At 45.2% G+C, this 57,671-nt stretch carries 39 protein-coding genes (2 of these 39 cut by a window edge); 18 read left to right on the plus strand and 21 right to left on the minus strand.

Translation table 11 applies throughout. The annotated features are described in order from the left end of the window. Both K1Y79_RS20445 and K1Y79_RS20450 read right to left on the minus strand, forming a co-directional pair. A protein-coding gene (locus K1Y79_RS20445; protein ID WP_220252054.1) for a fibronectin type III domain-containing protein crosses the window boundary here: on the minus strand, positions 1-6,825 show its 5' portion. It extends 159 nt beyond the left edge of the window; 6,825 of the gene's 6,984 nt are visible here — the first part of the coding sequence; it begins with the start codon at positions 6,823-6,825; its stop codon lies beyond the left edge, outside the window. A 364-nt stretch (positions 6,826-7,189) separates the two neighbouring features. Continuing rightward, a complete protein-coding gene (locus tag K1Y79_RS20450) occupies positions 7,190-8,380 on the minus strand; it encodes a glycosyltransferase family 2 protein (protein WP_220252055.1) in 1,191 nt (396 codons plus the stop codon). A gap of 449 nt (positions 8,381-8,829) precedes the next feature. On the opposite strand from K1Y79_RS20450, the gene K1Y79_RS20455 reads away from it, so the two are divergent. The 7 genes from K1Y79_RS20455 to K1Y79_RS20485 are packed head-to-tail and all read left to right on the plus strand — an operon-like array spanning position 8,830 to position 16,363. Beyond that, positions 8,830-9,261 (plus strand): response regulator, encoded by a 432-nt coding sequence (locus K1Y79_RS20455; protein WP_262903182.1) that lies wholly within the window; start codon positions 8,830-8,832, stop codon positions 9,259-9,261. Positions 9,262-9,314: 53 nt separating this feature from the next. After that, positions 9,315-10,469, plus strand: coding sequence for a sugar transferase (locus K1Y79_RS20460; RefSeq protein ID WP_236059761.1), 1,155 nt, complete (start codon positions 9,315-9,317; stop codon positions 10,467-10,469). Next, positions 10,469-11,680 carry a glycosyltransferase gene (locus K1Y79_RS20465; RefSeq protein WP_220252057.1) on the plus strand — a complete coding sequence of 404 codons (1,212 nt, stop codon included), beginning with the start codon at positions 10,469-10,471 and terminating at the stop codon, positions 11,678-11,680. The genes K1Y79_RS20460 and K1Y79_RS20465 overlap by 1 nt, the downstream gene beginning before the upstream one ends. After that, a complete protein-coding gene (locus tag K1Y79_RS20470) occupies positions 11,664-12,587 on the plus strand; it encodes a glycosyltransferase family 2 protein (RefSeq protein WP_220252058.1) in 924 nt (307 codons plus the stop codon). The genes K1Y79_RS20465 and K1Y79_RS20470 overlap by 17 nt, the downstream gene beginning before the upstream one ends. Then, positions 12,575-14,476, plus strand: coding sequence for an asparagine synthase (glutamine-hydrolyzing) (gene asnB, locus K1Y79_RS20475; RefSeq protein ID WP_220252059.1), 1,902 nt, complete (start codon positions 12,575-12,577; stop codon positions 14,474-14,476). Before K1Y79_RS20470 ends, asnB begins: the two co-directional genes overlap by 13 nt. Positions 14,477-14,479: 3 nt before the next feature. Continuing rightward, positions 14,480-15,610 carry a glycosyltransferase family 4 protein gene (locus K1Y79_RS20480; protein WP_220252060.1) on the plus strand — a complete coding sequence of 377 codons (1,131 nt, stop codon included), beginning with the start codon at positions 14,480-14,482 and terminating at the stop codon, positions 15,608-15,610. A gap of 18 nt (positions 15,611-15,628) precedes the next feature. Beyond that, a complete protein-coding gene (locus K1Y79_RS20485) occupies positions 15,629-16,363 on the plus strand; it encodes a class I SAM-dependent methyltransferase (RefSeq protein ID WP_220252061.1) in 735 nt (244 codons plus the stop codon). Positions 16,364-16,777: 414 nt separating this feature from the next. On the opposite strand, the gene K1Y79_RS20490 is transcribed toward K1Y79_RS20485, so the two are convergent. Next, entirely contained in the window at positions 16,778-18,115 is a 1,338-nt protein-coding gene (locus tag K1Y79_RS20490; RefSeq protein WP_220252062.1) for a lipopolysaccharide biosynthesis protein, read from the minus strand. A gap of 498 nt (positions 18,116-18,613) precedes the next feature. Between K1Y79_RS20490 and K1Y79_RS20495 the strand changes: the two genes are divergently transcribed. After that, a complete protein-coding gene (locus tag K1Y79_RS20495) occupies positions 18,614-23,347 on the plus strand; it encodes a PKD domain-containing protein (RefSeq protein WP_220252063.1) in 4,734 nt (1,577 codons plus the stop codon). Positions 23,348-23,459: 112 nt separating this feature from the next. On the opposite strand, the gene K1Y79_RS20500 is transcribed toward K1Y79_RS20495, so the two are convergent. Together K1Y79_RS20500 and K1Y79_RS20505 are read right to left on the minus strand one after the other, a co-directional pair. Beyond that, complete coding sequence (locus tag K1Y79_RS20500; RefSeq protein ID WP_220252064.1) at positions 23,460-24,107, minus strand: acyltransferase; 648 nt, start codon at positions 24,105-24,107, stop codon at positions 23,460-23,462. Between the two features lie 4 nt (positions 24,108-24,111). Continuing rightward, positions 24,112-25,227, minus strand: coding sequence for a glycosyltransferase (locus K1Y79_RS20505; protein ID WP_236059762.1), 1,116 nt, complete (start codon positions 25,225-25,227; stop codon positions 24,112-24,114). A gap of 221 nt (positions 25,228-25,448) precedes the next feature. Between K1Y79_RS20505 and K1Y79_RS20510 the strand changes: the two genes are divergently transcribed. Further along, on the plus strand, positions 25,449-26,984 hold the full coding sequence (locus tag K1Y79_RS20510) for a bifunctional GNAT family N-acetyltransferase/carbon-nitrogen hydrolase family protein (protein WP_220252066.1): 1,536 nt from the start codon (positions 25,449-25,451) through the stop codon (positions 26,982-26,984). Between the two features lie 14 nt (positions 26,985-26,998). Next, complete coding sequence (locus tag K1Y79_RS20515) at positions 26,999-27,292, plus strand: thiamine-binding protein (protein WP_220252067.1); 294 nt, start codon at positions 26,999-27,001, stop codon at positions 27,290-27,292. A gap of 4 nt (positions 27,293-27,296) precedes the next feature. Here K1Y79_RS20515 and K1Y79_RS20520 read toward each other — a convergent pair whose 3' ends face one another. The 3 genes from K1Y79_RS20520 to K1Y79_RS20530 all read right to left on the minus strand — a co-directional run bounded on the left by K1Y79_RS20520 (position 27,297) and on the right by K1Y79_RS20530 (position 31,191). Further along, positions 27,297-28,559 (minus strand): glycosyltransferase family 39 protein, encoded by a 1,263-nt coding sequence (locus K1Y79_RS20520; RefSeq protein ID WP_220252068.1) that lies wholly within the window; start codon positions 28,557-28,559, stop codon positions 27,297-27,299. A gap of 70 nt (positions 28,560-28,629) precedes the next feature. Then, positions 28,630-29,877: a YeiH family protein gene (locus tag K1Y79_RS20525; protein WP_220252069.1), complete on the minus strand. Its 1,248-nt coding sequence runs from the start codon at positions 29,875-29,877 to the stop codon at positions 28,630-28,632. Positions 29,878-29,952: 75 nt separating this feature from the next. Continuing rightward, positions 29,953-31,191, minus strand: coding sequence for a nucleoside recognition domain-containing protein (locus K1Y79_RS20530; RefSeq protein ID WP_220252070.1), 1,239 nt, complete (start codon positions 31,189-31,191; stop codon positions 29,953-29,955). A gap of 140 nt (positions 31,192-31,331) precedes the next feature. On the opposite strand from K1Y79_RS20530, the gene ychF reads away from it, so the two are divergent. Then, a complete protein-coding gene (gene ychF, locus K1Y79_RS20535; protein ID WP_220252071.1) occupies positions 31,332-32,435 on the plus strand; it encodes a redox-regulated ATPase YchF in 1,104 nt (367 codons plus the stop codon). 74 nt (positions 32,436-32,509) lie between these two features. On the opposite strand, the gene K1Y79_RS20540 is transcribed toward ychF, so the two are convergent. Continuing rightward, positions 32,510-33,523 carry a phosphotransferase enzyme family protein gene (locus K1Y79_RS20540; protein WP_220252072.1) on the minus strand — a complete coding sequence of 338 codons (1,014 nt, stop codon included), beginning with the start codon at positions 33,521-33,523 and terminating at the stop codon, positions 32,510-32,512. A 110-nt stretch (positions 33,524-33,633) separates the two neighbouring features. Here K1Y79_RS20540 and K1Y79_RS20545 point away from each other — a divergent pair, with 110 nt between their 5' ends. Further along, positions 33,634-34,938: a glucosidase family protein gene (locus tag K1Y79_RS20545; RefSeq protein WP_220252073.1), complete on the plus strand. Its 1,305-nt coding sequence runs from the start codon at positions 33,634-33,636 to the stop codon at positions 34,936-34,938. A gap of 56 nt (positions 34,939-34,994) precedes the next feature. Here the strand turns inward: K1Y79_RS20545 and K1Y79_RS20550 are convergent, their stop codons facing one another. The 6 genes from K1Y79_RS20550 to metX all read right to left on the minus strand — a co-directional run bounded on the left by K1Y79_RS20550 (position 34,995) and on the right by metX (position 45,353). After that, on the minus strand, positions 34,995-37,751 hold the full coding sequence (locus tag K1Y79_RS20550) for a TonB-dependent receptor (protein WP_220252074.1): 2,757 nt from the start codon (positions 37,749-37,751) through the stop codon (positions 34,995-34,997). A 198-nt stretch (positions 37,752-37,949) separates the two neighbouring features. Beyond that, the gene (locus tag K1Y79_RS20555) at positions 37,950-41,072 is read right to left on the minus strand and encodes an efflux RND transporter permease subunit (RefSeq protein ID WP_220252075.1); all 3,123 of its coding nucleotides are present in this window, start codon (positions 41,070-41,072) and stop codon (positions 37,950-37,952) included. A gap of 14 nt (positions 41,073-41,086) precedes the next feature. Further along, on the minus strand, positions 41,087-42,166 hold the full coding sequence (locus K1Y79_RS20560) for an efflux RND transporter periplasmic adaptor subunit (protein WP_220252076.1): 1,080 nt from the start codon (positions 42,164-42,166) through the stop codon (positions 41,087-41,089). Positions 42,167-42,180: 14 nt separating this feature from the next. Then, entirely contained in the window at positions 42,181-43,482 is a 1,302-nt protein-coding gene (locus K1Y79_RS20565; protein ID WP_220252077.1) for a TolC family protein, read from the minus strand. A gap of 122 nt (positions 43,483-43,604) precedes the next feature. Continuing rightward, positions 43,605-43,994, minus strand: coding sequence for a hypothetical protein (locus K1Y79_RS20570; protein ID WP_220252078.1), 390 nt, complete (start codon positions 43,992-43,994; stop codon positions 43,605-43,607). 336 nt (positions 43,995-44,330) lie between these two features. Continuing rightward, entirely contained in the window at positions 44,331-45,353 is a 1,023-nt protein-coding gene (gene metX / locus K1Y79_RS20575; protein WP_220252079.1) for a homoserine O-acetyltransferase MetX, read from the minus strand. 123 nt (positions 45,354-45,476) lie between these two features. Between metX and K1Y79_RS20580 the strand changes: the two genes are divergently transcribed. The 4 genes from K1Y79_RS20580 to K1Y79_RS20595 all read left to right on the plus strand — a co-directional run bounded on the left by K1Y79_RS20580 (position 45,477) and on the right by K1Y79_RS20595 (position 50,243). Beyond that, positions 45,477-45,896 (plus strand): OsmC family protein, encoded by a 420-nt coding sequence (locus K1Y79_RS20580; RefSeq protein ID WP_220252080.1) that lies wholly within the window; start codon positions 45,477-45,479, stop codon positions 45,894-45,896. Between the two features lie 36 nt (positions 45,897-45,932). After that, positions 45,933-47,114 carry a trans-sulfuration enzyme family protein gene (locus K1Y79_RS20585; RefSeq protein ID WP_220252081.1) on the plus strand — a complete coding sequence of 394 codons (1,182 nt, stop codon included), beginning with the start codon at positions 45,933-45,935 and terminating at the stop codon, positions 47,112-47,114. A gap of 131 nt (positions 47,115-47,245) precedes the next feature. Continuing rightward, the gene (locus K1Y79_RS20590) at positions 47,246-47,629 is read left to right on the plus strand and encodes a hypothetical protein (RefSeq protein ID WP_220252082.1); all 384 of its coding nucleotides are present in this window, start codon (positions 47,246-47,248) and stop codon (positions 47,627-47,629) included. Positions 47,630-47,693: 64 nt separating this feature from the next. After that, positions 47,694-50,243: a DUF5686 family protein gene (locus K1Y79_RS20595; RefSeq protein ID WP_220252083.1), complete on the plus strand. Its 2,550-nt coding sequence runs from the start codon at positions 47,694-47,696 to the stop codon at positions 50,241-50,243. 37 nt (positions 50,244-50,280) lie between these two features. On the opposite strand, the gene K1Y79_RS29305 is transcribed toward K1Y79_RS20595, so the two are convergent. Next, positions 50,281-50,403, minus strand: a complete 123-nt coding sequence (locus K1Y79_RS29305) for a hypothetical protein (RefSeq protein ID WP_262903183.1) — start codon at positions 50,401-50,403, stop codon at positions 50,281-50,283. Positions 50,404-50,646: 243 nt separating this feature from the next. Between K1Y79_RS29305 and K1Y79_RS20600 the strand changes: the two genes are divergently transcribed. After that, a complete protein-coding gene (locus K1Y79_RS20600) occupies positions 50,647-50,859 on the plus strand; it encodes a hypothetical protein (protein WP_220252084.1) in 213 nt (70 codons plus the stop codon). A gap of 250 nt (positions 50,860-51,109) precedes the next feature. After that, positions 51,110-52,153: an oxygen-dependent tRNA uridine(34) hydroxylase TrhO gene (trhO, locus tag K1Y79_RS20605; protein WP_220252085.1), complete on the plus strand. Its 1,044-nt coding sequence runs from the start codon at positions 51,110-51,112 to the stop codon at positions 52,151-52,153. Between the two features lie 173 nt (positions 52,154-52,326). Here trhO and K1Y79_RS20610 read toward each other — a convergent pair whose 3' ends face one another. The 5 genes from K1Y79_RS20610 to K1Y79_RS20630 form a co-directional block, all read right to left on the minus strand. Continuing rightward, on the minus strand, positions 52,327-52,866 hold the full coding sequence (locus K1Y79_RS20610) for a hypothetical protein (protein ID WP_220252086.1): 540 nt from the start codon (positions 52,864-52,866) through the stop codon (positions 52,327-52,329). A gap of 398 nt (positions 52,867-53,264) precedes the next feature. Next, complete coding sequence (locus K1Y79_RS20615; RefSeq protein WP_220252087.1) at positions 53,265-53,930, minus strand: efflux RND transporter periplasmic adaptor subunit; 666 nt, start codon at positions 53,928-53,930, stop codon at positions 53,265-53,267. A 98-nt stretch (positions 53,931-54,028) separates the two neighbouring features. Further along, complete coding sequence (locus tag K1Y79_RS29435) at positions 54,029-55,429, minus strand: HAMP domain-containing sensor histidine kinase (RefSeq protein ID WP_220252088.1); 1,401 nt, start codon at positions 55,427-55,429, stop codon at positions 54,029-54,031. After that, entirely contained in the window at positions 55,426-56,112 is a 687-nt protein-coding gene (locus K1Y79_RS20625) for a response regulator transcription factor (protein WP_220252089.1), read from the minus strand. Before K1Y79_RS20625 ends, K1Y79_RS29435 begins: the two co-directional genes overlap by 4 nt. Positions 56,113-56,328: 216 nt before the next feature. Further along, positions 56,329-57,671 carry the 3' portion of an ABC-F family ATP-binding cassette domain-containing protein gene (locus K1Y79_RS20630; RefSeq protein ID WP_220252090.1) on the minus strand. Its footprint extends 655 nt past the window's final position, so only the last 1,343 of its 1,998 coding nucleotides appear in the window; its start codon lies off the right edge, out of view; the stop codon is at positions 56,329-56,331.

Genomic DNA, 57,671 nt, shown 5'->3' on the forward strand with positions numbered 1-57,671 from the left:
CGCTAAGTCAAAGATCTCGATCCTTACTGTTGTTGCTGCTTTTAATATTATGTCAACGTTGAACTGATTGTCAAACGGATTCGGATAAACTTTTGCATCTCCGAAGTCTGCTGCCTCGTTAATAGCTGTTACTACCGGTGCTGATACTGCGATCGTGTTGTTAGCTAATCTTCCGCCTGGCGCTGCTTCCGGTTCAACTGGTCCGTCTTCATCCTGTGTAGCCGGATCAACATGACCTCTGATAGTCAGTGCCGCAATCAGACCATAACGTGATGTAGCTGTACCTGGATCAACATCAATATGTATTCTGCCGTTTGCATCAGGAGATACGTTGCGGATGGTCACTACCCCGCTTCTGTTCATAGATGCATTCAGCCATGCCATTTTAACACCATTCACTGTGTATTTACCGGTGATGTCTTCCCACTCAACTGAGCTACCAAAGAATACCAGGTCATATTTCAGTGTCTGGTTCAGGCCAGTGATGTTGAAGTCAGCGTGGTTACCAGGGAACAGACCATAGTTCTCAACCATTACATTGTCCGGGTATACTCCGCTGTTGTTTCCGGTATTTACACCGGCAGAGTACATACCATCAAAGTTCTGGAGGATGTTGATACCTATGCCGGTTGTGTTAGACTGGCCGTCTTTCATGTTATTGATCACCTGACCAGTCTGAGGACGCATACCCAGATTGTTCCATGGGGCAGGGGCTACCAGCAGTTCGCTGAAGTTAACCTGTACGCTGAACCCAAGGGTAGTAGCTGAAGCCGCATTACTGTAATCAGATGTTCCTGACGGTCCGGCTGCACGCACTTTATAATAATACTTCTGGTTTGCGTTCAGATTATTGTCGGCGTAAGTTACTGTATTTGCCGGCAGTGTTGCTACCTGGGTATAATTACCACCGGATACTGCACGCCATACCTGGTAACCCGTTTCATTGTTTGCCCTGTCAGACCAATCCAGTTTGATATTCTTTGCACCCGTTGCTTCTGCACGCAGATTCAGCGGATTCAGCACACCAACAGCTGCATCGTATTCTTCCAGTACCAGTGAGTTCATATACATGTAGTATCCTGCGCTGGTTTTATTTACGAGGATGTTAATCTCACCGTTGGCATTTGGTACAACTCCATTTATCTGTTTTGTCAGACTGGTGTTGTAGGATGGATCAATGATCACGCTATCTGTGTTGATGGTAAATCTCACTTTGGCAGCCACACCGAAGTTCAGGCTACTAAAGAAAACAACATTGTAACGTTTGGCATTGTTCAGTCCTGTCAGCCTTACCGTATGGGTAATGTTTCTGCTATCATATACTGCTGACTGCATTACCTGGTCAGGATAGACACCTGAGTTGTCATAAGTACTCATACCTGCTGCGGTAGCGTCATTTTCCCAATTTTCGTTAAATATCAGGTTAATGCCTGTCGCAACGCCTGATTCATCTTTTGCATTGGTGAACCGGGTACCTGCGTATGGGAAACCGGATACATTGTTCCAAGGAGCCGGAGCCGGATTGCTTGAAGAGAAGTCAAAATAAATGCTCTTCGTATTCTTATCCGATACAAGCACGTTAAAGGTCGTGCTGGTCGCTGCGCCCTGGTTGTCTGTAGCAGTCAGTGTGACTGTATAGTTACCCAGGTTGTTAGCGGTTGGGTTGAAGGTGAATGTACCGTTACCATTGCCATTATCGGTAAATGAACCGAAGGCAGGCAATCCGGCTGTTGTCAGCGTCACCGTGTTACCCAGGTCACCCTGTGCCTGTACATTAACCTGAGCAGATGCTTCCGCTTTCAGCTTAATGTCAGCGATATCATCAATATGCGGTGGTTTAACCGGTACTGATACGCCGGCAATATTACTGAATCCTGTTGATACACCGGCTGAGTTGGAAGCGCTGATCTTGTAATAGTAGTGGGTGCTGCCATGTACAGTGCTGTCCACGTAAGATTCTGCAGTTGCACTGTTCAGACTACCAAGTATGCTGTAAGCACCGAGACTGTCAGTAGAGCGGTGGATTCTGTAACCGGTAGCATTGTAAGCTACATTAGTCCAGTTCAGCGATACATTACCATTGGCTTCCGTTGCGGTCAGTTCTTTAGGTGCGGCTGGCACTGTACCGTCATCCAGTATTGCATTTACTTCGATCGCGCCCAGGTAACCTACCTGTGTACCGGAGGCTACTGCCATATTGAAAGTAATCTCTCCATTGGCATTTGGCGCAATGTTGTCAAAATTGATAGTGGTAGTGGTATTACCCTGTACGTTCAGCGATTTGCTTACACCATTCATCGTGTAGATAGTAGTACCGTTATTGGCCAGTACTGACCATACACTGCCTGCATAGAACTTGAAGGAGTATTTCCTGTTAGCATCAAGGTTAGTCAGCTTAGCGTCTATAGAATTAGCCGAACTGAATATACCAGGATAAGAACCGAAGAAGTAGTATTCCTTCATCACCGCATCAGGGTATACACCGCTGTTGTTACCGGTTACCGGACCCTCATTCCAGGAGTTCCAGAAGCCTGTCAGCAATTGAAGTCCTACAGTAGTAGTCTCTCCTTTGTCGTTTTTTAAATTGTTTGTTGTTACCGTAGAAACGTTGTTCCATGGCGCTGCTACATCTGACTGATGTTTGAAGCGAACGAAGAATTTGTAGTTCGGATCTTTATCAGCAATGGTAACAGTGAATGTTTTGCTGTCGGTACCGCCATTGCCATCTACGATTGCCACTTTCACTGTGTACACGCCTGCATCCGCGTAACCCGGTGCGATATTCAGGGTAGCGCTGCGGTTGTTGCCAGTGAGAGAAATGAATGAGGGCAGAGATACACCAGACCAGGTAATAACGTCTGCTGTATTCTGGTCAGCCGCTGCAAGTGACAGTTGCTGACTGGCGCCCTCACTCAAGGAAACGTTGGCGATCGAGGTTATGACAGGGCTAAAATTGTCGTTAATAGTGAGATTGAAGGTGGCAGTGTCTTTACCTCCGAATGGATCTGTGGCAATCACTGTCAGATTACTGTAGTTACCCTGTACACCTGCATTCGGCGTTACTTTCAGGAAAGATCCCTGTGCATCTGATGCAAGTGTAACAAAGGATGGCAGATTCTGGGTAGTCAGTGTCAGTGCATCTTCATCCGGATCAGTAGCTATGATACGGATACGTGTTTCTACATCATATCGTGCTGATTGGTTGCTGATGGCTTCTACCACCGGTCTGTTATTGCCGGTCACTGCGGTTGCGTTGGCAGAGTAAGCTGAGTTACCGCCATCGCCTTTGGCACGTACGCGATATACGTACTGCTGGTTTGCATATAGTGCAGTATCGATATAACTGTTGGATGTACCGGTCACTGTGTCAATTGACTTCACCACGATAAAATTATTGGTTGCGCCAAATGAACGCTGAATGTCAAAGCCTGTAGTGTTTGCATCGGTATTGTTCCAGGTCAGTTTGATGGTTGATGCTCCTGTGCCAGTCGCTGCTACACTGTTAGGTGTTGCAGGTACTGCCGGTAATGGATTGGTCACTGTACTGTAGAAAGGCAGTGACTGTCCGAACAACTGATTTACTTCTGCCTGTGTCACCGCTTGTCCGATAAGCGCAACGTTATCCAGTTTACCATTAAAGTAAGTACCGGTTGAGTTAAACGCATTCGTGCCATTATTAACACCAAGGCGGGAGTTATTGGTTGTTGTATTGATCGTTGTGTAAGCAGTATTTGCGGAGGCTGCCAGGTCGCCATTTATATACAGGCGAAGCACGCCGCTGTTGTATACTACAACAACATGGGTCCATGCCAGGCTGGTGAACGGCACTGATACCAGCGTACGGCTGCTGCCACTGGCTACGCCTGCTTCCAGTTTGCTTGCATTGATACGCAGCGCCAGACCGTTGTCGCTACCACCCATATCGAAGATGATACGGTTGTTGTCAACAACATTCGGTTTGATCCAGAGCGATACAGAGCGGTTAGAGAACGCCTCATGCAGGAATCCGGTTGTTGTACCGCCTATACCTACGTAGGTGCTGCTACCGTTAAATACCGCAGCATGCGAGCCTTCTATCTTATCCGTATTGCTATAGGTCAGGCCATTTGCTGTAGTGTTATTCGCATTTGGTGAAAGGTCTGCAAAGGAATTATCAAATGCGTATACCGCCAGGTAAGGGTAGTTACCTGCAGCAAGTACAGATTCACCGTACTGGCCTACTGCACGTACTTTATAGAAATAGCGTGTGTTGGCTTCAACTGTATTGTCTGTAAATGAAGTTGTATTCGGACCTGTTTTACCTACTACGGTATAAGTACCTGCAGGTGTGGTACTACGATATAATTCAAAGCCTGTTTCGTTGTTACTGTTATCAGACCAGTTTAGGTTCACTTTATTAAAAGCAACTGCTTTCGCGTTAAATGATACCGGAGCACCAGGAGCGTTACCAGGATATGTCAGGGTATCGCCCAGATATTGATCAGGAATGTTTGTAAAACTGCTAACACCTATCGCTGTTGATCTCCAGCGAAGATTCATAGTCTGTCCGCCAGTACCTTGAAAATAACCTATTGTGATGGGGTATACGCCTGCATTCAGGTTCATTGCAGCACTGCTAACCTGGGCGGTACCATGGCCACCGTCATTATTGACTGTAGGTGTACCACTGAAGCTATAAGGCATATTCAGCCACAGCCTGCTGCCATCATCAGAATTGGTGGCGAAATAATAAGTACCTGTTACCGGGATGGTGATAAAGCCAGTCCACAATATAGCATACCTGAGATCCTTGTTACGTACTGAAAGATCTACATTCAGCGTTCTGCCTGTTTTTATCGGAGTCGCTGTATCGAAGTTGGGAAGTACCGTATAGGTGCCTTCATAGTATTTGTAGTTAAGACCTTTGTTGACCGTGGCAGCCGTCACCTGGTTACTTGGTGGGGAACTGTTACCGGCAGCATCTTTCGCAATTACGTAGAAGCCGTATACTTTTCTTTCGGTCAGACCGTAGGTCACCATGGAAAGTTGTGAACCGTCAACAGTGTAAGCTTTTGCATTGTTGACGTAGATTTCATATGCAGCAATTCCTACATCATCAGTAGAGGCTGTCCAGTTCAGTGTAACAGAGCTGGTAGTAGTGGTCGCTATGGTCAGGTTGGTTGGCGCGGTAGGGCTGGAAGCATCTGTCTCGGTAGTTGCGCTTGCTTCAGCTGATACCGGACCTGCACCGTTTGCATTTACCGGGCGTATGATGTAATAGTATTTTTTGTTGGAAGCTAATCCGTTGTCGGTAAAGGTAACCACATCTGCCGCTGTTTTACCTACCAGCTGGTAGCCGCTGCCTGCGGTAGCGGTGCGATAGATCTCAAAGCCGGTTTCGTTATTAGCCGGATTTGCTTTATCTGTCCAGTTTAATGTAAGCTGTGTCTGTGACGCTGGTGTAACAACCACACCGCTTACACCGTCAGGAAGGTTAGTACCTGCAGCACTAATTACTTTATAAGGGCTTGAGAAACTGCTGGCGCAACCAAATTGTTCAGTTACACGTGCGATATATTGACCAACACCTACCGTCAAAGTATTGGTGGTGCCAAGGTTTGTAGTGCTGCCCACCTGGCGCCATTCGTAGGATGCATATCCTTCGGGCAGTTTCAGGGTAACAGTGGTGCTGCCATCCGGAGCAGGAAGTACGTTGGTAGACAGACTGTCAATGGCTATTGGCGGAGTAACAGTAGCTGCTTTCGTTTTGATGACAAGTGGGGTAGGGGAGAACTCCGTCCAGGGGCCGCCGGCCGTTCTGCGTACCCTTACCTTATATGTACCCAGTGAATTGATCGTGATGCTATTTGACGTTGCACCAGGTATTGTTACATCGTCTTTCTGCCATTCATAGGCAGCGAAACCAGGCGCTATACCGGCAGTAATACTGAATGTTTCGCCAGGGCAAAATTCAGAACGTCCACCAAGTGGCCAAGGGTTCAGTACATTGACTCTGTTGATAAATGGAATAAAGTCAGCTTCGGCCCAGGCAGTGTTCCACGTACCGTGGCCAAGATTGGCGTAATAGCTGTATCTGAGATTACCGCCGGCATTGTCGATGGCGGCGACTACGTTATTGGCAGTATATGGTGCAGGGGCATTGTCCAAACCTCCCTGAAAGTACCACATAGCTGAATATTTTGTTTTATTGACATTTGTGCTGCTGCCATCTCCGGTGGAAATACCACTCATAGGCAGTGCAGCGGCAAAAAGCTGCGGATAACGCTGGATAAAGGCCCAGGAACCATAACCACCGGCAGAAAGACCATTTACAGATATTCTGTTCAGATCTCCTTTACATTGTACCGCCAGACTGTCCATTAGCTCTTTAATTGCGTCAAACTGGCCATTTCCCCATTGACCATCTGCTGTCTGTCCATAGAAGAGGAAACCATCAAAATTGCCGTTATCAGTCTGTGTTTCGAAGTTTTGTCCACCGTGCTGCAACTGGTATTCGTTGTCATAAACGGTGCCGCCTTCACCACGTCCGTGAAGGAAGATAAATACGGGATATTTTTTACCGTCAGCAACATTATGCTGGTAGGATTTAGGGAATTTGAGGCGGAAGTTCAGACCTTTATAGAAGTAACATTTGAAATCTGAAGTATTCCAGCTTAAACGATTCGTTTTAACCCACTTCCCGATACGTCCATAGGCAGGAGCAGCAGGGGGAGCGGATGGGTTGTACACAACAATGGGGTCTGCAGGGTTCAGGGCCTGCTGAGCATGAGCCGTGCCTGCAAAAAGCATCAAAATGCCGATAAGTAAGTGTACAGTTCTTTTCATAAAAGAAATATATGTTATGGACAATCGGGGGTTAGCCCGGTAATTAGCCAGATACGAATAAGCCCAAAGCACCTAGTGCCGGTCAGATCAGAGGAGATGGTAAAATTAGAATCGAGAAGACTAGAAATCGGTCAACTCTCAAGATTGGCTTTTATGTAGGATGAGGTTAGGAATTATATCACACCTGAAGCCTTCTTATATTATAGATAAGGAATAAGCTTAGTGTACTCGGTTCAAGTTCCAAAAGTAAGTGTATATTTTTACAGTTGAACAAATTTTTAGCGAAAATCTGATTTTTCAAGGTGAATGCTATAAATCGATTCGTGAAATAATATTTGTCAACAGTAAGTGCAGGATTTCCCTGTTAGCCAACTGTCAACTGGCGCTGTGAACGATCCCATACTGCGGACTGTTTCTTTCTTAAAAACCTTCCGAAGCCCTGATACACGGCCACATTCATAAACACGAAGTAAAAAGGGATGTAAAACAATTTGCTCTTTACCTGGCGTTTTGCCAGCACGAATCCTGCGAAAGCCATGCCATAAAAGCCAAGCTGCGCTATTAAAAATATCCAATATATGAAAGGCGCGCCAGTAGCGCAAAGCAGTATATTGGTGATCAAAGCCAGCGCGAGGCAAAGTGGGGCAACTGTCCAGCGCGATACACGATGTGATACATACTGCCAGGTAATTTTGGGGTAACGAAAGATATTCAGCAGATCAAGCAAACGGCTCATAGATTGAAATCCTCCTGCTGCAATGCGTACTTTCCGCTTATATTCATCCTCCAGTGAGGCAGATGGGGTCTCCTGGGCATATGCATCCGGCGCATAGGCTACCCGGTAGCCCTTCTTGTTTATACCGAAAGATATCATGAAGTCATCCAGGATGGTATCCGCAGGAATATCCTCATATAATTCAGTACGTACGGCAAACAGTTCACCAGCCGCGCCCATGACGCTATACAGCTCTGCATCCCATTTTTTCAGCAGGGACTCGTATTTCCAGTACATGCCTTCGCCCGCACCTTCTGCCTCTGCCTGATCGGCTACGATGATCTTCTTTTCACCGGCTACTGCGCCAGTCTTCTCATCCCGGAAGTGACGTGTAAGGCAAAGGAGTACGTCCTTATTTAATAAGGTGTTGGCATCTGAGAAAACAACAAAAGGTGTTTTCACATATTTCATGGCACGGTTAATTGCCATGGTCTTGCCTCTGCGCTCAGGTTCATACAGGAGGGTAATCTGCGGATAAGACCTTATTATATTATTGGTATCGTCTGAAGAACCATCCGTTACAAAAACGATCTGAACTTTGTCTGCAGGATAATTCAGTGAAAGCGTATTGGCGATTTTTTCCCTGATGAAAGCAGCTTCATTATAAGCAGCCACCATAAAGGTAACAGGTGGCAGGAAAGGGGCCTCGTCTACAACATATTGGGGTTTTACAAAAAAACGACGTACCTTGATTACTAGATATAGTAAAAGGCCATATCCGGCATAACTATAAACTACCAGGAAAATACTGCACCAGAAAATAAATGAAACAACGGTCATAATAAAAGTAATAATAGTAGTTAAGGGGTAAGCAGAGCGCCTGTAGCGTGTTACACAACAATCCATGTGCGGATGTTCGCAGCAAAAGTATAATAATTGTATATAACTTTTTACAGCCCCTCCTGTCGCAATGAAAAAAAAATAGTGCGTTGCCCTGCTGGAATACCCGTTCACGATACTATTTTATGCATTCACCCAAAAAAAGCCGCCGTTTACGGAAAACATATTGGGAAATGAATAAAGTAATATATTTTTACATCGTTGCCATTTATATATAAGGCTACAAAACTTTTACAGCTTGCACTTATGAATTAGTTTCGTATTTTAGTACAAGTTTTTGAGAAACCATATTTGAGTCATTTCTTTCATATCCCCTGAGAAGCTGTTTTTTAAGTTCCAGTAAACCTTATCCAATTTAAAGCCATGATGTATTAATTCCGATGCCCGAAATGGTATTGGTCGTTTTAGAAAATTTAAATTGGTTATTTGTGAAAAAAACAGTTTTAATAATAGATGACAGTTTACCCATCCGATACTTACTAGAAGTGATGTTAAACAGGACCTACAACGTTGTTTCAGCGTGTGATGGTCTGGCTGCCATGGCCTGGTTAAAAAACGGCAACATCCCCGATCTGGTAATCACTGATCTTCAGATGCCCAACATCAATGGATGGGAGCTTATCGAGTTCATGACCGAGAGCAATCTATACCAACACATTCCCCTGATGGTTCTTTCCGGCGTACATGATACCAAAGAGTCATTTGCCAACATCCGCACAGGAAATATCAAAACAATCATCAAAAAGCCTTTTGATCCGGTGATCTTACTGGATACAATTGATCATGTATTGAAAGCACAGCATATACCTGCTTTCTCTTAATATCTACATATTTATGATATCATCAGTATGTAACCATTAATTCCTTTGTTAGCATGAATACATTTACTCCTGAACTGAGCGTATTGAAGAATGCGGCCCCAAAACAGTTTGAAGAACGTGAACAGACCTTGCCCCGACAAATTGTTGCCGACAGTAACATTGTATTGTTTGTAGGACAGCATATTGAAACTCCTGAACTGGAGTCACAGGGATATAAGTGTTTCTTCGCACAGGACTATGACACTGCCGTAGTTACCATTGAACAATTACAATCTGTTTTCCGCAGAAAACCAGGTGTCATTATTTATAGGTCGCATACCGACAATCACAGAGGCCTGAATGCCTGGAAACAATTTTTCCAGCAGGATAGCAGCTACGCCTGCATTCCATTCCTGTTGTATACGGCAGAAGTAACACCGGAAATGAAGGCCGCTGCCAAGCAGTACACCTTCATCGACGAAATCATCACGGATCAGTGCCTGCCCAGACTTTCATCGAAAGTTGCCTTTATTAATAAATTTAAACAACTGAACGCTTTCCCTCCACTCACCGTGGTTGGCGGTAAAAGGAAACAAGATCACAAACGTACCGCTAACGCCGTTTTGAAAAGAGGTTTCGATATCATTGTTGCGGGAATCGCTTTACTCGTGATTAGCCCTATCTTATTGTTAATTGCAGCGATCATCAGACTTGAATCAAAAGGCCCCATCTTCTATGCCGCGCGACGCGCAGGTAAGAACTACCAGGTGTTTAAATTTTACAAGTTCAGAACGATGGTAGTTGATGCGGACAAAAAACTGCAGCAACTGCAGCACATGAACCAGTACAAAAGCGGTGACGGTCCCGTTTTCTACAAGGTATCAAATGACCCGCGCGTAACGCGTTTCGGTGCCTTCCTCAGAAATACAAGCCTTGATGAGCTCCCGCAACTTTTTAATGTTTTGATAGGAGACATGTCTCTCGTTGGTAACAGACCTTTGCCTTTATACGAGGCATCTACACTGACCACCGATGACTGGGCTCAACGCTTCCTGGCACCGGCCGGCATCACAGGCCTGTGGCAGATCAGCAAAAGGGGTAAAAAGGAAATGTCTGCCCAGGAAAGAATTGCGCTGGACATTAACTACTCCAACCAGCATAGCTTCCGGTACGACATGTGGATCATGGCCAATACCCCCAAAGCACTAATACAAAAAGATAATGTGTAATGATCTTTACGATTGAATTAATTTTACTTGTTTACCTGGCAGGTTGCGTATTCTTTAATCTGCTGTTTTCAATAGCCGGACGCCTCTTTCCAAGGAAAAGTAAAAATACCGCCGATACACTTACTTATAGCAGGATAGCTATTCTGATACCTGCATACAAGGAGGATGATGTTATCCTCTCCGCTGCACAGAGCTATGAAACGCTCAGTTACCCTGCAGATAAATTCGAAGTGATTGTCATTGCTGACTCGCTGCAGGACGCTACTGTCAGCAGGTTACGAGGAGAAGGGATTACCGTAATACCGGTTTCTTTTACCAAAAGCACAAAAGCGAAGTCACTGAACGCCGCTTTCTCACAACTTCAGGATGATCAGTACGATATGGCTATTATCGCTGATGCTGATAATATTCCAGCGCCTGATTTCCTGCAAAAGATAAATAGTTCTTTCCTGCAGGGACACCAGGTAATACAAGCACAGCGCGTAGCTAAAAACCTCGATACGCCTTTCGCTATTCTCGATGCGGCCAATGAAATGATCGCTAATCATATTAATAGAAAAGGCGCTAACGCACTCGGATTGTCTGCCTCCATCATCGGTTCAGGTATCGCTTTTGAATACAAACTGATTAAACAGGCGCTCAAAGAAATAGAAGCTATCGGTGGTTTTGATAAAGTGCTCCAGCAGCTTGTTGTTGATAAAGGCTACCACATCCATTACCTGGAATCAGCACTTATCTTTGATGAGAAGGTAGAAAATGCGGCAGCCTTCGAGAATCAGCGTAAACGCTGGTTGTCCAGTCAGCTGGTTTACCTGCGCCAGTATTTTGGCAAAGGTTTCCGTGCCCTGCTAAAAGGACGTATCGACTACTTTTATATGGCTGTCGGACAAAACATGCTGCTGCCACGTATGTTGCTCCTGGCTGGTGTGTGCTTTATGACATTCGTCTACCTGCTATTGGGCCATTACCTGACAATACCCTTCTACGCCTGGGCACTTACCCTCGCTGGGTTTGTTGTCAGCATGCTGCTGCCATTACCTGGTAAGTTTTATTCTAAATATCTGCTGACTGTCATATTGAACCTTCCCCGTGTAGTTGGTATCATGCTCGCGCTGGTATTCAAACTCAAGGGTGCCAACAAGACGTTTATTCATACAAAACATTCCAAAACAAGTATAGATAACCCACTGGTCAATGTCGCAGGAAAATAACATAGCACCGCTGGTATCCATCGTAACGGTCAACTATAACACAACTGCCGTTACCTGTGAATTGTTGCATTCCATCAGCAGCAATAGCTATCGTAATGTCGAAGTGATCGTTGTTGACAATGCTTCTGTCGAAGATCCTACTGCTGCACTGCTCGAAGCCTATCCGGAGGTGAAGGTGATCAGAAGCGCTACCAATAAAGGTTTTGCCGGAGGTAATAACCTGGGTATCGTAGCCGCTACCGGCGCTTATATATTCCTTGTCAATAACGACACAGAATTTACTGACGGACTGATAGAAGGACTGGTTGAAGTATTCCATCAGCACCCGGACGCCGGAATGGTAAGCCCGAAATTCCATTACTTCTTTCATAAAGGTACCATTGAATATGCCGGCTACCAGTCTGTGGACGTTTTCACCGGCCGTAACAGTATGATCGGTTGTAAAGAGGCAGACCAGGGTCAGTACGATCAGCTGTCATCCACCAATTACGCTCATGGCGGTGGTATGATGACTACAGCTGCGGTACTGAAAGACGTAGGACTCATGCCGGAAGTATATTTTCTTTACTACGAAGAATTTGACTGGTGCGAGCAGTTTAAACGCAAAGGATATAAGATCTACTATCAGTATAAATCGCTTATCTACCATAAAGAATCAATGACCACGGGTAAAAACAGTCCGTTAAAGACGTATTACCTGACCAGGAACAGAATACTGTTCATGCGCAGAAACGTGGCGTTACCGAACCGAATCATCTTTTTACTGTACCTGACGCTGTTTACCATTCCCAAGAATACGTTACAATTTTTGCTAAAAAGAGAGAAAGAACATTTGAAAGCTTTCTGGAAAGGCATTATCTGGAACGTAAAACATCGTCAACTAAATTTAATACCATGTGTGGCATAGCAGGGTTTATTGATTTCTCCAAGAAGGCCAGCCTACCCGTACTGAAAGACATGACCGATGCGCTGTTGCATCGCGGTCCGGATGATGGCGGTTATGAAGTATATGAACACCCGAATGCAGTAATTGGTCTGGGACAAAGACGCCTGTCAATACTTGACCTTTCCAGTGGCGGCCACCAGCCGATGCATTTCAAACAATACACCATGATCTTTAATGGCGAGGTGTATAATTTTAAAGAGATCCGGCACGAACTGGAGCAACAAGGTTATCATTTTACCTCCACCAGCGATACTGAAGTATTGATCAAAGGATATGATTGCTGGAAGGAAAAAGTGGTAGACCGTTGTATCGGTATGTTCGCCTTCGTGATCTATGATAAGGAAGAACAGCAGGTGATTTTCTGTCGCGACAGGGCAGGGGTAAAGCCACTGTACTATTACTGGCATAACGACGTATTGCTCTTTGCTTCTGAACTGAAAAGCTTCAGCCGCTTTCCGTCTTTTGAAAAGAAAATCGATGTCAACAGTGTATCACTGTTCCTGCAATACAGCTATATTCCTGCGCCTTATACAGTTTTTGAACATACGCATAAACTGAAGCCGGGACATTTCATGCATTTATCGCTGGTCAATAAAGCATTGACTACCGCTGAATACTGGAGTGTGCTGGAGGCTTACCGTCAGCCATTAACCAATATGTATGAAGGAGATATTATCCGCCATACAAAAGAGCTGATGGAAAGCGCTTACCGTTACAGAATGGTAGCTGACGTACCAGTAGGGGTATTCCTGAGTGGCGGATACGACAGCTCAAGTGTTGCCGCTATCTTACAGGCTTCTTCTGGTAACCGTTTGAAGACTTTCACTATTGGTTATAAAGAAGCACAGTTTGATGAATCGAAAGAGGCACGCAGGATTGCGCAGCACCTCGGTACTGATCATACAGAATGGATCGTAGGTCCTGAAGATGCAAGAGAAATTCTTGAACATCTGCCAGAGATCTATGACGAGCCATTTGCAGATAATTCTACCGTGCCCACTACGTTGGTGAGCAAACTGGCTGCCAAGCAGGTAAAAGTGGTGTTATCCGCCGATGGTGGAGACGAACTGTTTGCCGGCTACAATAAATTTAACCAGTCATTGCAGTATACCGAGCGCTTCCCTAAGACTATACAGGGCGTTGTAAGTAAGGTAATGGGTATAGTTGATCCAGCGTACATCCCTTATTTCAACAAACAGTACAACTTTGCCAGCCGGTATGAGAAAATGAAACTCATATGGGCATCCGGTAAGTCTCAGCAGGCATTGAAATACATCAGCCAGTATATCACCGAGTCGGAAGCGGCCAATTATCTTGGAGGCGCAAAATCTGCTTACAAGACCAATTTTGACATGAACGGAGAGCTGAATAATATCAATGATCCGCTGAACCGGTTATTGTCTGTTGACTATAAAACTTTCCTGGTAGATAATAACCTGGTAAAAGTAGACAGAGCTACGATGTCTGTCGGCATTGAAGGGCGTGAGCCTATGCTGGATCACAGGCTGGTAGAGTTCCTGGCGAAAGTACCTGCTCATGTGAAAGTAAAGAATAAGACCAACAAGTACATCCTGAAAGAGATCGTACATCAGTATATCCCTAAGACTTTAATGGACCGTCCTAAACGTCCGTTTATTGCTCCGCTGACACACTGGTTCAAAGATGAGCTGAAGGATCAGATGGAATATTATCTGTCGCCGGCTAAGCTGCAGCAGACGGGTATTTTCGACCCTTCACACATCGAAGTACTTAAACAGAACTATTTTAACGGCGGAAAGGTGAGTCACCAGAAACTCTGGAACATCCTTGTATTCCAGTTATGGTACAGCCGGTGGATGGAACAATTGTAAAACATGGAAACGATAAAAAAGATCAGGGTTTTACAAACCATCCGTCAGGGTAAGATCGGGGGTGGAGAGAGTCATGTACTCGATCTTGTACGTTACCTTGACAAGAACCTGTTTGAACCAGTGGTGTTATCTTTCACTGATGGTCCGATGATTACATCGCTGACCCAGATGGGAGTACCCGCTCACGTCATTCATACGGAGCGCGCCTTTGATATAGGTGTGTGGAAAAAAGTAAAACAATTCCTACAGGCACAGCAAATGGATATCGTGCATGTACATGGTACCCGTGCTAATACAAACGTACTTTGGGCAGCGCGTTCTCTCGGACTGCCAGTAATATACACTATTCACGGGTGGTCTTTTCATGACAGCCTGCCGGCCTGGAATAGGAAAGCCAGGATACTGGCGGAGAAGTTCATCACCAGGCGTACCAGGCTCAATATTACCGTGTCTGATTCCAATCACCGCACAGGCGTCAGAGAATTTGGCAGTTTTAAATCAACTGTTGTCAAGAATGGCGTGAACCTGGACAAATTTGATCTGGAGGGCACTTACCCTGATGTGAAAGCCAGCTACGGCATACCCGCCCATCACCTGGTGATCGGATATATTGTCCGTATTACTGAACAGAAGGATCCGCTTGGCATGCTACGGGCCTATGCCCACGTATGTACCAACTTTAAGGACGTCACTTTGTTAATGATAGGAGAGGGCGACCTGAAAGCAGCGGCGGTGCAGCTGGCCAAAGACCTGGGTATCGCAGACCGGGTGATCTTCGATAACTTCCGTCAGGATGTACCAGCAGTACTCAATGCTGTTGATATCTACTGCCTGCCTTCGCTATGGGAAGGATTTCCTATTGGCGTGCTTGAAGCGATGGCTATGGGCAAAGCAGTCATTGCTTCCGATGTAGATGGTACGAGAGAGGCGATAGAAGATGAAGTCAGCGGACTTTTAGTACCACCTAAGGATGAAGGTGCATTGGTTGCAGCCCTCGAAAGACTATTAAAAGACCGTGCAATGCGCCGGTACTTACAGGAAAACGCCGGTAAGTCCGTAAAAGCAAAATTTGACGTACGGGAAATGACCCATAAAATTGAAACGGTATACCAGCAGGTGCTGGCCCCATTGTAATATCATTAAACTTTACGCATGAAAATCAGAAATCCCCAATCCCGTTATGACCTGGACATTAGAAAGACGGACAGGGTACTAGAGGTTGGAGGCGGTCATAATCCGCACCCCAGGTCAAATGTGGTGGTAGACAAATACGTAGATGACAATACACATCGTAGTGGCGATATAAAAGTGCTGAAAAATCAGCAGTTCATGAATGCAGATGGCGAGAACCTGCCTTTTAAGGATAAAGAGTTTGATTATGTGATCTGCAACCATGTGCTTGAGCATGTTGAGAATCCACACGCGTTTTTGCGTGAGCAGTTCCGTGTGGCAAAGAGAGGTTATATGGAAACGCCTTCCCTATTGGGAGAGCACCTGTATCCGAAGAAATCTCACAAATGGGTCTTACTGGAAGTAGATAACAAAGTGATAATGGTGGATAAGGAAAGGATAGCATTTCCTACCAGCTTCGACTTTGGCGATCTGTTCCTGGAATATCTGCCCAAAGCTTCTATTGGTTACAAAATTATGGAAAGAACACATCCGAACCTGCATACCATGCGCGTTGAATGGGAAGGTAGTTTTGATTTCATTGTAAATCCGGATGATAAAGATATTCTGAAATACTTTGAAGAGCCATGGACACGCGAAATGGTACTGCACTATTTCCCACAGCGTTCTCTTGGTCAGGAGCTGGCAGAGGCGACACGTGCATTTACAGACATCTGTAAAAGTATCATCCGTTCCCGTGTGCTGAAAAGAGTATAATTATTTCAATAGGTTTGTTTTAAAGGAGAGCGCCCCCGGATAACACCGGGGGCTTTTTATTTTCTGGCAGCAAATGATCACAGGTCGTTTTGCAGCCGTTTTTGTCTTCATCATCCTACGTTCATCCTACGTCTTAAGACGTAAGATGAACGTAGGATGATGAGATTCAGAAAGCGGGAAGAGGTCCGGTACAGCTCCTGCCAGGAGAATTTTTGCAGGTAATGTAAGGAAATGATAATCAGAATATTGTGTAATTCTCTTGCGTCCTATGCACACGTTTTGGCGTCCTGTGGACATGGGCTGAAATGACAACCTCAAATGCGTTAATATTGTAAAAGTGATTCCGGAAAACGGGTTTGCGTCTGAAGCGGAAGTTTATTTTTCCATTTCGTCCGAAGACCGGAATCAGGCTTATTATTTGGCCAGTTTAAGTTTACCGGTAATCTTTTCGAGCATCGTTTTGCACTCTGCCCATCCCAGTTTGACGATTTCTGCCATGGTGAAAGGAACATACTTTTTGAGCATGAAGTAGCCGACCACAACGCAGATGATCATATTGAGCAGCGAACCGAAAGCGACCCAGCGAACGTCGTGGAAAAGTTTGATGAAGACGATGTCGCCGATGATGTTGAGTATGAGTTTGAGGAAGTTTTTGTAAAAGTTGGTCAGCGGACGGTTAATCATATCCAGCGCTACCCCGATAAAGCGGTCGATCGGGTAGAATATAGCGCAGAGGAGGAAGATCCGGACTACATCTGTTGCTTCCAGGTAGGCCTTATCAGCCAGGATAATGATTAATGGTTTTGTGAAGATGATCAGTCCGATGATGAAAGGGATGATGACGATACTTACCACACCGGTGTAGCGGGAAAAGGCGCGGGATACGCCTTGCCAGTCATTCCGGTTAGCAGCGCCCGAAAGCGTAGGCTGGGCGGTGGCGACGAAGCTGCGGAGTATGATTTCGATCACTTCCATGAACTTTTGCGGGATGCTGTAGATAGCCACAGCTGCAGGGCTGATCATGGTACGGATGAGGAAGTTATCTGAATAGTTCAGGAAACCAGAAGATATCATACTGCCAACAATGAGCCATCCGTATTTGACGAGGATGATCACCTGTTTTTTTGTGCTGTAAATAACCGTACGGATCTTTGTCCAGCCTTTTATGAGCGTAAAGGTACTGGTAACTGCGAGGCCAGCCATGTAGGCAAATAACACATGCGGGAGTGTTACTGAACTAAAGAAGTGGAAGGCCAGTATGAAGACCAGGAAGCAACCGTTTTGCCAGAAGCGCACCTGTAATATTTTATCAAAACGGTGTTCTGCCTGGAGGAACCAGCTGGCGACGTTGAAGGGTACGGATACAATCATCATAACACCCAGCCATCGGATAAAAAAGCGCCATGTTTCATCAAAGTGTCCGTAGAGCGCTACGGCGACAATAACATTGAGGATAAGATATATACCTGTAAGTAGTAGCACAAGGTACCAGGCACTTCCGGCCACTTCCTTGCCAGTCTTTTCATCTACGCCGGTATAGAATTTTATGATTCCTGAATTAAGTAGTGCGGTACGGATCTGGTCTAATACAGTATAAGTTCCGATGAATAAAACCCATTCTCCAAAAGCAGACAAAGATAACAGGCGAACTAAGATCGCAAAAGATAGTACGTTAAGGAAAGCTGAAACGAGGTTACCTAATAAGGAGTGAAAATGCCTGTTGTTAACTACCGATAATAATTTAAATCCCATGTATATGATATAAATCCAGTGAATTGAAATTTTGAGCGGTCTTTTTAACAGGATGAGGCTATTCGGGGTGTTGATTCCGTGAATACAATATTAGCACACTATAAAAGTTTGACAAAATTTAATTCAGACAGCCCCAGCAATTTAATATATATTATTCTATTACGCATTATTTTTTTTTATGCTTTATAAATAAAGTTAATTACATATAAAAAATATTTTATTTGACAAATAAAAATATTGTACTTTGCCGCCGGAACTTGAAAAGACTGAAAAATTAAAAGATTATCAGGGGATTGTAGAACGTCAGTATAGCATATTCAGACAGACACCCTTATGAACCGACGCTGTGTGTGAGATAGAATCTGAAAGACCTTCTGGGACAACGTGCAAGATTACAACCAACGTGCTAACCTTTATCGACTGATTGCTTTGTCATTTTTTTAGAGTCGGGGATAGGCCCCGCAAGCACACCATATAATTATTTGAAAAACCTGACTGATGAAACATTTGTACTCTACTATGTTCAGAAAGTTAGCTGCTTGCCTTGCAGTGCTTCTGTTCTCTACTTTAGCAGTAACCGCTCAGCAGAAAGCGGTTTCATTGGCCGGAACACGGGTTACTAACTCCGGAGGTTATTATGAATATGTGCCTCCATCTTATTCCTCCAGCAACGAGTCTTTTCCTTTGCTGATATTCATTCATGGTATTGGTGAATTAGGCAATGGTACCAGCAATTTACCTGCGGTACTGAGGAATGGTGTACCAATGCTGATTAACAAAGGAAAATTCCCTGAATCATTTACTGTTGGCGGTAAGCGTTTTTCTTTTATCGTTGCATCTCCGCAGTTCCGGAACATTCCAAGTCCTGCAGACGTATTGAGTCTGATTAATTACCTCAAGAGTAAACACAGGATTGACAATAAACGTATCTATGTAACGGGTATGAGTATGGGCGGTGGCGTTACTGAAGATTTTGCCAGTGCAAACGATTCGTATGCTAAAATACCGGCAGCTATCGTAGCTGTTGCTGGCAATATGAGTCCATGGCAGATGTCAAACGCTCCGAAAGTACTTGCCAGAAATAATGTGCCTGTTTGGTTCCTGCATAATAATAATGATCCTATTGTTCCATCTGAGTATTCCAAGCAGTGGACCTCTGTTATGAATGCTTATAAGCCTTCGCCTAACCCCCGTCCCAAACTGACTATCTTCGATACCTTCGGCCACGACGCATGGACTACCGCATATGATCCATCTTACAAAGAGAATGGTATGAACGTATATGAGTGGATGCTGCAATACCGTCAGGGAGAAGCAGCGCCACCACCAGGCAATAAGAAGGTAATTGCGAAGAACAATGTTGGCAACGGAATGTGGTATCTGGATGCCATGAAAGCATTTGACCTTGACCCCGGCGATACGCTGTGTATTCCTGCAGGCGACTATGAGTTCATTCAGCTTGGTAATCTTGTTGGTACTGCTCAGAAACCGATTGTAATTATGAACTGTGGCGGTGTCGTAAGAACTGGTATCAGAACTTTGAAATCAGATGTATCCTTTAGCATCATGGGTGGAAAATTCCTGCACATTAATGGTTCAGGAACACCTGGTGTTGAATATGGATTTGATATAAATGGACGTAATCTGCTGGGTGTGAAAATGCAGGGAGTATACCTGGGTTCCGGCAGTACAGATATCGACATTCATAACTTCTCTATACATGACGTAGGTTCCTTCGTCGTAGCTAAAACCACCCAGGAGTGCGATAAGCCAGAGTTCTGGGAAGGCAGATATGTGATGAAGAATGTAAAGATCCACCACATTAAAGGTCGTAATGCTGACTATGAAGGATTTTACATTGGTAATACTCACTATCTGCTGGATTATGTTTTCTGTAAAAACATCCGGTCTCACCATATCCAGGATCTGGATGTGTATGATAATGACCTGCAGAACATGGGACAGGATGCTATACAGGTATCCATGGCCGACCTGGGAGAGAATAAGATCCACCATAACGTAGTACGCAACTATGGCAGAACAAAAGTAGAAGCGCAGAGCTATGGAATGCTGATGGGTGGCGGTTCCCGTGTAAAGCTATATAACAATGTCATTGATAACGGTTATATGCCGGGCATCGCATTGTTCGGATCTGGTGTATCATATGTATACAACAACATAGTATCTAATGTTGAAAATGCAGAAGGTATAACGGTAGCGGATAAACTGGTATTTGATCCTGTTACTGCTTACATCTATAACAATACTATTTACAATACTGAAAATACAGGTATCAAAATATATGCTTATCTGACCAGAACAGGCCACAAAGTGTATAATAACCTGGTGATCGAAGATAAAGTCGGTGGCAGTTATCCGACTGAAGGTCTATACATCAGAGGGGCCCAGAACATCAAGTTTGATTATGGTAATAACCTGTTTACCACTACCGCCAATGCCGGGAAATTTGTGACGAATGTGAGAAGTGGCGACTTCCACCTTACCAGCAACTCAATCGCAATCGATGGTGGCCGTTCTGTATCCGAGTTCAACCTGATTACAGATCTTGATGATGCCAGACGTCCTGTAAACAGCGGATATGACGTTGGTGCTTACGAATATCAACTGCCTAAAACACCTCCGAAAGGGAATGCGGCGCCAAATGCGAACGCAGGTAAAGATATTACGATCACATTACCTGTTAGCACAGTAACGCTGGACGGTACAGGTTCAATAGATACGGACGGTAAGATCAGTTCCTACCTGTGGCGGAAACTAACAGGTCCGGCAGGAGGTAACATCGCAAATGCCACTTCTGCTATAACTGCAGTATCCGGACTGACCGCAGGAACATATATTTATACACTCACAGTAACCGATGATAACAGAGCAACAGATGTAGACAGCGTGACGGTTAAAGTAAATCCGGCACCTGCAAATAAACCACCTATTGCTAATGCCGGCAGTGCAGTTACAATTACGTTGCCTGCTAATACCACAACATTAGATGGTAAAGCCTCTGCAGATGAAGATGGCTCCATCAGCAAGTATGAATGGAAGAAAGTGAGCGGTCCTGACGGTGGAAGAATTGTAACACCTGCGGCGGTAAGAACTAATATTACCGGACTGAAAGCAGGTACCTATGTATTCTCACTTACTGTTACAGATAACAGGAACGCTACGAGCACAGCAAACGTTACGATCACCGTAAATCCTGCTGCCAACAAACCTCCTGTAGCGAATGCAGGTAATACACAAACCGTCACGCTACCGGTAAGTACCGTCACTGTTGATGGCAGGGCATCTACCGACCCGGATGGTAGTATCAGCAAATACGAGTGGAAAAAAGTGAGCGGTCCGACAGGAGGTAATGTAACTGCTCCTGGAGCTGTAAGGACGACTATTACCGGACTGACAGCGGGGACCTACGTATTCTCACTGACAGTTACTGATAATAAGAACGCTACCAATACCGCTACTGTAACCATCAATGTAAATCCGGCGGCTAACAAACCACCTGTTGCAGATGCTGGTAGCGCACAAACTATCACGCTGCCTGTTAATACAGTAACCCTGGATGCTAAAGCTTCTTCCGATGCAGACGGTACTATCACCAGTTACCAGTGGAGGAAAGTGAGCGGTCCGGCAGCAGGTAATATTACGTACCCGAGAGCTGAAAGAACAACAATTACCGGACTGACAGCAGGTACTTATGTGTTCTCACTGACAGTGACCGATAACAAGAATGCGGCCAACACCACGACTGTAACCGTGCGGGTAAATCCTGCGGCTAATAAGGCACCAGTTGCAGATGCAGGTAATGCGCAGACAATCACACTGCCAACAAGCAGTATAACACTGAACGGCAGCGGCTCATCAGATGCAGATGGCAGAATAACAAGTTATGCCTGGAAGAAGGTGAGCGGTCCGGCCGGTGGTAATATAACGGCACCAGCAGCAGTAAGAACAGCTGTTACCGGGTTGACAGCAGGAACCTATATATTCTCACTGACAGTAACCGATAACGACGGCGCTAATACTACAGCTACCGTGACCGTAACAGTGAAAGCCGCGCCACAGGCTAACAAACCGCCTGTTGCCAATGCAGGTCCGGACGTAACCATTACGCTACCTGATAATTCGGCCTTACTGGATGGCTCGCTGTCAATGGATCCTGATGGTAAAATTGTGAAATACGCATGGCATAAAATATCCGGTCCGAATGGCGGCACTATCAAATACAAAGATATTCCTGTCACTAATGCACAATTACTGATAGAGGGTACATTTGTACTGGCACTGACCGTCACCGATGATAAAGGAGCGACAGATACAGATACTATGAGACTGGTGATTAAACCTGCTGCACCAGCAGTTAACATACCACCAATTGCCAGGGCAGGAGATGACGTGACAATCAGACTTCCGAATAACAGTGTTGTATTGAATGGCTCAGGATCTTCCGATCCGGACGGAGTGATCACGAAATACCAATGGCTGAAGATATCAGGTAAGGATGTGCGCTTCTCGAATGCGAACGGAATTGTCAACGTAGTATCTGGTCTGGTAGAAGGTACTTATGAGATAGAACTGTTTGTAGCTGATAATAAAAATGCGACAGCCAGTGACCGCGTTAAAATTACTGTACTTGCAGCAGAGAACAGCAGTGGTAAACCACCCGTGTCACTGACCCAAGGAGATCTTACATTGCAATTACCGGTATCAAGTATAAATGCTGATGCGAGCAGGTCTTACGGCAATGGTGCTAATATCAGCACTTACGCATGGAGACAGGTATACGGCCCGATCCAGGCAAGTATTGCGGAACCGGGAGCAAAGGCAACGGCTATTGCAGGTATGACATTCCCCGGCAGTTATGTGTTTGAGCTGACAGTAACAGATGAAAGACGACTGAGCAGCCGTTCAACATTTGAGGTGAATGTAATTGACAGAGGATCAGATGGAAGTGTGCTTGCACCAGAGATAACCACTTATCCGAATCCTGTAGTGAACACGCTGACTTTCAAACAGCGTACAAAGTCCGGAAGTGAAGGTACTATTACCATCTTCAATATGGCAGGAAAGGCGATGAAGGTCTACGCGCTGCCAGCAGCAGAAAATATCCAGCAGAACCTGGATGTGACGTCACTGCCGGCGGGTACCTACATTCTGCAGGTGTTGTATAAGAACAGCACTTACAAATGGAGTACGAAATTTATTAAGGCGGATTAGTCATCAGCTAAGCCACCAATAGTAAAGCACGATGCGCAAAATAAAAATAGGCTGGACCATTGGTCCAGCCTATTTTCTGTAAAGCAGCAGACGGAGTGAAGTTATTAACGCGTTAGTGTGTTGCACTCACCTGACGTACCCGCTCCCATAATTTTGTTTCATCGTTGTACTGTTTGACAAGCTTTGCCGGATTACCAGCCACTACACTGTAAGGAGGAACATCTTTAGTGACAACGCTGCCAGCAGCAACAACTGCATGTTTTCCTATTCTGACGCCGGCAGTAAGTACCACGTTTGCACCGATCCAGCTATCAGCGCCTACATAAATTTCATTAGTTGTGCAGGGCTGCTTACCAATAGGCGTATGTATATCCTGGTAGCCATGATTCAGTCCCGACATAACAACATTCTGGGCGATAATCACATTATCTGCAATCGTTACAGGACCGATAATGACGTTAGCAATCCCGATCTGTACTCCTTCGCCGATCAGTACATCGCCCATACCGTTATTCACTACGGCAAAGTCTTCTACGATGGAGCCGGCACCAAGATCGAAGGCGTTAAAAGGAAATACATCCAAACGGGCATGCCGGCGGATAGTGGCACCCTTGCCTTTTTTATGGATCAGCGGGTTGACAAACCACCTGACCCACAGGCGCGGCTTAGCCTGGTTCTTTGGCATCAGCATTCTGTGTACGAACTGTTTCACATTAGGATTACTCTTAATCCTGGTTTTAAGACTGGTAAGTGTACTCATCAGACTATGCAGTATTTAATATCGCCTCATAAATGGCAGTTACGGAGTTCTCCCAGCTGTGTGACCTTGCAAAAGCAACGCGCTGTTCCAGTAGCGCGGCATTGTCTTCAGTGATTGCCTTATTGATCAGCGTAACGTACTCATTTGCATTCCGGGCAAGATATGTGTGTGAATCAAAAAATTCCATGGTTCTGGTAGCAGTTGCTACCACAGGTTTTCCTAATGCCAGGTATTCATCTATTTTTAACGGATAATTGCCTATCGTCAATACATTTACCTGCTGCGGGTTGATACAGACATCAAACGATTTGATGTAGGCAGGCAGGTCTTTTAGTTCTTTTCTGCCCAGGAAATGAATATTGGGCAGCTTGTGTAGAACAGATTGCTGGAAAACCTCGTCTTCCGGGCCTACCAATACAATAGACCAGTCTTTCCGTTCCCGCGCAATGTGTGCAATTGTGTCGATATCAAGACGATGTGAGTTCAGTGCACCTACGTAGCCCACTACCGGTCCTTTGATACTCTTCATATCGTCGGGAATATCGTACTGTTTTGTAATATCAAAGAGGCTGAGATCACAGCCCTGGCCGACATAATAACTATTTGGATTATATTTTTTCAGTATGTCTGTCAGGTAGTTCGAGTTGGCGACTGCAATATCTGCTTTCGCAATATGTAAAGGCTCCAGTGCTTCACCGTGTTTTCTCCAGTAATCGACACCCAGCAAATAATCCCTGCTGTAATAGATATACGTTGACGGCTTTAACAACTCCTTCATGTAAAAGCCACGGAAAATATCGTTATCATTGAATAATATAACATCTTTGAAGCCCAGTTGGTTCATTGCATCCTTAATACTGGCGGCAAACTTCCTGTTGTTTCGTTTGTTTAACAGGGAGAACAGCGGGCGTGCAGGGGCAGGTAACCAGTTGATGGATTCCAGGACAGCGGAAGGGTAATAGCTCCACAGATTTTCCCTAACAGGGACGATGGCAGGTTCTGTTTTCTGAATTGTTTTAAGATGATAGACAACATTTGGATCGTCCTTCTGATGTAGGATTGTTCTTCTGTCCAGCGGAGCATTGACATATAATACGCGGTTATGGCGCGCAAATTGCAAAGCAATATTTTTACAATTACTTCCTATTGGGGTATACCACTGCTGTAAGCCAATGATAACTATATCCCGGTTCCTGATAAGTGACACTGCAGTTGTGAATTAAGGTGAAATAATAGCTTATCGAGGTCTACAAGGGAGCATGGTTAAAAAACAACCCAAATATAACTACTTTTTTTACATTATAGAAAATCAGGCAGCAAGAAGCCGAGAACTTTTATGTTATGACAGCGAAACACATACCTGAAACAATTGAGATCAGACAACTAACTCCGGAAGATTACCTCGATCTGAAAGAATCTATGGTATCTGCCTATGCAGATATGGAAGGAAGTTATTGGCGTGAACCTACTATCCGCAGACTGGTAGAACTTTTTCCTGAAGGACAGATTGCCGTTACAGTGAATGATAAAGTGGTAGGTTGCGCACTGTCAATTATTGTTGATTACGGAAAATTTGGTGATGAACACACTTATGAGCAGATCACCGGTTATTATACCTTCAGTACCCATGACCGGAAGGGAGATGTTCTGTATGGTATTGAAGTGTTTGTACATCCTGACTACCGTGGACGTCGCCTGGCCAGAAGATTATATGATGCACGTAAGACGTTATGCGAACGCCTGAATCTGCGTGGTATTGTAGCGGGAGGCCGTATACCCAATTACCTGTCATTTGCGGATGAAATGTCCCCCAGGGATTACATCGAAAAAGTACGCGACAAAGAGATCTATGATCCTACATTGACTTTCCAGTTTTCCAATGACTTTCAGGTGAAGAAGATTCTCAAGAATTATCTGCCGCATGATGAATCTTCGAGAGGTTTTGCGACACTGCTGCAATGGTACAATATCTACTACGAAAAAGATCACGATACTATCAGATATAATAAATCGACAGTGCGTATTGGCCTTGTACAATGGCAGATGAGAGATTACGGCGGACTTGATGGATTTCTGCAGCAGGTGGAGTATTTCATTGATGCAGTGAGTGATTACGGATCTGACTTTGTCGTATTCCCCGAGCTATTCAATGCACCACTGATGGCAGAGTTCAATCAGCTGGACGGCGCAGCTGCCATAAGAGGCGTTGCCAGGTATACAGAACAGCTCAGGGATCAGTTTATCAAACACGCCGTGTCATACAACGTCAATATTATTTCAGGTAGTATGCCTATTGTGATAGGAGAGTCGCTGTATAATATCTGTTATCTGTGCCGCCGAGATGGCACACATGATTACTACATCAAAATGCATCCTACGCCAAGCGAGGTGTACTCATGGGGTATCAAAGGAGGTGATCAGCTGAAAGTGTTTGATACTGACTGTGGCAAAATCGGAATCCAGATATGTTACGATGTGGAGTTTCCGGAGCCATCCCGCATACTTGCAGAGCAGGGAATGCAGATATTGTTTGTACCTTTCCTGACAGATACCCAGAATGCATTCAATCGCGTAAGGTTCTGTGCACAGGCCAGAGCGATAGAAAATGAGTGTTATGTAGCAATTGCAGGCTGCGTAGGTAATCTGCCAAAAGTGAATAATATGGATTTGCAGTACGCGCAGAGCGCCGTACTGACACCTTCAGATTTCTCATTTCCCGTAACCGGCGTAAAGGCAGATGCCACCGCTAATACAGAAATGGTAGTCATTGCAGATGTGGATCTTGTACTGCTGAAAGAGTTACATGCCTTCGGCAGCGTACAGACCAAAAAAGATATGCGCAGGGATCTGTATGAAGTAAAGTGGAAAAAACGTTAAACAGTATAATGAATATGGCACACAAGATCAATTTAGCGCTACAGATTCTCCCTTCTGTTCCTGGAGACCAGGTTTATGCAGTTGTAGATGAAGCAATAGCAGTCATTCAGGCTTCCGGACTGAAATACAGGGTTTGCCCCTTTGAAACGGTTATCGAAGGTACGTATGATGAATGTATGGAAGTGGTACGCAAGGCGCAGGAAGTCTGCTTCAAAGCCGGCGCTTCCCAGCTACTCGTATATGTGAAAATGCAGATAAAAAAAGACACAGATGTCAGCATAGAAGACAAAACCGGCAAATACGACTAAGTGATCAGTGAAACTGGAAATATGTTTCCAGCGATAGTAGTCCGATAATCATTCCGGCAGTAAAACGTATCCACTGCCCGTAGCTGACACGAATGAATGGTGCGAGTAGTATGATAAACAACGGTGCTGCCTGTGCAACATAGCGCGAGCTGAAAAGATGTGTCACCTTAAAACTGGTAGCCAGCATCAGCAGGGTTGAGCAAAGGATGAACAGGAAAAATGGTTCCGTACGTCGCTCCATTCCCTGCCAGCATGCACAGTATAGAAAGTACACAGCTATGGTCGCCAATACAGGCGATATCAGATACGGGTACAGTTGCATAAATGCTGCCGGAAAGATTTTCTTCAGCGCTTCATTCAGCGGTGCATATTCATAATGCAGCCAGAAATAGTTGGCTGGCAACAATATTGCATAAATGACTACCAGCGATATCAGCACCCATTTATTGTAAATAAACCAGGAAGGCGCAATGATCACCGCGATTAATGCACCGTAGGCAAACGCCAGTATGCCGTGCCAGGGTACCAGTCCGCCCTGACTGATGATAGCCTGTTTAGGTGGCATCAGTCCTTCCCATATAAGAAAAACAGGTATACAGCAGGCCAATGCCAGACCAATATAGATGGTCACGATTGCCCATTTCATTTTTCCCCCGGCTGTATGAAGTAGCAGAAGCAAAGCCGCTGGAGCCATTACCACAAAGGGTGACCGCCCGAGTATAGCCAGTCCGAGGCATAAGCCAGCAATAACAGCAAACAGTAACCCCGCCCAGTGATGCTTTGCTGCTTGTTCTATTGCCAGCAATAGTAGCCATATTGAAAGGCTGGCGAACAGCATCGGTGGGATTTCTGTCAATGCCATACCGGATACTTGCCACACCATCGGGATGGCCATGATATGTATTGCCGGTAACCAGGTGTGTTGTTTGCCATGCTTCTGCATCCGGCTGATAATTGCAGCTAGTAAGAGAATAATCAGCAGAAGCATAATAGTATTGACCAGCCTTATGCCTGGTGTCTGCATATGTGTAATTGGCTTCAGTGCATAATGGACAAACTGGTATAATGGGCCTGGTGCCTGATTGTCTATATTCAGGAGAAATGTGCGGCTTAGTCCGTGTTGTTCAAAAAGGTAGACATTGGGAATGAATAGTGGCTCATCAAACAAGGGAGGCTGGGGGTGCAGCAATGTAATGACAAACAACAGTATGTACCCGGCTATACCGGTAAGGATCAGGAATCTTTCCTGTGATCTGGGGTGTTGCATAAGTTTAAGGATGGGTATAAAGGCCGTTCACAGTTATGGCTTTACCGACAACTGTGAACGGTGCAAGGTATTATCTTCCAAATACAAGATACGCAATCACCAGCGTAAAAATAATATTGAAAGCCTGAGCAATGATAAATGCTATTGCCGGACGGCCGTTTTCCATTTTAAAGATATCAGTAAATTTAGTCTCTAGTCCTATACATGTAAAGGCGATAGCAAACCAATAAGTCTGCAGTTCTTTCAGAGGACCTTTGGCCGCAGCAACAGTAGTAGCAGGGAGGGCGAAAGAGAAAAGCACGGATGCCAGTACAAACCCCAGTACAAATTTGGGAAAACGTTCCCATATGGTACGCAGGGTTGGCTTTTCGTATCCTGCTTCCTTGCGGCTGTAAGACCAGTAAAGAGAAATGAAGAAAGCCGCAAGTCCTAGCAGCACATTCTGAGAGAATTTCACCAGTGTGGCATATTTCAGTGCTTCATCACCAAGCATAGTACCGGCGGCTACCACAGCGCCGGAGGTATCAATAGTACCTCCCAGCCATGCACCGGCAACAGCAGGAGGCATATGCGCCCAGGTAGCGATATATGGCATAAACAGCATCATTGGAATTGCCACAATCAATACCAGGGATATGACATGAGAAAGTTTCTTGTTATCTCCTTCAATAGCGCCGGCAGTAGCTATAGCGGCAGACACACCACAGATAGATACAGCGCTGGATATCATCATACGAAATTCATCATCCAGCTTGAGCTTACGGCATAGCCAGAAGCTGAAGTACCACACGGTAAAGACAACAGCCACAGACTGTAGTATACCTAATCCGCCTGCCTTGATAATGTCGTTGAATAATACATTTGCACCGAGTAATACCAGTCCAATTTTGATATACAACTCCGTCTGAATAGCAGGTTTTAGTATCGCAGGTACACCAAAAATGTTACTGATTAACAGGCCGAGTATAAGACTAAACAGGACGACTTCTACGCCAAAGTCCTTGAGTGTTTTGTAACTGGCAATAAACTGTGCCAGCAATGTAACGAGAATGATGAACAGAAGAGAGATGAATAGTTTGGCGGCATCTACACGTCCGGTGAAGGCTTTTGCAAGCAGCAGGCTACCAAATACCCACAGGAAGAGTATACCTGTGTGTTTCCAGACTGCTACTCCCGCAAACTGAGCGGTAACAAAAGAAGCATCATTCCATTCGGCAACTTTCGGCAGTACAGGCTTCAGACCAAAAAGCACCAGGCCGATCGTTAAAAAAGCAATAATTACAGCAATCCAGTCTTCGTGAAGCGTTTTCTTAGGCATGACGTTGATTAATTAAGTTTTTCCCCTGGTGGAAGCAGATCTATTGGTGGTGCCGCCCAAGATAATAAAAAGAATCTAAGTTAATGGAAAGAAAATATAAGCAAGAATGATCGCTGCAATGATGCCAACCGCGTCAGCTATAAGTCCGCAGGTGAGGGCATATTTTGTCTTCTTGATATTAACAGAACCGAAGTATACCGCCAGTACATAGAAGGTCGTCTCAGTAGATCCCTGGATAATGCTTGCGAGTCTGCCAACAAATGAGTCAGCGCCATGTGTTTTTAGGATATCTACCATTAAAGCACGGGCAGCCCCTCCGCTAAGAGACTTCATCAGTCCTACCGGCAGGGCCTCTACAAATGCCGTATTCATACCAGTAAAGGCAAAGATGGCTCTGAGGATGTCCAATACATAATCCATACAGCCGGTATTTCTGAAGGCACTGATTGCAACCAGCATCGTAACGAGATACGGGATGATAGTGATGGACACCTGGAAGCCTTCTTTTGCACCGTCAATAAAAACATCATAGACATTAATCTTTTTTATTGCAGCGAGACCGAGGAAAGAAACTATCACGGAAAAGATGATAAATCCACCGATGAAGGCAGTATATGTGGCTATTTGATCTGACGGAACTAGTCTCATTAAATAAAATATAGCTGCGAGCAGTAGTCCGAAGCCGGCGAATGCAATGAGAATAGGAGCCTTCAACAAATTGATACGCTGATATAACGCAACCGCCAAAAGACCGGACATAAATGAAATCAATGTTCCGATCATGGTAGGAATAAATATATCTGCGGCATTGGCGCTACCAGCAGCAATACGCAGAGCAATTACCGAAGTAGGAATCAGTGTAATACCAGCAGTGTTCAGCACCAGGAACATAATCTGTGCGTTGGTAGCAACTTCTGGTTCAGGATTTAGTTCCTGCAATTGTTTCATAGCTTTAAGCCCGACAGGAGTAGCTGCATTATCCAGTCCTAGTGCGTTAGCACTAAAATTCATCAGTATTGAACCCATAGCAGGATGCTTCTTGGGTATTTCAGGAAATAATCTGGAGAAGAAAGGGTCTACCCAGCGAGCCAGGATACTGATCATTCCACCTTGTTCTCCGACCTTCATGATACCAAGCCAGAAGGTCATGATACCTGCCAGGCCCAGGGATATCTCTGCACCGGTTTTCGCGCTGTCAAACATACCATTCATAACAGTAGAGAATACGGCGGTATCGTGCAGGAACACAAGGCGACCAACGGCCACAACAAAAGATATCAGGAAAAACCCCAGCCAAACATAGTTTAATGCCATATGGTGAAATGATTGAGCATCAAATCTAATGGCAAAAATTTAATATTAAAAACAGAAATGTGTGTTATGTAATCAATGTCATGGATAGAGGCTGTACATTAATCGCTAAAAAAGTATTATCTTTGCGCAAATTTTTTAAAATGGCGTTACAAGTTGGAATTGTTGGATTGCCGAATGTAGGGAAATCGACATTATTTAATGCGGTAAGCAACAGCGCAAAGGCGCAGGCGAGCAATTATCGTTTTTGCACAATTGAACCTAACGTAGGACTTGTAGACGTACCAGACGAGCGTCTGGCTAAGCTGGAAGAGCTGGTAAAACCAGAGCGCGTGGTTCCTACCACTATCGAATTTGTAGATATTGCAGGCCTGGTAAAGGGTGCAAGCAAGGGTGAGGGCCTGGGAAACAAATTCCTGGCTAATATCCGTGAGGTAGACGCAATTGTACACGTAATCCGTTGCTTTGAGGATGACAACATCCTGAGAGAAGAAGGTGCAATCAACCCTGTGAGCGATAAAGAGATCATTGACACCGAACTGCAGCTGAAAGACCTTGAGAGCGTGGAAAAGAAGATTGCACGTACCGAGAAAATGGCAAAAACAGGTGGTGATCCAAAAGCAAAGAAAGAATACGAAGTCCTGAAACAATGCCAGGAACACCTGGAAAAAGGTAAAAATATCCGTGAGCTCGGTCTCAGCAAAGAAGATCGTACAGCGATTGCCGACTTGTTCCTGCTTACAGAAAAGCCGGTACTTTATGTAGCAAACGTAGATGAGGCATCGATGCTGACTGGTAATAAATACTCTGAAATGCTGCAGGCATCTGTAAAGGCAGAAAATGCAACTGTAGTAGTAATGAATAACAGCATCGAGGCACAGATCTCTGAAATGGAGGATCCGGCTGATAAAGAACTGTTTTTGTCAGAGTATAATCTGACAGAACCAGGCTTGAACCGCCTGATCCGTTCTGCTTATGGCTTACTAAACCTGATCACCTATTTTACTGCTGGTGTACAGGAAGTAAGAGCCTGGACTATTCATACAGGTTGGAAAGCGCCGCAAGCTGCGAGTGTTATCCATACGGATTTCGAGAAAGGTTTTATCAAGGCGGAGGTGATCGCTTACGCTGATTATGTAAAATATGGCTCTGAATCTGCCTGCCGAGACAATGGCCGCTTACGTATAGAAGGTAAAGAATACGTAGTAAACGATGGTGATGTAATGCACTTCCGTTTCAACGTTTAAGATACTTCAGGTTTTATCACTGAAGGGTACAACAAATCTAAGATGTCCCGGGAACGGCCCGGGACATCGCCTATTTAGGGCAATACCTCTCCAGCTTTCTGCCATTCTTCTTCTACAAGTTTTTTAATCACCGCTATACGGCTTTGTAGTACATGCAGCTGTGTGAGCGGATAGAATTGGTCGTGTGTCAGGTGAAATCCCATGTAAAATACCCAAAAGCCCAACCCCAGCCAAGGAATAGCAGCTTTTTCAGCTTCGCTCAGTGGACGTACTTCGCAGTAGGCTTTCAGGAAAGTTGAATACGCCTGTTCCATCTGCTCCGCAGTGAGTCTTTGCATAGCCTTATCAAGTAACAGCTGCTGACGGAAGGTCATGATATCCTGAATAAGCCAACCGCGACCGAAGAAATCAAAATCAAATAAGGTGATCTGATCTACAGCATCAAAATGGAAGTTTTTAGGCAGAAAATCGAAATGGCAGTAGCCGCTGACTATACTTTCCTGCCCAATCCCGGATAATTCTTTTTTAACCCGCTCTATTGCCTGTGAAAGCCATTCGTAGGTAGCAGGATCTTCTTTAAAGTAATCTCTTACAGCAGCCAGGGGCTGATCCAGGGTAGTAGTTGTGTCAAAGGTCCAGCGTTCGTGTTCTAATTGTATCGTTGCAGATACGGTATGAAACCGGGCCATTTCCTTGCCCAGTTGCTGTAATTGATAGCCTGAAAGTATGTTGTGAGAACGGCCCTCAGCATAGGTGAATAACACAGCATGACGTGTACCTTCTGCTGCTGATAATGCCTGTATCGCTTTTCCTTCTTTATCTTCCACCGGATAAGACACTGATACGCCCGCGGACTGTAAGATCTGCAATAAAGTAACCTCCGCCTGTATATTGGCTAATGTCCGGTGTGAAGGTCTGTAGATGCGCAAAATGTATTGTTCGGCTGCTGTCGTAACCAGGTACGTATCGCCTACACCGCGAACAATGAATTGGCAAGAAGTGTCCTGGAAAGCATATTGTTTGCCGACATAGTCTGCCAGAGCTTGGGGACTGAGGGTTGAGTAAGTAGTGGGGAATATGGGTTGCATGTCACAAATATAATACGGAGCTACAATAACCTGGGGACTAAAAGCAATAATATGTTTGTATATGTAATTACATGTCAGTACATTTATGTCTATAACAGAACATCTTTAATATGCGTAGCTACTTCGCCTATCTGGTTCTGACGTTATCTATGCTGCACATCTCCACGTCAGCTTCCGCGCAGAAAAGTAATACGAAAGAGCTGGCGCTCTCCATCCTCAATGACCACCGGCTGGATACTATTCAGCGGAGGGCGCTGTCCTTGTTAACCGGTTTTACTGCTGGTACTTCTTATGGAGAAGTCTGGATCAGGGATCTCAATACATTCATTAAAGGTTCTCTCCAGGTTCACGCAAGGGAAGAAGTTAAATCCATGTTGCTGCTGTTCTTCAAGATGCAGGGAGACAGTGGGGATATTGTTGATGGAATGATTGATAGTAAGAAAGCAGCTGCTGGTTATCAATACCGTTACGCTGCGCTAGCTCCAGAATGGGCGGCGCATAAAAATACTGTTGAAACTGATCAGGAGTCTTCATTGATACAAGCCGTCAGGAAATACATTGACGTGACAGCAGATAACGGACTATTAGATGAAGAAATAGGAGGTAAGAAGGTTATCCGCAGAATGGAAGACGCGCTGTTGTATATATTGCAGGATAGATGGTCGGCGCAATACGGTCTTGTTAAGGGCGCAACCACCATAGACTGGGGAGACGTGCAGCCTGAAACCGGTTGGGGAGTGGCTGTTAACGAAAAAACAAAGTGGTCTATTGATATCTATGATAATGCAATGTTTGTTCTTGCCATACAGGACTTCCTGGCTTTAAAACCTGCGTCCTATAAACCATCTAAAGACTGGAAAGCAATAGCTGCAAATATAAAGGCGAATGTTCGTAAGCACCTGTGGCGGAATGCAACTCAAAAGTATATTCCCCACCTGTACCTGGAGGGTAGTCCGTTTCCTGCATCCTTTCAGGAAGACATAATTCTCTACACAGGGGGCTCCGCCTGTGCTATACTGGCGGGTTTTAATACGCCTGCTGAAATTGCGGAGATAAACAGACAAATGGTCAAAGCTGCAGCCAGTGAGCCACATGCAACAATCGGCATCACGGTATATCCGCCGTATCCAGCGGACCTATTCCCGAACATGCATCCATATATATACCAGAATGCAGGCGACTGGACATGGTTTGGCGGCCGGATGATACAGGCATTGATTGCTAATGGCTACATCAAAGAGGCTGTTACTGAATTGGATCCGATAATTAAAAGGACGCTGTTGCATAATGGATTTTATGAATGGTATGACGTCCGGACAGGCGCTCCTAAAGGCTCCGGTGATTTTAGAGGAGAGGCAGGGGTATTATATGATACGATTAATATGTTACGCGAATGGGCCAATAAACAGCAATAAAAAAATAGGCAGCTTCCATGTATAGAAGCTGCCTCTTTTCAATTACTCAACAATAATTATCTTAACAAATCATCAAACAATACGGCTACATAGTATATACCACCTGCTCTTGGATTACCAAAGGATGTCTGGAAGTAGTGATTCGTTATATTAGAACCGCCCACTTTGATTGTTCCTTTGATCTTTGGTATTCTGTAATTTACCTGGGCATCAATAGTGCCATAGGCGGAGACTTCTCCTCTTACAAAGCTGGAGCTCCACGTAAAGGCATCCTGCCAGCGATACATCACATTGAATCCAAGATTTTTGTAGATGTTCTTATTAGCTAAGCCTATATTGAAACGATACTTAGGCGTATTGAACGCATTATCCAATTCATTCTCACTGTCGGTCAACTCATTATACGAGAAATTACCTGATAACGTCCAGTTGTTAACCAGATAGTCCAAGCCTAAGGCACCACCCTGTGCACTTACTTTCTCAGGATTGTTCACGTAAGTAGCAAATATTCTGGCGCTGCTTAGCGTAGGATCCTGTGCCAATGGTACAGTCGGCTGTATCAAAGCTGTATAGGAGAGGAAGTTCTTGTAGGAACTGTAATAGTAATAAGCATCAATCAACAGGCGGTTTTTAATGAGTCCTTTATAACCGATCTCATATGCACTTACACTTTCAGGTCTGAACTTATTGAAGTTATACTGCTGCAACTGGGAAGGATCGCCGGTAGCAGAGTATCGCTGTACACTTGCTTGCGTATAACCTTTGTTGTTATAAAGGTCATACTTTGTCAGCAGTTCTGGCAAACCACCAATCAGGCGGGTATTTGCGCGTATAGGGAGGTCAATATACTGGTCCTGGTTAGTAGGATTGCGGTATGCGGTCTGGTACGAAAGGCGGATATTGTGACGTGGAGCTACAGTGAATACGCCTGACAAACGTGGTGTAAAGCGACCATCAAAGTTCTCATTCTTGTCATAGCGGATAGACCCTGTTATCTTAATCTTGTCATTCACCAGTTTCTTTCCAACCTGCAGATAAGCTCCGTATTCGTCAATTTTAATACGGCCGTCCGCATCGTCAAAGATAGTACCGTCTGAATTGAGTGAGTAACGACGTAAAGATGCACCTGCCTGTACTTCCAGTACTTTCAGATGGTCTGTGAAGTCATAAAATCCTTCGTAGTGATACAGGTTAGTCTTATCATTAAATTTAGCACCATTTCTGCCCGGACCAAAACCAATATACTGTCCGGCAATTATCTCCTTAGCCTGGTCAAAACCAGTGCTGCCTGGTTGTAAACGGTTTCTGTCTGCATATTGCCTTGCAAGTGCATGTGCCTCCTCATTGGTTTTTGCTCCGGGAGCTCCGGGATAGATGCCTGCACGTGCCTGATTATAAACGGTTGCATACTCTGCAAACCAGCCACCGGTAACATTGCCATTTGCATCTCTTACTACACTCGGGTTGTAAGATTCATTGAGAATGGTGCCCAGCGCTGTTGCATTGTAGGCGTCTCCGGAACGCTCCTGCGTAGTGTATCCACGTACAAAGAACCGTTTACCGCGTACTTCCAGTTTGTATTGTCCAAGGTTGAATTTACGGAGTGAATAACGGTCAGATCCTGTGTAAACGGTAGTACCGGTACCCCAGTTCCCCTGAAGGATGACCTCTGTATTGTCTGTTATCTTATAATGGAATGCAGCGCCTGTTTTTAAACTGTGCGTGCTATAATCTACCAGGTCTTTCTCGCGGTATCCGGTACGTGATACTGCCTGGCCATTCAAAGCTAATCCTGTTGCGCCGTATGTATTGGTAATTTCGTCTCCATAGACATTGACGCCATCATAGTTCGGGTCAGCAGCATGTGAAAATCCTGCTTTTGTACGAAGGTTTAATCTGTCAAAGTTGGTTGAGTCAATAGCTTGCCAGTCGTCTGCCTGCATATAACCGAAGTTCAGTTTAAAGGCAAATTTGCCAAAAGCTTTTGCAAAGCGGGCAGTAACATCAGGTATGAAACCAACGTTATCCTGCTGTTTCTTACCCAGATGGTTAACGCCTGCCTGTAATTTCAGGCTCAGACCCTGGTACTCAAAAGGACTTTTGCTCGTCATCAGCAGGGTACCGTTCATTCCACCTGCACCATACAATGCAGAGGATGCGCCCGGTAGTAATTCTACGCTGGCTACATCCAGTTCTGATATACCTACGATATTACCTACTGAGAAGTTAAGGCCAGGGGCCTGGTTATCCATACCATCCATCAGCTGATTAAAGCGCGTGTTACCATTGGTATTAAATCCTCTGGTAGTAATCGTACGGAAGGTAAGGCTCTGTACACTTGACTCCACACCTTTCAGTGAAGGAAGTGCATCATAGAAACTTGGAGTAGGGGACTCGCGTATAGCCGTCGCATTCAACTTCTCAATAGACACCGGAGATTCCAGTATGCTTTGAGAAACACGGCTGGCGGCAACAACGATTTCTTCTCCCAGGATCTCCGTAGAGGCGAGTTGTACCGTAATATTCCCGGCACTGTTCACTACCTGGGTGGTATTCGCGTAGCCCACGGATGAAAAGATTAGCGTAACTGGAAACGGTTTGGTCGTGTTATACCTGAAGTTTCCGCTGCCATCGGTAATAGTGCCGGCCAGCGACCCTTTAACGCTGACAGTTACACCGGGTAAGGGATTACCTGTCGTCTTGTCTGTTACTGTACCTGTGATAGTCTGCTGTTGTTGTGCATGCACAACCGACGGCAGCTGCAGGAGCAACAAAAGGGCACACAAACAGGCTAGTTGTAAGTAGTTCTTCATACTGTGGCGATTTAGGATGATCTTGGGATTACTTTATGTATTAGTTTAAATGAATGTAAGGAAAATTGTTGAATTGTTGACAGTCTCCGATTTTATACTTAACAACCGGAAACCGATTAAGTTCTGGTATCACAAAACGGCTGTAAATAAAAAAAGGAGCTCACAGCGGAGCTCCTTTTTCCAAAGAAAATGATAAAACTACTTCAGTTTCTGTCCCATCTTCCTGTAACCCAGGTAGAAGAACAAAGGAAATACCAGCAGCGTTAGTATTGTGGCAGTGATCAATCCGCCAATTACTACTATGGCCAAAGGTTTGGAAGTCTCAGAACCAATTCCTTTGGACAGAGCTGCTGGTAAAAGTCCGATTGCAGCCATTAAAGCGGTCATCACAACAGGGCGTACTCTGGTACGGACCCCATCCCTTATAGCTAATTCCAGTGTATGTATATTAAATTCATGCCGTTTCACCAGCTGCATGTTATTCTTGAATACAGATATGAGAATCACCCCATTCTGTATACAGATGCCAAACAGCGCAATGAACCCGATCCCCGCCGATATACTGAAGTTCGTACCCGTTATCAGCAGGGCTGCGATACCCCCAATAATGGCAAAAGGTACATTCAGCAACACTAATCCCGCATCTTTCACATTGCCAAACATCACAAAAAGTATCAGGAAGATGATCATCAGACTGATAGGAACTACTTCCGTCAGGCGTTTGGTTGCACGCTGCTGATTTTCAAAGTCTCCGGCCCACTGCATCTCATAACCTTTATCCAGTTTTACCTGTTTATCTACTTTCGCCTGTGCCTCAGCAATTACGCTACCCATATCACGGCCACGGATAGAGAATTTTACAGCGGTATAACGTCTGTTGTCATCTCTGAAGATAATACTCGGGCCGGTCAGTGTATGAATGGTGGCGATATTTTTAATCGGCACGCGCGCTCCACGCAGGGTAGGGACCATCAGGTTACTGATTGTTTCTGCTGTGTTGCGGTATTTCTCTTCATAGCGTAGGCGTAACTGGAACTTACGTTCCCCCTCATATATCTGTGTAATGGCTTTACCCCCGATAGCCATTTCTATAATGGCATTTGCGTCAGCTGTAGTAACGCCATATAGCGCCATTTTATTTTCATCAAGGTCAATTCTCATCTCAGGTTGACCGATATTTTTTATTACACCCAGGTCTGTTACTCCCGGAATGTCCTTCATAATATCATATACTTCATTGGCCCGGGCCTCTGTATACGTCAGACTGTCCCCATAGATTTTCACACAGAGTGAGCCTTTTACACCGGATACAGCTTCCTCCACATTGTCCATAATGGGCTGGGAGAAGTTCAGATTCACTCCCGGATAAAGGGCCAGTTTTTCCTGCATCCTGTCAATCAGCTCCTCCTTTGTCAGGCCGCTTTTCCATTCATCCTTCGGAAAGATATCTACATGAAACTCAATATTATAGAATCCTGTGGCATCTGTTCCGTCATTCGGACGTCCGGTTTGTGACATTACCTGCCTCACTTCCGGGAAAGCGAGAATAATCCGGCGCATCTTATTAGCTAATGTTTTAGACTCATCCAGCGATACACTGAGCGGACATGTCGCCCGGATATATATCGCCCCTTCGTCCAGTTCGGGCAGGAACTCTGACCCCAGGAATTTAAACATAAACAAACCTACGCCTACCAGGATAGTAGCTACCATCACAGTAATACGTTTATGCCGGTAGGTGCGGGTAAACATTTTCATTACTCCATTAGTCAGCCACTCTACAAAGATATTGTGCTTCTCCCTGACATTCCTCCTTAACAGCAAACTACTCAGTAAAGGTATCAGTGTAAGTGTCAGTATCAGTGCACCGAGCAATGCAAAGCCAAGTGTCCAGGCCAGCGGAGAAAACATTTTGCCTTCTACTTTCTCAAACGAGAAGATAGGAAGCAATCCGGCAATAATAATCAGTTTTGAAAAGAAAATAGCCTTACCTAGTTCGCCTCCTGTCTGCTTGATCAGTCCCAGCTTGGAAAGTTTATTAAACCTTTCCATTCCTAACTGACGCTGTTTGTGGTCGAGTAATACAAATATACCCTCTACCATTACCACGGCGCCATCTATAATGATACCGAAATCTATCGCCCCCATTGATAGCAGATTGGCCGACATCCCTTTGAGTGTCAGACATATAAAGGCAAACAACAATGCAAGTGGTATTACGATGGCCACTATTACTGTCGTACGCCAGTCGGCCATAAACAGGAACACAATTACTGTTACAAAAACAATCCCTTCCAGCATATTGTGCAGTACGGTATGTGTGGCAAATTCTATCAGGTTGTTACGATTATAGAACGTATTGATCTTTACATCCTGTGGCAACACCTTCTCATTCAGATAGTTAATTCGCTCTTCCACCCGTTTGATCACCTCACTGGGGTTTTCGCCTTTCCGCATCACAATAATTCCCTCTACTACATCATTCTGTTTGTCTCTGCCCACTTGTCCGAGTCGTGGCAGTGCTGATATATCTACCTGGGCAATGTCCTTGACCAGGATAGGGGTGCCATTGATATTATCAACAATGATATTGCCAATTTCCTCGGCATTGTTCAGCAACCCGATGCCCCGAACCACATAGGACTGAGAGTTGTCAACTATTACATCACCACCCACATTGATATTACTCTTGGATATCGCACTGTATACATCCAGTGGTGTGATATCATAAGATGCCAGTTTCTGCGGATTTACAGTGATCTCGTATGTTTTCACTTCTCCTCCGAAACTCACTACATCACCGACTCCCGGCACGTTCAGCAGCCTGCGCTCTATCACCCAGTCCTGTAATGTTTTCAGTTCCTTGACGGTTTTTGTCTTACTGTCGAGCGTATACCGGAATATCTCTCCCGTAGGACCGGTAGGAGGTTGTACATCTGGTTCTGCGCCGTCAGGTATCTCCACGTCTCTTAACAGGTTATTGACCTGCTGACGGGCAAAGGCATCGTCAATACCATCGTCAAAGATGACTTTAACTACAGAGAGTCCGAATACCGTGGTAGAACGTACAGATGTCTTTTTCTGCACCGGGTTCATCGCAATCTCTATAGGTACCGTTACAAACTTCTCTACTTCCTCGGCACTTCTTCCGGGCCATTGGGTGATAATAGTTATCTGTGTATTGGTGACGTCCGGAAACGCTTCAATAGGAATATTCCTGAATGCAATCACGCCCCATATAATCAGGAGTAGTGTTGCAAAACCTATAAAGAGCCTGTTCTTCAAAGAAAAGGCGATGATTGATTTTATTATTTTCTGCATAAGATCCTCCCTGGTTATTTAACGTTAAGTGCGTCGTAAATGAAAACCTGAGAACTGGTAACTACCTGATCGCCTTCCTGCAGACCGGAGATAAACGCACGGTCATCTATTCTGCGCAGCAGACTCACTTCCTTCACCTCCAGCTGGTTTCCCTTCTTAACAATTACATATTGCTTACTATTATCCATCACCATCGCTTTGGCTGGTATGCTGAGTACTGCAGCACTGGTTGCTGTGCTTACTTTTACAGTAGCAAACATCTCCGGTTTCAGCTCGCCATTAGCATTGGGCATGCTGATACGTACCTGCATAGTACGATTGGCAGGGTCAAGCACGTTGTACACCTTGTCTATTTTACCCAGGTATTCCTTATCAGGATTGGCGAGTGTTTTTACTCTCACTTCATCGCCTAAACGTATGTTACTGATGTCTGACTCGTATACATTGGCAATGATCCATACCGTTGAAAGATCTGCTACGGTGAAGAGGCTGTTATTATTATCCTGACGTACCTCTGAATTACCACTGATGCTCTTTTCTATTACATAACCGCTGATAGGCGCTTTGAGGGTATAGGTAGCGCTGCTGCCACCACTGATACTGGCCACCTGCCTGGCGCGGTTCAGTTCCGATTGTGCTTTCTTATATTCAAGCTGCGCAGAAATATAGTCCTGTTGGGTAGCAAGGTTACCATCGAAGAGTGATTGCTGCGTCTCCATATTCTTCTTTGCCATCTCCACACTCGATTCTGCAATAGATACATCATTGTTAATACCGGCTACTTCAGCACTTTGCAGTACTGCCAGTACCTGGCCTTGTTTGACATAATCGCCCAGTTCAACCTGTACACTCTTTATTTTACCACTTACCAGGGAAAATACTTTCGATTCCTTGCTCTCGTCTGGCTGAATCTTACCATTCAATTTAATTGTCTCCGAAGGCGCTTCCATCCTGGCAGGAGAGGTTTCCAGGCTCTTGATAAGGCTGTCTGATACAGGGGGCTCGTCTTTTTTTGTCTCGGTATGATGAGCGCCGCAGGCTGATAATATACCTGTTATTGCAAGCGGCAAAATATATTTAATGAAAGGTTTCATGACAGTGTCTGTTATTATTTATTATTGAACAAGGTTTTCCCAACAGCGAAGTTGAGCGTTTCTATTGCCTGCATCCTGGCGTTCTGCAGCTGATTCAGTTGAAGGATGTTCTCTTTGTAAGAATCGTAGAAGTCCGTCAGTTCCAGCAGGCTGATATTCTTTTTAAGGAAGTTATCTGTAATTGCCTGTAGCAGCTGTTCAAACTGGGCACGGAAGGCCGGATCGACTGTTTCTAACATTTTATCTGTATTGACTGCTTTCGCATAGGCTGTCTGCACCTCGTTCTCTACTACCTGCGTTTGTTGTTGTACCAGTAGCTTTGTCTGATCTACACTATATCTCGCGGCTTTTATATTACCCTGATTCCGGTTGAAGAATGGCAGGTCAATAGCCACATTCAGGAAGGTAGCGTTATCTACGAAACTTCCCCTTTTATCAAAAGCTGCTCCCAGCGTCAGATCCGGTGCTGCTATTGCCCGCTGCAACTGATAATTCTGCTGATTATACAACAGGTTATTCTGTGCAAGTTGCAGATCCTGGCGGTTGACATAGGCACTGTCTACCAGACTTTGTAAACTTGTCTGCCTGATCTCAGGAATGCCACTAATTGCAGTATCCGGCATAGCGGGTACAAACCAGGCATGGTTGTTCTGTAATAATAGTTGTAGTTCTGCTTCCAGGTCATTCAGCTGGTTCTGCATATTGGTACGGTCTGCGCGGAGACTATACAATAAGGAACGCAGCCGTACAGCGTCTTTTAATGTAACCAATCCTTTCTGCTGAAGGTCTTTGTAGGTAGCATCCATTTTAGAAAGCGAAGCAATCTGCTCTTCGTAAGCCTTCATGGAATTTTGCAGATAATAAGTCTGATAGAAATTACTACGTAACGTATAACGTAAAGTGCGTAGCAGATCAAAGAACGCATTCTCTGCCATACTTGCATTTGTACGCGCCAGCTGGATCTGCTTATTTCTTCTGCCGGCAAGGGATATCAGTTGTTGAATGCCAACTTCATACTGGCCGGTACGATTGCTGACGTCAAAGAATTTGTTCCTGTCAGGATTGTAAATGTTACCGCTGAGGGTCAGGTTGGGATTGTTGTATAACCTTGACTGAATAATCTCTGCCTGTGCGATGGAGACATTGTATTTTTCAGCCAGCAGTTGGAGGTTCTTCTCCAGAAACTGTTTTTCTGCATCCTGAAGTGTGATACGCAGGGTATCCTGGGCATTGGCTGACAAACCTGTCATCAATAGCAATACACAACAGGTAAGTAACCGGCAGAACGATGCTACGCGAGCGTCCTTACTAGACATTTGATTCGTTTAAATAGAATATTACAAAAGAGGGTGCGTGAGAAAGATCAACAATATGGGCGCAGAAAGGTTTATCAGTCAACCGATTGCAGTTGTCTAACAGGCTCGCATATTAGCAGATCTTAAGAAGGTATATTTATTCTGGCTTCCGGAGGGGGCGTCAGAATATCGTAGGCAATGGAACTTACTTTCTGCACCTGCAACCTGGGGAAGGCTACTGCAAGGTCTACGGTTGATGGCTCTTCTCTTGTTAATACGATTTCCTGCATGTTCGACACAAAACAGGTTACTCCTGTGCTGCCGGTAAAATAATGCGCAAGATCATCGTCTTCATCCTGTGTCGTAATTGCTGTATTGCCAAGGATTACCTGATCGATCAATCCGAGAAAGGTATTAATATCATTGATCTGACGGCCGCACGCATCATATACGTCTCTCTCATCCGCCACCGGAACGAACATAGTCGTGTTGACGTGTACAAAGAGTAATATGTATGCAAATAACCTGGCCATGATAATAACAATACAAATATAGATGCGGGTTATTACAATATGTCTGCGCTTAACGAACTTTAAGCCCTTTTTAATGGGATTTTAACCCGCCATACAGCGGGCATAAATTACAGCTTGTCAGTGCATGAAATATGCACGCCTTGGGGTAACCAGCCGGTAACCGATCTTACGTAAATGTGCATGCGCTGAGGATGGGAAGTCATAGTGTCTGCTCATGCTGGTAGCAGCAATACTATAGACATTAGGTATTCGCATAGAAAATTATCCTGCGCTTATCAAGCAGGCAGGTATTCATTACACGCAATCATAGTAAAGCGGCCATTTGTGTGCAACCTGTTACCTTTCTTCCAGCCAGGATAGTAACAGCTTATTGATCTTTTCATGTTCAATCAAAAAGCCATCATGCCCGTAGGTGGAGTCTATTTCGTGGTAAGTAGCCTGTGGGATGTGTTGGGAGAGGAAGAGCTGTTCTTCCGGCGGACAAAGAATATCACTGGTAATACCAATGATCAGTGCTGGCTGGGACACGCTGGATAACGCGCCGGCAAGATCTGTATGGCGGCCACGGGATATATTATGGCTATCCATTGCTTTGCTCAACACCCAGTAAGATTGAGCATTGAAGCGCTTTACCAGTTTGTCGCCCTGGTACTCAATATAGGAAGATGCACGGAAGTGATCTGTCTTTTCATTGTCCGGGTCAGCCTGGGTACGTACGAAGGTTTGGTAGTTCCTGTAGGTAAGCATGCCAATGGCACGTGCTGCTTTCAGTCCCTGCGCCCCGGCGGCGAAGGAGTTGTCGTTCCACGTCTGATCGGCCTGTATTGCTAACCGCTGGGCGGTATGTATGGCTATACTCCAGGGACTTTCGGATGCACCGGTGCAAAGCAGGCAGAGGCGCTGTATCACAGCGGGCTCCAGCAATGCCCATTCCAATGCCTGGTAACCGCCCATTGAGCCTCCCATCAGCAACTTAATCTGGCTGATGCCCAGGTGTTTGCGCAGCAGTACGTGCGCGCTAACCATATCCCGCACGGTAATCAGCGGGAAGGTATGGAAATAAGGTTCGCCGGTTTGGGGATTCACAGATAAGGGACCAGAGGTACCATAACAAGACCCCAGTATATTGGCGCAAACAATAAAATCGTGCTCCGGGTCAATGGCATGACCATTGTCTATCAACCCCTTCCACCAGTCTTTTACATCAGAATTGGCCGTCAGGGCATGGCATACCCATACCACATTATCAGCTGTACTATTGAGCGTACCATACGTATGATAAGCAATGTTCAGTTCCGGCAGCACTGCACCGGATTCTAGGATAAAAGGCTGTTTGCTATGGAAGTTATGTACTGTCAATGCCCCGGAAAAATTTGCGCAAAGCTAAGTTAAAATATGCTTAATGCATAATGACTTTGCTATAAAGGGGCATTTGGGATTTGGCTGCGTACTAAGTATCTTTGGAATATAATTTAGCAGCAAATGAAGATATCACTCAAGAGACTAGATGATGCGTTCAATATGGAAGCAGTTGATGAAGGCGGACATACAGTGCAGATGGATTCTTCCGTTGAAAATGGTGGTAAAAACAATGGCGTCAGACCGATGCAGATGCTCCTCATGGGCCTCGGCGGTTGCTCTGCTATTGACGTAGCCATGATCCTGAAAAAACAACGTCAGGAAGTTACAGATTTCCGTATCGAAATCGACGGAGAGAGAGAAAAGGGCAAAGAACCTTCTATATGGGAAAAAGTCCATGTGATTTTTCATATCAGCGGAGACGTAGATCCTGATAAAGCAGCCCGCGCAGTGGAACTTTCCATGACCAAATATTGCTCCGTAGCAGAAACCCTGCGCAGAGCCGGAGGAGACCTCACCTGGGAAACAAAGGTGAACGGGTAATATCATTTTTATATACCATTATATCAGTTAATACCGATGGAGAAAAACCAATACCGGCCAGAGACCAACGCAGTAAGGATCCAGACAGAAAAGACATGGCAGATGGAACACTCCACGCCATTATTCCTCACGTCCAGCTTCACCTACGACAACGCCGAAGAAATGCGCGCCACCTTTGCTGACGAAACAGATAATAATATCTATACCCGTTTCAGCAATCCCAACGTAGATGAATTTGTACAGAAAGTGTGTGCGCTCGAAGGTGCTGAAGCCGGTTTTGCTACCGCCTCTGGTATGAGCGCTGTATTTGCCAGCTTTATGGCCCTGATGGGTGCCGGCGATCACCTCATATCCGCCAGCTCCATCTTTGGTTCTACGCACACTATAATCACGAAGTTTCTGCCTAAGTGGGGCATAGAATATAGTTATTTCGATATCAACAAGCCCGAAACTGTTGAAGCGCTGATCAAGCCAAATACAAAAATGATCTTCGTAGAGACGCCATCCAATCCAGGGCTGGAGATAGTAGACATGCAACTGCTGGCAGATATTGCCAATAAGCACAACGTGATCCTCAACGTAGATAACTGCTTTGCTACGCCGGTATTGCAACGCCCTATCGAACAAGGTGCTCATATCGTTACTCACTCCGCCACCAAATGGATGGACGGGCAGGGACGTGTACTGGGTGGTGTCGTAGTAGGCCGCAAAGACCTGATCAAAGAAGTACATACCTTCTGCCGCAGCACCGGCCCGGCTATGTCTCCGTTTAATGCCTGGGTGCTCAGCAAAAGCCTCGAAACCCTGCATATCCGTATGGCGCGCCATTCAGAAAGTGCACTGGCCATCGCAAAAGCACTGGAAGGCAACCCGCATATCACCTGGGTGAAATACCCTATGCTGGAAAGCCACCCGCAGCATGCCATCGCCAAAAAGCAAATGACCGGCGGCGGAGGTATCGTATGCTTTGAACTGAAAGGTGGCCTGCAAAGCGGTACCCGTTTCCTCGATGCACTGAAGATGCTGACGCTCACCGCTAATCTCGGCGATAGCAGAAGTATCGCTTCTCATCCCTCTAGCACCACCCATGCTAAACTGACCGATGAAGAACGTGCCAAAGTAGGTATCACACCAGGACTGATCCGAATTTCTGTAGGTCTGGAAAATGCACAGGATATCCTGGAAGACATCCTTCAGGCACTGGAAAACAGTAAATAATATTATTACACCGGGAGGAATAAACACCTCCCGGTATCTTCATACCCCGCTTCCTGATTGTAAGAAAGAACAGTTATCCCATTCCCGCTTTATCCTGATCATTTCATCATACATTTTCTTATCTTTCATATATGAAATCTGTTCCTCGCTTTATACTCATCATTGTGCTCAGTTACCTGGGCGGTTACCTCTTTCCCTGGTGGACAGTAGCTGTCGCTGCATTCCTTGTAGCTGTACTCATCCCATTACCTCCACTACGGTCATTCCTCAACGGCTTTATCGCTGTATTCCTGTTATGGCTGGCGCTCGCATTCTTTAAAGACATTCAGAATGATCATATCCTGGCAAACAGAATGAGTGAACTGATCATAAAAGTGAAAAATCCTATTCTTATAGGTGTAATCAGTGCCTTTATTGGCGGACTGGTAGCCGGCTTCGGCGGACTGACAGGTAGTTATCTAAGATATAAGAAAAAGCCTGTTGCTGTGGCAAAGCCCGTAGCAACTCACGCATAAACAACCTATTTTTATTTGGTCAGTTCTGCTGTTGATGCAGCAGAGCGGATCGTAATTCTCCAATATGCCCAGACTTTTACTGACACTTGTGCTGCTCACGATCTTCCATTACTCTCAGGCGGGCATCATACGTGGTAAGGTAACCAATGATAAAAATGATGCGTTACCATTTGCCTCCGTGTTTATTAAAGGAACAACCAACGGTACCACTACCAACGCTGCCGGACAGTTCCACCTGGACGTACCGGCTGGCAACTATACGCTTGTCTGCCAGTATATGGGCTATAAAAAATCAGAACAGCAGGTGACGATGACCGCCGAAGATCAGGTGATCAACTTCACCCTGTCGCCGCTTAGTCTGCAGATAAAGGAAGTCATTGTGAAATCTGGTGGAGAAGATCCTGCCTACGCCATTATCCGCCAGGCTATCAGGAAACGTAGCTTCTACCTGGACCAGGTAAAAGAATATACCTGTAACGACTATATCAAAGGTGTCTTCAAAATGAGAGATATGCCCGGTAGTTTTCTGGGTAAGAAGATAGGAGCGCAGGATGTTGAAGAAATGGGCCTCGACTCCTCGCGCACAGGCGTATTGTTCCTGTCTGAATCTATGACCAAGGTTGCAGTTAGAAGACCCGATGATGTGAAAGTAGAGGTATTGTCTGCCCGCCAGAGTGGGGGAGGCTTTGGTTTCAGCTTCCCGGCATTTATCGATTTCTACGAGAACAATGTGACGGCAATGGTCTCACAATTCAGTAAACGGGGGTATATCTCGCCGATCTCTGAGAATGCCTTGTTCTATTATAAATACAGACTGGAAGGCGTATTCCAGGATGACGGTAAGACTGTCAATAAGATCAAAGTAATACCCCGTCGTAAATACGAACCACTCTTTTCAGGCTATATATTTATTACTGATAATGACTGGCGCATTCATAGCGTAGATCTCATGGTTACGCAGGAATATCAGCTGGAGATAATGGATACGCTCCACATCACCCAGATACATGTACCTGTAAATGCAGACGTGTGGCGTACTAAAGATCAGGTCATCAACGTCACTATCAAACAGTTCGGATTTAATGTGGCAGGTAGCTTTGTGAATGTGTACTCCAATTATAACCTGAACCCCGGATTCTCCAAAAAATACTTCGACCGTACGATTATGCGGTACGATACTGCCTTCGATAGTAAGGAGCTGGCCTACTGGGACAGCATTCGTCCGGTACCTCTGGAGCCGGAAGAACTAACAGATTTCAGAAAGAAAGATAGTATTGCCATCGCCAGAAAGGACAGCGCCCGTTCACAATGGCGGCTGGATACCCTGAAAGCCCGGCAGTCACCTGTCAAACCCGGACAGATATTATATAGCCTGGGGGGCGCGGAGCATAATTTTTACTTCAGAAGAGATACCGGTATATACGCACACGTGCTCAGTATGAAGTCTTTATTAAGCCAGATGGAATACAATACTGTGGAAGGAGTGGTACTGAGTGTGGAACCGGAAGTGAACTTCAGCCTTCCCGGCAACCAACAATTACGCGTAATTCCCCGTTTTCGGTATGGATTCAGCAATGGCCATCTTAATGCTTACACGTTCGTGTCATGGGGTAAGGAAGCAAGACTGGCTGGCCGCCATGGATATAACACCTGGACAGCAGGAGGCGGCAAGCGCGTGTCCCAGTTTAACCGGGATAATCCGGTGTCGCCCATCGCCAATATCTTCTACACCTTATTATTTAAGGATAACTATATGAAGTTGTATGAGAATTGGTTTGGCGAATTACGCTTCCGCAGGAGGTTCCAAAGTAGCGCTGTTATCTCGGCAGGACTATCGTACGAAGACAGGATACCTCTACAGAATACCACAGACTTCAGTTTCCGCAAGGATAGCAGCAAGCAACTGCTTCCCAATCATCCCTACGAACTGGCCGGAGTTCCTTTTGAAAGGAACCAGGCGCTGGTACTGAACCTGGCTTTCTCTTTCCAACCGGGACAAAGGTTTATTGAGTTGCCTGACAGAAAAGTAGCCATTGGTTCAAAATATCCGGTGTTCAGAATAGCATATAGTAAGGGCATTCCTAAAATTGCCGGTAGCGACGCAGACTTTGATAAGTGGAATGTAGAGGTGAAAGATAATATCAATCTCCGGTTACTCGGGGAATTTAAGTATCGTTTTGGGGCAGGCGGATTCCTCAATAGTAAGCAGGTTGACATCCCTGATTACCAGCATTTCAATGGAAATCAGATGTTTTATAATATCAAATACCTGAACAGCTTCCAGCTGGCTCCCTATTACCGGTACAGTAACACGGCAGCCGTGTTTGGTGCCGCAAATGTTGAACATCACTTTAATGGATTGTTAACCAATAAGATACCTTTGTTCAACCGGTTAAAGTGGAACCTGGTGGCTGGTTCAAATGCGTTTTACGTGAACCGGGACAATAACTATGTAGAAGTTTTTGCCGGACTGGAAAATATTCTGAAGGTAATACGCGTTGATGTAATTGCCGGCTATCAAAGTAAAGAAGATACCCGCATAGGGGTGAGGGTTGGATTTGGCGGCCTGTTTGGTGGATTTATCAGACCACAACAGGACGACATCGCGCAGTAAAAAGGGAAAGCCCCGAAAATCGACTTTCCCTACATACTTAAAATCTTTCTTTTCTTGCCTTATAGCTCTCCTTCGGATCGCGATCGTAGAAGTAAGCCAGAAGACGGTATATCCATAAACCGACTATAAAGTAAAAGATGTAGAGAAAAACTGTACTCATAAATTAACATTTTTGGGTTAAACTCTATTTGCTTGTCCAACTCCTTAATTTCAAAAAGAGTGCCAAGTCTTAGAATTTATTTATATAAGATTATAATCAAATAGTTACAAAGGTTAGGATATGTCATCACCTACCTGAACAATTTTATTATTTCACCTGTTATAGGTTATGTAAACACATTTTGAGCCAGTTTACGTGTGTATCGTCTAACACTTTCATGTGAATTTCACTAAAGTATCCCTTATGAAAAGAATTGCATTCATCGCATTCATTCTCGGTATCCTCATGGCGACCGTTGCCTATGTAGCAGAAGTAAACGAATGGACTGCCTCTCCTGAGTTTATGACCATCGGGTTTGCTGGTTATGTGCTGGTAATCAGCGCTGCGGCCTATTATATGACTGCCATCCTGTATGACTGGTCCCGCGAGATGGAAGTATGGCAAAGTGAATATTAATTACCTACTATATATAGGCTGACCAATATCAGCAGAAATAGCATCGTAAACTGCTGTTCTGCCGGCTATGCCTGACCACAGTCAGTTATCAGTTACTCAAGTTTTGCTATCTTTGCAAAGCCAAACCGGAAAAGCGTTCCAGGAAGTCCTCACAGTAAATCGAAGACATCCCGGCGACAGAGACCGGAGAGGTAAGACAATGAAATTTTGCTCACCAGGCATGTGTTCTTAAAATTTCTCAACAAAGAAAATGGCATTACATAACAGAGTATCTGCTGCCGAACTAAGGGTTCGGCTGGCGGCTGAGACGTTTCACCGCACCACTATCTCCTTTTATCAGTACGCAAAAATCCAGGATCCTACTGCTTTCCGCAACGAATTATACGAGCGCCTGTATCAATTAGGTGTGTTCGGACGAATTTACGTTGCACATGAGGGGATCAACGCACAGATCAGTGTACCTGAGCACAATGTTGACGCTTTCCGCGACGTGCTTTATTCGTATGACTTCCTGAATGGCATCCGCCTTAACGTCGCAGTAGATGACGACGGCAAGTCCTTCTGGGTACTGAAGATCAAGGTACGCGACAAGATTGTGGCAGATGGTATTGAAGATCCGACATTTGATATCTCTAACAGAGGTAAGTACCTGGATGCCAAAAGCTTCAACACACTTACCGACGATCCTGATACCATCATCGTAGACATGCGTAACCACTACGAATATGAAGTAGGGCATTTCCAGAATGCAATAGAAGTACCTTCCGATACTTTCCGTGAGCAGCTGCCTATGGCGGTGGATATGTTGAAAGATCAGAAGGAAAAGAACATCGTCATGTACTGTACCGGCGGTATCAGGTGCGAAAAGGCTTCTGCCTACATGTTACACAAGGGGTTTAAGAATGTGTTCCACCTGGAAGGCGGTATCATAGAATACACCAACAAAGCGAAACAGCAGGGATTGCCTATCAAATTCAAAGGTAAAAACTTCGTATTTGACGATCGTCTGGGAGAACGTATAACCGATGAAGTGATCAGTAAGTGTCACCAGTGTGGTAAACCCTGTGACGCACATACGAATTGTAGCAATGATGCCTGTCACCTGTTGTTTATCCAGTGTGAGGAATGTGCAGCTAAGTATGAAGGCACCTGTAGCAGTCAATGCCAGTCAGTGTTGCATCTGCCTGAAGAAGAAAGAGAGCAGATCAGGAAAGGCGTGGACAAAGGCCAGATGATCTTCAATAAAAGCAAGCAGCGGTTACGTCCGCGGCTGGAACGCGAAAAAAAATCATAGTCATCAGAATATAGGATTGTTTACGAGCGCTTTCACGATAGTGAAGGCGCTTTTTTGTTAGCCTATGCGGGGAAATTATAAGAATAGCATGCGGGATCAGTCTGCGTAACTGAACAATATATTTGCTGCGGCATGCTCATACCTGCTGTTATATTCGACGCCTATATGCTTATTTAAGTAATAAGTAGTTCCCTGACAGTATTCATTCCAGGCAAATTCACTGCTACCACGCGCACTGTACCTCCAGGGGGCAGTGCGGCCGTTTTATAGTACCAGTCTACGCCGTTGCGGCCTACAACAGCAGTGCCGTTTTCAGTAACAACGCCTTCATTGTCAATTATCTGCACTTTTACCTCCGCTACGCGAAATTCATCTTTTGCTGTTACCACTACTTCCTGATCCTGTATCCTTATCTGTTGAATCTCAGGAGAGCGGTAGGCGTCCTTCACCGCCATATTATAAGCATTTTGTCCGGGTCCTGCCAGAGAGGCATAATAGGCTTTGATCTCCGGATCACTGAGCAGTTGAGATGCATATGCAGCGGCCAGCGTCATCCTGTGCCTGGCCTCTAACTGCCTGGCAGTGGGCTTCCTGTTGGATGGACCGCGTTTTTTCGCCATAATAATCTGTCCGTTCCGTTCATAGATCGTGACCAGTTTACCGATGGAGCCGCGCACAAGTTGCAGCAGTATATTGTCTTTTACAATAGCCATAATGATCAATTTTGAGGTGTACGAATGTAAAGTTAGGGTTTAGTACTGCTATAGTTTTTACAGCGATCCGGTATCAATAGTACATGTCAAGTTCACTTGTATATCCCAGGGATATTGAGGTAACCTTTACATGTACTTATGAAGAGGGGAGGATGTGAAAGCTTAGCCGAAAACCAGCCTTGTTATTTACCGGCGCTGTGCCAATTCATCTGATTGTTGATTTCGGGGAGCGTGGGCAGTGGTACAAACAAAAAACCGCCCCGCGTTGTATCTTGTGCGGCGGGGCGGAGTAATTGAGCATGTAGAACAGTTTCAAACAAATGAAGACACCTGTAAGATTTCTGTTTGCATGTCCATTCTATCAACCTATATGCGAACTAAAACCTTGATGATCAACTTTAATTATCACTTAATGCGTCGTATATCTGCCGTTGATGAGCAGAAATGACATTCTCGCCTGCATCCAGTCCACTCAGGATATAAGTGATAGCTCCTGCCGTGGTGTACGTCACAATTTCTCTTACCTGGATGTTGTACTTATCTTTGAATACCAGCACGAAGTTCTTACTATGGTCAGCAATAACGGCCGTCTCCGGAATGGCAATCATATCATCGCCTTCGTCACAATGCACAGTTACAGCTGCTTTCATATCCGGCTTCAGCAATTCTTCCGGATCATTCAGTACGATACTAAGCCGGCCGGTACTAGCTTCATTCGGCGGGTATACATATTCTACTTTTCCATAGAACACTTTTTCCGGCAGACTTTCGGTCACAATCTGTGCTTCATATCCCTCTTTCACACTTTCCAGGTCAGCCTCCGCAACATCAATCAGTACATCCGTTTTCTGCTTATACCTGCTATTCACAATCACTTTTCCCGGTAGCTGTAGTTCTTTTTCAACTGGCTTCAGGCTGGCGGTGTCAATCCTGATTGTTTCAAGCATGGTATCGCTGAGTACAAACGTCTTGTCAGTAGCGCCTTCCTCGATCTCAGAATGTCTGCAGGCAGACAGGGTAAGACCTGCTGCGAGAAAGACGATAAGAGGAAGATTGCATTTCATGACGTTATTCAGAATTGAAGCAAAGCTCTGCAATCTCACTTAAAGGAGCCTTTAAAGGCAATTAAAATAACCTTAAAATGTCGGGGTGGGCGTGTGGTTTATTGTCGGTGTGGCAACTCGACCGTAAAGGTTGTTCCCTTGCCAGGAGCGGAGATAGCGGATATTTCTCCATGGTGCAGTTGGGCAATCTTTTTACAGATGGATAGTCCGAGACCATGACCACGTACCTGGTGAGAGTTAGTAGCGCGGTAAAAAGGTTCAAATATTTTACTTAGTTCGTCAGCAGGAATGCCGATACCATTATCTTTTACCTGCACCAGCACATGATCGGCAGTAAAATTAATGGTTACGTAGGCAGTATTATCGGCGGAGTATTTCAGGGCATTATCTAATAGATTGAGAAACAATACTTTCAATAGGCTTTCATTGCCTTCGCAGATCAGGTCTGTGTCCTGCTCTGGCAGGCGGAGAAAGTCGATATCTATTCTGGATGACTTTTGCAGTTCGCTACCCGGAGCGGCAGGGCCATGTTTGAGTTTGATCAGATTACTCATATCCAGCAGCAGTTCGTCAATCCTGATTTCGGTGGAAATGAACTGTCTTTCATCCATTCCTGACTGCGCCAGCTGCAGCAGGCCATTGCTAAGGTCGGAGAGATGCCGGGCGTCTTCCAGTACGGAATTGAGCACATCAATATATACTTCTTTACTTCTGTCTTTAGACAAGGCTACCTGTAACTGGCTGATAATAGCAGCCAGCGGCGTTCTTAATTCATGTGAAGCATTACTGACAAAGCTCTTCTGGAGGTCAAAGGCGTCGCTGAGCCTGACGAGCATCGTATTAAAGTTTGCGCCCAGTTGTGCAATTTCGTCTTTCCCTTTGGCATCGACGGTCATGCCTTGCAGGTTACTGGCATTGATAGTTTGTACCTGTTGTACCAGTTTGTCGATAGGCTGGACCATCCTTTTAGCAAAGAAATAGCCTACTATGACCAGCAGGATGATGGCCACGACAATCTCTATGATCAGTATCTGGCGAAGATTCTGCAGGTTCTGGAAACCGTATTTATCGAAGGAGGTGACGAGTACGATGACCGAAACGGAGCCTTCCGTGTAGTATACGCCGACCAGCTCACCATTATCACGCTCATGGCTGTATTCACCGTTTTTTTTGATGTAATCCAGCAGGCGGCGCGGGGTACGGATAGCCGTGTCTTTTACATTGGAATATAGCAGGTCGTAGGAGGGATTGTATACCAGGATGGTTTCCTTATACAGATCCTGGAAGGTAGTTTTATCCAGTTTACGTAGCAGGTCTACCCTTACATAATCATCTTCAATAATGACATTTGCGATGGAACGGGCGCGGTATTCCAGGCGTTCCAGGTATTCAGCTTTGCGGGACTGAGAAGAGAAGTAATAGGCCAGGAACGCAAAAGTATTCAGCAGTACGAATGCTGAAATAGAGTAGGAGAGCGCTATTTTATATTTGATCTTCACTCTTCGGCGAGGTAATATCCCATTCCGGTTTTGGTATGGAGCAGTTTGTTTTCAAAATCTTTGTCGATCTTTTTACGGAGGAAGTTCATATAGACTTCTATGACGTTGGTACCTGTATCAAAATCGATGTCCCATACTTTCTCGGCGATCACGAGTTTGGAGATGACCTTTCCTTTATGGAGGGCGAGAAATTCCAGCAGCTGGTATTCTTTAGCTGTAAGAGCGATCTTTTTACCACCGCGTGTTACTTCTTTCTTTTCGCGGTCTATTTCGAGGTCACCGATGATGATTTTGTACTGGTTATTTTCCTGTATTTCGGAGCCGGCACGTTTCAGGAATACGCGGATGCGGGCCATGAGCTCGCGGAAGTCGAAGGGTTTTACGAGGTAGTCGTCAGCACCGAGTTCAAAGGCTTGCATCTTATCGTCCATGCCGCCGAGGGCGGTGAGCATAATGATAGGGACCGCATTGTTTTTTCGGCGGATGACTTCACATACCTCGTAGCCATTGGCATGGGGAAGGTTCAGGTCGAGGATCACCAGGTCGTAGTTATTGCTGGCGGCAAGACTTTTTCCCATACGGCCATCATAGGCGACGTCTACTTCAAAGCCATTCTCTTCCAGTCCTTTCTTTACAGTATTAGCTACTTTGACTTCGTCTTCTACTACGAGTATGCGCTGCATAATAATATATATATGTTTCTCCGGGCTGAAGTTACGAGTTTGCCGGCAGTATTGGTTGTTCCTGTCAGGCTTAATACTGTTTCTTTTACGGGAAGCTGTTGAAAAACAGGACGGGAAGTGAATATCCGGGGTTCATCTGTAAGAGATAACCGTTGATATTTACTTCCCGTCGGGGCTGAAAGCGGCAGGCGCGTTCAGTAGTATTATGATAAAGGACTATTCCAGTTCCATGAGCTTTTCAAAGACTTTCTCATATTCTTCCGTCACCTGTTTCAGTTCTTTGCTGAGCTGATTATATTCGGATTCGAGCTGTTGGAATTTCTTCCTGTCGGCGTATACGTCCGGGTTGTTCATGGAAGTTTCGATACCTGCTTTCTTCTCGTTCATTTTAGCCAGTTGTTCTTCCAGTTGCTGGAACTGACGTTTATATTTCTGTAGTTCCTTTTGTTTTTCTTTGTCAAAAGGTACATTTTTCTGTTGAGGAGCGGCGGTGGTACTGTCTTTTTTAGCGGAATTGCCGTTGTTATTGTTGTTATTAGCTGGTCGCTCTGTCTTTACTTCTTTTTTTTTTGACTCGTTACCGCCTTTGTCACCCGCAGCCAGTTTAGCAGCTTCGGCCTGACGTTTCTTAAAGTCTTCCCATTCAGCATAGGTACCTTTAAATTCTTTGATTTCACCGTCTACGATCTCCCAGATTTTGTTGGCCGTCTGGCTTACGAAGTACCTGTCATGTGATACGAGTACGTAGGTACCATCGTATTGAGCAAGCGCGTCAATCAGCATTTGTACGGAGTTCATATCCAGGTGGTTCGTCGGCTCATCGAGCAGCAGGAAGTTAGCCTGGCTGATGATAGTTTTGGCCAGTGCCACACGTGCTTTCTCACCTCCGGAGAGGATTTTGATCTTTTTATATACGTCGTCGCCAGTGAAGAGGAAGCAACCCAGCAGGGCGCGGAGTTCTACTTCAGTACGGCCGCTGCCGAAGTTTTTGAGTTCATCGAGGATTTCGCTGCCCAGGTCGAGGCTTTCCAGCTGGTGCTGTGCGTAGAAGCTGGGCACTACGTTGTGACCGCCGATACGCTCGCCTTCCATAGGTTCTACACCTGCGATGACGCGGAGGAGGGTGGATTTACCTTTACCGTTTGCGCCGATGAGGGCTATTTTATCACCACGGTTAATCTCTGCGCTGGCATTTTCGAGGATGGTGAGCTTACCAAACTTCTTGGTCACGTTATTCAGCGTGGTAATGATCTTACCAGGCATTCTGTCTGGTGTGAAGTTGATACGGATTTTGGAAGGGCCGTTATCAACCTGTTCAACTCTTTCGAGTCTGTCCAGGCGTTTGGCAATACTCTGTGCCTGAGCAGCTTTGGATGCTTTTGCTTTGAATCGCTCAATGAAACGTTCCTGCTGACGGATGTAATCCTGCTGGTTTTCATAGGCGCGTTGCTGCATTTCGCGGCGCAGGTCTTTTTCCTGTTCGTAGTCTTCGTAGTTACCGGCATAGTGGTGTAACTGCTGCTGGTAGAGTTCTACGATTTTGTTGACCATTCGGTCCA

Origin of the sequence: Chitinophaga rhizophila (genome assembly GCF_019492185.1) — a bacterium.
Taxonomy (GTDB): Bacteria; Bacteroidota; Bacteroidia; order Chitinophagales; family Chitinophagaceae; genus Chitinophaga; species Chitinophaga rhizophila.

Bases quoted from the DNA above. Each gene is read 5' to 3' on its own strand.
- K1Y79_RS20450 (WP_220252055.1), bottom strand. From the start codon at position 8,380: ATGACCGTTGTTTCATTTATTTTCTGGTGCAGTATTTTCCTGGTAGTT.
- K1Y79_RS20455 (WP_262903182.1), top strand. From the start codon at position 8,830: ATGGTATTGGTCGTTTTAGAAAATTTAAATTGGTTATTTGTGAAAAAA.
- K1Y79_RS20460 (WP_236059761.1), top strand. From the start codon at position 9,315: ATGAATACATTTACTCCTGAACTGAGCGTATTGAAGAATGCGGCCCCA.
- K1Y79_RS20465 (WP_220252057.1), top strand. From the start codon at position 10,469: ATGATCTTTACGATTGAATTAATTTTACTTGTTTACCTGGCAGGTTGC.
- K1Y79_RS20470 (WP_220252058.1), top strand. From the start codon at position 11,664: ATGTCGCAGGAAAATAACATAGCACCGCTGGTATCCATCGTAACGGTC.
- asnB (WP_220252059.1), top strand. From the start codon at position 12,575: ATGTGTGGCATAGCAGGGTTTATTGATTTCTCCAAGAAGGCCAGCCTA.
- K1Y79_RS20480 (WP_220252060.1), top strand. From the start codon at position 14,480: ATGGAAACGATAAAAAAGATCAGGGTTTTACAAACCATCCGTCAGGGT.
- K1Y79_RS20485 (WP_220252061.1), top strand. From the start codon at position 15,629: ATGAAAATCAGAAATCCCCAATCCCGTTATGACCTGGACATTAGAAAG.
- K1Y79_RS20490 (WP_220252062.1), bottom strand. From the start codon at position 18,115: ATGGGATTTAAATTATTATCGGTAGTTAACAACAGGCATTTTCACTCC.
- K1Y79_RS20495 (WP_220252063.1), top strand. From the start codon at position 18,614: ATGAAACATTTGTACTCTACTATGTTCAGAAAGTTAGCTGCTTGCCTT.
- K1Y79_RS20500 (WP_220252064.1), bottom strand. From the start codon at position 24,107: ATGAGTACACTTACCAGTCTTAAAACCAGGATTAAGAGTAATCCTAAT.
- K1Y79_RS20510 (WP_220252066.1), top strand. From the start codon at position 25,449: ATGACAGCGAAACACATACCTGAAACAATTGAGATCAGACAACTAACT.
- K1Y79_RS20515 (WP_220252067.1), top strand. From the start codon at position 26,999: ATGGCACACAAGATCAATTTAGCGCTACAGATTCTCCCTTCTGTTCCT.
- K1Y79_RS20520 (WP_220252068.1), bottom strand. From the start codon at position 28,559: ATGCAACACCCCAGATCACAGGAAAGATTCCTGATCCTTACCGGTATA.
- K1Y79_RS20525 (WP_220252069.1), bottom strand. From the start codon at position 29,877: ATGCCTAAGAAAACGCTTCACGAAGACTGGATTGCTGTAATTATTGCT.
- K1Y79_RS20530 (WP_220252070.1), bottom strand. From the start codon at position 31,191: ATGGCATTAAACTATGTTTGGCTGGGGTTTTTCCTGATATCTTTTGTT.
- ychF (WP_220252071.1), top strand. From the start codon at position 31,332: ATGGCGTTACAAGTTGGAATTGTTGGATTGCCGAATGTAGGGAAATCG.
- K1Y79_RS20540 (WP_220252072.1), bottom strand. From the start codon at position 33,523: ATGCAACCCATATTCCCCACTACTTACTCAACCCTCAGTCCCCAAGCT.
- K1Y79_RS20545 (WP_220252073.1), top strand. From the start codon at position 33,634: ATGCGTAGCTACTTCGCCTATCTGGTTCTGACGTTATCTATGCTGCAC.
- K1Y79_RS20550 (WP_220252074.1), bottom strand. From the start codon at position 37,751: ATGAAGAACTACTTACAACTAGCCTGTTTGTGTGCCCTTTTGTTGCTC.
- K1Y79_RS20555 (WP_220252075.1), bottom strand. From the start codon at position 41,072: ATGCAGAAAATAATAAAATCAATCATCGCCTTTTCTTTGAAGAACAGG.
- K1Y79_RS20560 (WP_220252076.1), bottom strand. From the start codon at position 42,166: ATGAAACCTTTCATTAAATATATTTTGCCGCTTGCAATAACAGGTATA.
- K1Y79_RS20565 (WP_220252077.1), bottom strand. From the start codon at position 43,482: ATGTCTAGTAAGGACGCTCGCGTAGCATCGTTCTGCCGGTTACTTACC.
- K1Y79_RS20570 (WP_220252078.1), bottom strand. From the start codon at position 43,994: ATGGCCAGGTTATTTGCATACATATTACTCTTTGTACACGTCAACACG.
- K1Y79_RS20580 (WP_220252080.1), top strand. From the start codon at position 45,477: ATGAAGATATCACTCAAGAGACTAGATGATGCGTTCAATATGGAAGCA.
- K1Y79_RS20585 (WP_220252081.1), top strand. From the start codon at position 45,933: ATGGAGAAAAACCAATACCGGCCAGAGACCAACGCAGTAAGGATCCAG.
- K1Y79_RS20590 (WP_220252082.1), top strand. From the start codon at position 47,246: ATGAAATCTGTTCCTCGCTTTATACTCATCATTGTGCTCAGTTACCTG.
- K1Y79_RS20595 (WP_220252083.1), top strand. From the start codon at position 47,694: ATGCCCAGACTTTTACTGACACTTGTGCTGCTCACGATCTTCCATTAC.
- K1Y79_RS29305 (WP_262903183.1), bottom strand. From the start codon at position 50,403: ATGAGTACAGTTTTTCTCTACATCTTTTACTTTATAGTCGGTTTATGG.
- K1Y79_RS20600 (WP_220252084.1), top strand. From the start codon at position 50,647: ATGAAAAGAATTGCATTCATCGCATTCATTCTCGGTATCCTCATGGCG.
- trhO (WP_220252085.1), top strand. From the start codon at position 51,110: ATGGCATTACATAACAGAGTATCTGCTGCCGAACTAAGGGTTCGGCTG.
- K1Y79_RS20610 (WP_220252086.1), bottom strand. From the start codon at position 52,866: ATGGCTATTGTAAAAGACAATATACTGCTGCAACTTGTGCGCGGCTCC.
- K1Y79_RS20615 (WP_220252087.1), bottom strand. From the start codon at position 53,930: ATGAAATGCAATCTTCCTCTTATCGTCTTTCTCGCAGCAGGTCTTACC.
- K1Y79_RS20625 (WP_220252089.1), bottom strand. From the start codon at position 56,112: ATGCAGCGCATACTCGTAGTAGAAGACGAAGTCAAAGTAGCTAATACT.